This window comes from Microcoleus sp. AT9b-C3, assembly GCF_036705485.1.
Taxonomy (GTDB): domain Bacteria; phylum Cyanobacteriota; class Cyanobacteriia; order Cyanobacteriales; family Microcoleaceae; genus Microcoleus.
Window position 1 is genome coordinate 57,672 of the sequence record NZ_JAUBUR010000023.1, and the last position, 57,671, is coordinate 115,342.

General features: G+C 45.2%; 49 protein-coding genes and 1 pseudogene (1 of these 50 only partly in view). 20 read left to right on the forward strand and 30 right to left on the reverse strand.

All coding sequences use genetic code 11. The features are described 5' to 3' along the window. Nucleotides 1-1,783 carry the 5' portion of a transketolase gene (tkt, locus tag QUB77_RS20155; protein ID WP_333180581.1) on the reverse strand. The gene continues 233 nt to the left of window position 1, outside the view, so only the first 1,783 of its 2,016 coding nucleotides appear in the window; it begins with the start codon at nt 1,781-1,783; its stop codon lies off the left edge, out of view. A gap of 34 nt (nt 1,784-1,817) precedes the next feature. Between tkt and QUB77_RS20160 the strand changes: the two genes are divergently transcribed. The 5 genes from QUB77_RS20160 to QUB77_RS20180 all read left to right on the forward strand — a co-directional run bounded on the left by QUB77_RS20160 (nt 1,818) and on the right by QUB77_RS20180 (nt 6,894). Beyond that, nucleotides 1,818-1,955 carry a hypothetical protein gene (locus QUB77_RS20160; protein WP_190274302.1) on the forward strand — a complete coding sequence of 46 codons (138 nt, stop codon included), beginning with the start codon at nt 1,818-1,820 and terminating at the stop codon, nt 1,953-1,955. Nucleotides 1,956-2,274: 319 nt separating this feature from the next. Beyond that, a complete protein-coding gene (gene lysS, locus QUB77_RS20165) occupies nt 2,275-3,828 on the forward strand; it encodes a lysine--tRNA ligase (RefSeq protein WP_333180580.1) in 1,554 nt (517 codons plus the stop codon). A 961-nt stretch (nt 3,829-4,789) separates the two neighbouring features. Beyond that, the gene (locus tag QUB77_RS20170) at nt 4,790-5,179 is read left to right on the forward strand and encodes a transposase (RefSeq protein ID WP_333180579.1); all 390 of its coding nucleotides are present in this window, start codon (nt 4,790-4,792) and stop codon (nt 5,177-5,179) included. A gap of 743 nt (nt 5,180-5,922) precedes the next feature. Next, nucleotides 5,923-6,111 (forward strand): IS110 family transposase, encoded by a 189-nt coding sequence (locus tag QUB77_RS20175; protein WP_333180939.1) that lies wholly within the window; start codon nt 5,923-5,925, stop codon nt 6,109-6,111. Nucleotides 6,112-6,132: 21 nt separating this feature from the next. Then, entirely contained in the window at nt 6,133-6,894 is a 762-nt protein-coding gene (locus QUB77_RS20180) for a transposase (protein ID WP_333180941.1), read from the forward strand. A gap of 43 nt (nt 6,895-6,937) precedes the next feature. On the opposite strand, the gene modA is transcribed toward QUB77_RS20180, so the two are convergent. From modA to QUB77_RS20200, 4 genes are all read right to left on the reverse strand, one after another. Continuing rightward, on the reverse strand, nt 6,938-7,738 hold the full coding sequence (gene modA / locus QUB77_RS20185; protein ID WP_333179054.1) for a molybdate ABC transporter substrate-binding protein: 801 nt from the start codon (nt 7,736-7,738) through the stop codon (nt 6,938-6,940). A gap of 214 nt (nt 7,739-7,952) precedes the next feature. After that, on the reverse strand, nt 7,953-8,510 hold the full coding sequence (locus QUB77_RS20190) for a thioredoxin family protein (protein ID WP_333179057.1): 558 nt from the start codon (nt 8,508-8,510) through the stop codon (nt 7,953-7,955). A gap of 133 nt (nt 8,511-8,643) precedes the next feature. Further along, nucleotides 8,644-9,573 (reverse strand): agmatinase, encoded by a 930-nt coding sequence (speB, locus tag QUB77_RS20195; protein WP_333179059.1) that lies wholly within the window; start codon nt 9,571-9,573, stop codon nt 8,644-8,646. A 36-nt stretch (nt 9,574-9,609) separates the two neighbouring features. Next, on the reverse strand, nt 9,610-9,834 hold the full coding sequence (locus QUB77_RS20200; protein WP_333179062.1) for a hypothetical protein: 225 nt from the start codon (nt 9,832-9,834) through the stop codon (nt 9,610-9,612). Between the two features lie 60 nt (nt 9,835-9,894). On the opposite strand from QUB77_RS20200, the gene QUB77_RS20205 reads away from it, so the two are divergent. Next, nucleotides 9,895-10,809, forward strand: coding sequence for an alpha/beta fold hydrolase (locus tag QUB77_RS20205; protein WP_333179065.1), 915 nt, complete (start codon nt 9,895-9,897; stop codon nt 10,807-10,809). 173 nt (nt 10,810-10,982) lie between these two features. Here QUB77_RS20205 and QUB77_RS20210 read toward each other — a convergent pair whose 3' ends face one another. Together QUB77_RS20210 and QUB77_RS20215 are read right to left on the reverse strand one after the other, a co-directional pair. Then, complete coding sequence (locus tag QUB77_RS20210) at nt 10,983-12,062, reverse strand: M10 family metallopeptidase C-terminal domain-containing protein (RefSeq protein ID WP_333179068.1); 1,080 nt, start codon at nt 12,060-12,062, stop codon at nt 10,983-10,985. 158 nt (nt 12,063-12,220) lie between these two features. Beyond that, complete coding sequence (locus QUB77_RS20215) at nt 12,221-12,700, reverse strand: hypothetical protein (RefSeq protein ID WP_333179071.1); 480 nt, start codon at nt 12,698-12,700, stop codon at nt 12,221-12,223. 74 nt (nt 12,701-12,774) lie between these two features. On the opposite strand from QUB77_RS20215, the gene QUB77_RS20220 reads away from it, so the two are divergent. Further along, nucleotides 12,775-13,458 (forward strand): response regulator transcription factor, encoded by a 684-nt coding sequence (locus tag QUB77_RS20220; RefSeq protein ID WP_333179073.1) that lies wholly within the window; start codon nt 12,775-12,777, stop codon nt 13,456-13,458. Beyond that, entirely contained in the window at nt 13,455-14,999 is a 1,545-nt protein-coding gene (locus QUB77_RS20225; RefSeq protein ID WP_333179076.1) for an ATP-binding protein, read from the forward strand. The genes QUB77_RS20220 and QUB77_RS20225 overlap by 4 nt, the downstream gene beginning before the upstream one ends. A 293-nt stretch (nt 15,000-15,292) precedes the next feature. Here QUB77_RS20225 and QUB77_RS20230 read toward each other — a convergent pair whose 3' ends face one another. The 3 genes from QUB77_RS20230 to QUB77_RS20240 form a co-directional block, all read right to left on the reverse strand. Continuing rightward, nucleotides 15,293-15,721, reverse strand: a complete 429-nt coding sequence (locus tag QUB77_RS20230) for a DUF202 domain-containing protein (RefSeq protein ID WP_333179079.1) — start codon at nt 15,719-15,721, stop codon at nt 15,293-15,295. Between the two features lie 220 nt (nt 15,722-15,941). Further along, nucleotides 15,942-17,357, reverse strand: a complete 1,416-nt coding sequence (locus QUB77_RS20235; protein WP_333179082.1) for an LCP family protein — start codon at nt 17,355-17,357, stop codon at nt 15,942-15,944. Nucleotides 17,358-17,461: 104 nt separating this feature from the next. Continuing rightward, nucleotides 17,462-17,836 (reverse strand): hypothetical protein, encoded by a 375-nt coding sequence (locus QUB77_RS20240; RefSeq protein WP_333149078.1) that lies wholly within the window; start codon nt 17,834-17,836, stop codon nt 17,462-17,464. A gap of 245 nt (nt 17,837-18,081) precedes the next feature. Here QUB77_RS20240 and rpe point away from each other — a divergent pair, with 245 nt between their 5' ends. Then, nucleotides 18,082-18,783 (forward strand): ribulose-phosphate 3-epimerase, encoded by a 702-nt coding sequence (gene rpe, locus QUB77_RS20245; protein ID WP_015179568.1) that lies wholly within the window; start codon nt 18,082-18,084, stop codon nt 18,781-18,783. A 96-nt stretch (nt 18,784-18,879) separates the two neighbouring features. On the opposite strand, the gene QUB77_RS20250 is transcribed toward rpe, so the two are convergent. The 5 genes from QUB77_RS20250 to QUB77_RS20270 all read right to left on the reverse strand — a co-directional run bounded on the left by QUB77_RS20250 (nt 18,880) and on the right by QUB77_RS20270 (nt 22,001). Next, nucleotides 18,880-19,662: a thioredoxin domain-containing protein gene (locus QUB77_RS20250; protein WP_333179085.1), complete on the reverse strand. Its 783-nt coding sequence runs from the start codon at nt 19,660-19,662 to the stop codon at nt 18,880-18,882. 420 nt (nt 19,663-20,082) lie between these two features. Beyond that, nucleotides 20,083-20,595: a hypothetical protein gene (locus QUB77_RS20255; protein WP_333179087.1), complete on the reverse strand. Its 513-nt coding sequence runs from the start codon at nt 20,593-20,595 to the stop codon at nt 20,083-20,085. Nucleotides 20,596-20,711: 116 nt separating this feature from the next. Then, the gene (locus QUB77_RS20260; RefSeq protein ID WP_333179090.1) at nt 20,712-21,155 is read right to left on the reverse strand and encodes a hypothetical protein; all 444 of its coding nucleotides are present in this window, start codon (nt 21,153-21,155) and stop codon (nt 20,712-20,714) included. Between the two features lie 81 nt (nt 21,156-21,236). Beyond that, the gene (locus QUB77_RS20265; protein WP_333179092.1) at nt 21,237-21,416 is read right to left on the reverse strand and encodes a CsbD family protein; all 180 of its coding nucleotides are present in this window, start codon (nt 21,414-21,416) and stop codon (nt 21,237-21,239) included. A gap of 378 nt (nt 21,417-21,794) precedes the next feature. Further along, nucleotides 21,795-22,001 carry a hypothetical protein gene (locus QUB77_RS20270; RefSeq protein ID WP_333179096.1) on the reverse strand — a complete coding sequence of 69 codons (207 nt, stop codon included), beginning with the start codon at nt 21,999-22,001 and terminating at the stop codon, nt 21,795-21,797. Between the two features lie 670 nt (nt 22,002-22,671). On the opposite strand from QUB77_RS20270, the pseudogene QUB77_RS20275 reads away from it, so the two are divergent. From QUB77_RS20275 to QUB77_RS20285, 3 genes and pseudogenes are all read left to right on the forward strand, one after another. Beyond that, a pseudogene (locus tag QUB77_RS20275) lies at nt 22,672-23,386 on the forward strand (IS1 family transposase). A gap of 329 nt (nt 23,387-23,715) precedes the next feature. After that, nucleotides 23,716-24,678: a hypothetical protein gene (locus tag QUB77_RS20280; protein ID WP_333179099.1), complete on the forward strand. Its 963-nt coding sequence runs from the start codon at nt 23,716-23,718 to the stop codon at nt 24,676-24,678. 222 nt (nt 24,679-24,900) lie between these two features. Further along, the gene (locus QUB77_RS20285; protein WP_333179102.1) at nt 24,901-25,209 is read left to right on the forward strand and encodes a UPF0175 family protein; all 309 of its coding nucleotides are present in this window, start codon (nt 24,901-24,903) and stop codon (nt 25,207-25,209) included. 44 nt (nt 25,210-25,253) lie between these two features. Here the strand turns inward: QUB77_RS20285 and QUB77_RS20290 are convergent, their stop codons facing one another. Next, nucleotides 25,254-25,931 carry a leucine-rich repeat domain-containing protein gene (locus QUB77_RS20290; protein ID WP_333179103.1) on the reverse strand — a complete coding sequence of 226 codons (678 nt, stop codon included), beginning with the start codon at nt 25,929-25,931 and terminating at the stop codon, nt 25,254-25,256. A 134-nt stretch (nt 25,932-26,065) separates the two neighbouring features. Here QUB77_RS20290 and QUB77_RS20295 point away from each other — a divergent pair, with 134 nt between their 5' ends. From QUB77_RS20295 to QUB77_RS20315, 5 genes are all read left to right on the forward strand, one after another. Beyond that, the gene (locus QUB77_RS20295) at nt 26,066-28,015 is read left to right on the forward strand and encodes a long-chain fatty acid--CoA ligase (protein WP_333179106.1); all 1,950 of its coding nucleotides are present in this window, start codon (nt 26,066-26,068) and stop codon (nt 28,013-28,015) included. A gap of 151 nt (nt 28,016-28,166) precedes the next feature. Next, nucleotides 28,167-28,607 (forward strand): YlqD family protein, encoded by a 441-nt coding sequence (locus tag QUB77_RS20300; RefSeq protein WP_015179467.1) that lies wholly within the window; start codon nt 28,167-28,169, stop codon nt 28,605-28,607. A gap of 172 nt (nt 28,608-28,779) precedes the next feature. Continuing rightward, complete coding sequence (locus QUB77_RS20305) at nt 28,780-30,078, forward strand: dihydrolipoamide acetyltransferase family protein (protein ID WP_333179109.1); 1,299 nt, start codon at nt 28,780-28,782, stop codon at nt 30,076-30,078. A 136-nt stretch (nt 30,079-30,214) separates the two neighbouring features. Then, nucleotides 30,215-30,709, forward strand: coding sequence for a papain-like cysteine protease family protein (locus QUB77_RS20310; RefSeq protein ID WP_333179112.1), 495 nt, complete (start codon nt 30,215-30,217; stop codon nt 30,707-30,709). A gap of 11 nt (nt 30,710-30,720) precedes the next feature. Further along, nucleotides 30,721-31,176 carry a hypothetical protein gene (locus QUB77_RS20315; protein ID WP_333179114.1) on the forward strand — a complete coding sequence of 152 codons (456 nt, stop codon included), beginning with the start codon at nt 30,721-30,723 and terminating at the stop codon, nt 31,174-31,176. Nucleotides 31,177-31,245: 69 nt separating this feature from the next. Here QUB77_RS20315 and QUB77_RS20320 read toward each other — a convergent pair whose 3' ends face one another. The 5 genes from QUB77_RS20320 to QUB77_RS20340 all read right to left on the reverse strand — a co-directional run bounded on the left by QUB77_RS20320 (nt 31,246) and on the right by QUB77_RS20340 (nt 41,462). Continuing rightward, nucleotides 31,246-32,676: a DUF3370 domain-containing protein gene (locus tag QUB77_RS20320; RefSeq protein ID WP_333179117.1), complete on the reverse strand. Its 1,431-nt coding sequence runs from the start codon at nt 32,674-32,676 to the stop codon at nt 31,246-31,248. Between the two features lie 243 nt (nt 32,677-32,919). After that, nucleotides 32,920-33,666: a PEP-CTERM sorting domain-containing protein gene (locus tag QUB77_RS20325; protein ID WP_333179120.1), complete on the reverse strand. Its 747-nt coding sequence runs from the start codon at nt 33,664-33,666 to the stop codon at nt 32,920-32,922. 291 nt (nt 33,667-33,957) lie between these two features. Continuing rightward, on the reverse strand, nt 33,958-34,083 hold the full coding sequence (locus tag QUB77_RS20330; protein WP_333179124.1) for a hypothetical protein: 126 nt from the start codon (nt 34,081-34,083) through the stop codon (nt 33,958-33,960). Nucleotides 34,084-34,110: 27 nt separating this feature from the next. Next, complete coding sequence (locus tag QUB77_RS20335) at nt 34,111-39,411, reverse strand: AAA family ATPase (RefSeq protein ID WP_333179127.1); 5,301 nt, start codon at nt 39,409-39,411, stop codon at nt 34,111-34,113. Nucleotides 39,412-39,488: 77 nt separating this feature from the next. After that, on the reverse strand, nt 39,489-41,462 hold the full coding sequence (locus QUB77_RS20340; RefSeq protein WP_333179129.1) for a carotenoid oxygenase family protein: 1,974 nt from the start codon (nt 41,460-41,462) through the stop codon (nt 39,489-39,491). Nucleotides 41,463-42,032: 570 nt separating this feature from the next. Between QUB77_RS20340 and surE the strand changes: the two genes are divergently transcribed. Beyond that, on the forward strand, nt 42,033-42,710 hold the full coding sequence (surE, locus tag QUB77_RS20345) for a 5'/3'-nucleotidase SurE (RefSeq protein ID WP_333179131.1): 678 nt from the start codon (nt 42,033-42,035) through the stop codon (nt 42,708-42,710). A gap of 152 nt (nt 42,711-42,862) precedes the next feature. Here surE and QUB77_RS20350 read toward each other — a convergent pair whose 3' ends face one another. From QUB77_RS20350 to QUB77_RS20360, 3 genes are all read right to left on the reverse strand, one after another. Further along, nucleotides 42,863-44,254, reverse strand: a complete 1,392-nt coding sequence (locus QUB77_RS20350) for an ATP-binding protein (RefSeq protein WP_333179133.1) — start codon at nt 44,252-44,254, stop codon at nt 42,863-42,865. Next, nucleotides 44,251-44,820, reverse strand: coding sequence for a heme NO-binding domain-containing protein (locus QUB77_RS20355; RefSeq protein ID WP_333179135.1), 570 nt, complete (start codon nt 44,818-44,820; stop codon nt 44,251-44,253). Before QUB77_RS20355 ends, QUB77_RS20350 begins: the two co-directional genes overlap by 4 nt. 738 nt (nt 44,821-45,558) lie before the next feature. Beyond that, entirely contained in the window at nt 45,559-45,807 is a 249-nt protein-coding gene (locus QUB77_RS20360; RefSeq protein WP_333179138.1) for a helix-turn-helix transcriptional regulator, read from the reverse strand. A gap of 1,016 nt (nt 45,808-46,823) precedes the next feature. Here QUB77_RS20360 and QUB77_RS20365 point away from each other — a divergent pair. After that, nucleotides 46,824-47,696 carry a pentapeptide repeat-containing protein gene (locus QUB77_RS20365; protein ID WP_333179140.1) on the forward strand — a complete coding sequence of 291 codons (873 nt, stop codon included), beginning with the start codon at nt 46,824-46,826 and terminating at the stop codon, nt 47,694-47,696. A gap of 146 nt (nt 47,697-47,842) precedes the next feature. On the opposite strand, the gene QUB77_RS20370 is transcribed toward QUB77_RS20365, so the two are convergent. Further along, nucleotides 47,843-49,057 (reverse strand): FAD-dependent oxidoreductase, encoded by a 1,215-nt coding sequence (locus QUB77_RS20370; RefSeq protein ID WP_333179143.1) that lies wholly within the window; start codon nt 49,055-49,057, stop codon nt 47,843-47,845. Between the two features lie 14 nt (nt 49,058-49,071). Between QUB77_RS20370 and QUB77_RS20375 the strand changes: the two genes are divergently transcribed. Further along, nucleotides 49,072-49,248 carry a hypothetical protein gene (locus QUB77_RS20375; RefSeq protein ID WP_333179145.1) on the forward strand — a complete coding sequence of 59 codons (177 nt, stop codon included), beginning with the start codon at nt 49,072-49,074 and terminating at the stop codon, nt 49,246-49,248. A gap of 245 nt (nt 49,249-49,493) precedes the next feature. Here the strand turns inward: QUB77_RS20375 and QUB77_RS20380 are convergent, their stop codons facing one another. From QUB77_RS20380 to QUB77_RS20400, 5 genes are all read right to left on the reverse strand, one after another. Continuing rightward, entirely contained in the window at nt 49,494-51,026 is a 1,533-nt protein-coding gene (locus QUB77_RS20380; RefSeq protein ID WP_333179147.1) for an NAD(P)/FAD-dependent oxidoreductase, read from the reverse strand. A gap of 304 nt (nt 51,027-51,330) precedes the next feature. Then, nucleotides 51,331-51,816, reverse strand: coding sequence for a CRR6 family NdhI maturation factor (locus QUB77_RS20385; RefSeq protein WP_333179150.1), 486 nt, complete (start codon nt 51,814-51,816; stop codon nt 51,331-51,333). 251 nt (nt 51,817-52,067) lie between these two features. After that, the gene (locus QUB77_RS20390) at nt 52,068-54,017 is read right to left on the reverse strand and encodes a DUF3685 domain-containing protein (protein ID WP_333179153.1); all 1,950 of its coding nucleotides are present in this window, start codon (nt 54,015-54,017) and stop codon (nt 52,068-52,070) included. Nucleotides 54,018-54,064: 47 nt separating this feature from the next. After that, nucleotides 54,065-56,266 (reverse strand): hypothetical protein, encoded by a 2,202-nt coding sequence (locus tag QUB77_RS20395; RefSeq protein ID WP_333179157.1) that lies wholly within the window; start codon nt 56,264-56,266, stop codon nt 54,065-54,067. 739 nt (nt 56,267-57,005) lie between these two features. Then, nucleotides 57,006-57,470: a Fur family transcriptional regulator gene (locus QUB77_RS20400; RefSeq protein ID WP_333179160.1), complete on the reverse strand. Its 465-nt coding sequence runs from the start codon at nt 57,468-57,470 to the stop codon at nt 57,006-57,008. Between the last annotated feature and the right edge of the window lie 201 nt (nt 57,471-57,671).

Genomic DNA, 57,671 nt, shown 5'->3' on the forward strand with positions numbered 1-57,671 from the left:
ATTCCCAGCAAGGCATCGAAACTACGCGCACTTTATTGCCTGCGGCGCGCAATTTTTCAGCGGCATCAACGCAGAGGTAGGTTTCGCCGCCGGTGCCGATTAAAATGATGTCGGGAGTGCCGCCGTCGTCGGACAAAATGTAAGCGCCTTTGGCTGTTCCTTCGATCGAGCTTCCAGCCAAGTTGGGCAGGTTTTGACGAGACAAAGCCATTAAAGTTGGGCGAGTGCGGCTTTCAACGGCCACTTTGTAAGCGCCGGATGTTTCATTACCATCCGCAGGGCGCATTACCAACAAATCGGGAATTACGCGCAGAGAAGCGATGGTTTCTACCGGTTGGTGAGTCGGGCCGTCTTCGCCCAAGGCTACGGAGTCGTGAGTCATTACATAAATAACTCCAGCTTCCGAGAGTGCAGAGAGGCGAATTGCTCCCCGCATATAGTCAGCAAATACCAAGAAAGTAGCGCAGTAAGGAATTAAACCGCCGTGCAGAAGCATACCGTTGGCGATCGCACCCATGCCGTGTTCCCGCACACCAAAGCGCAGGTTACGTCCTTCGTACTGACCTTTTTGGAAGTCTTTTTCACCCTTGAGCAAAGTCATGTTAGAAGATGCCAAGTCTGCGGAGCCGCCGATCAGTTCAGGTAACACACTTGCCAAAGCATTCAAACATTTTCCAGAATGATTCCGAGTCGAATCGGCCTTATCTTCTGCCTTGTATGTCGGCAAAACTTTATCCCAACCTTCAGGAAGTTTGCCGGCAACCGTGCGCTCATATTCTGCAGCTTCTGCAGGATATGCTGCTTTGTAAGCATCAAAAGCTTTCTGCCATTCTTGCTCAGCTTGAGCACCGCGATCGACTGCTTTACGGAAGTGTGACAAAGCATCATCAGGAATCTCAAACGGTGCGTGTTCCCACTTCAAGAAATCGCGAGTTGCTTTCACTTCATCGGTACCCAAAGCAGCACCGTGAGAACTGTAAGAATTGCGCTTGTTAGGAGAACCGTAACCAATGATGGTGCGGACTTTAATCATGGACGGTTTGTCCGTGACTTTTTTGGCTTCTTCAATAGCTTTGTGAACAGCTTCTAGGTTAGTATCTTCATCTAGAGCGGTATTGTCTACTGTAATAACGTGCCAATTGTAAGCTTCAAAACGCTTGCCGACATCTTCAGTAAAGGCCAAGCTTGTGTCGCCTTCAATAGAAATGTGATTGTCATCGTACAAGGCAATTAATTTGCCGAGTCCGAGGTGTCCGGCCAAAGAACAAGCTTCGCCAGAAATGCCTTCCATGTGGCAGCCGTCACCCATGATGACATAGGTGTAGTGGTCAACAATTTTGTGGTCGGGCTTGTTAAACTTAGCAGCGAGGTGAGCTTCTGCCATTGCCAAACCGACGGCATTAGCAATTCCTTGTCCGAGGGGGCCGGTGGTAACTTCTACGCCTTCGGTGACGAAGTTTTCGGGGTGTCCGGGGGTTTTGGATTCCCACTGACGAAATTGTTTGATGTCGTCGAGGGTGACGCTATCGTAGCCGGTCAAATACATGAGGGCGTACTGTAGCATACAGCCGTGGCCGGCTGAGAGGACGAAGCGATCGCGATTAAACCACTTGGGGTTTTTGGGGTTGAACCGCATGAACCGATCCCACAGCACAAAGGCCATAGGGGCAGCGCCCATCGGCAGTCCCGGGTGTCCTGATTTTGCTTTTTCTACCGCATCGATGGCCAAAAAGCGGATAGAGTTGATGCAGAGTTCTTCGAGTGATTGGGTTGCAACAGCCATAATTCTGGTTTTTATATGTTAAGAGAGAGTGTGTGTGGTCGATTCTGACAGAGGTGCGATGAGCCGAGTTCGATCGCTCGCGTTTCTGCTGTTCAGTTTCTGTGGAACTGCCGTGAGGCTGCACTACATATCATCTCACCAGTTGCGATCGACAGACAACTTAATTTTTTAATGTTTCGGTCGCTTTGTGCAGTCGATCGTAAATTGTTATCGGAGATATTTCTGGGGCGAGTGCGACTCTGTGCGATCGGGTTACGATAGGGTGTAACTTAATTATTTGGCAAATTGGCTCTCAAAGCCGCCCAGTTATGATAGAGTTTGGTGTTTCTGACATCTTGCAGCTTTGTCACGAACAGGCATCTTGCCTGTTCCACAAAGAGTGAATTTTCTTGTGGCGAGTAGGGGTTGGGCTCTTCTAGCCCACCCGATCGCACGATCGCCAGAATAGTGCAAAATGTCAGATATTTGTAATTTTAATCAGGCAATAACTAATGACTCTGAGTGAAGCCGAAGTCCGCAGTCAAAAAGTAGACGAACTGCGATCGCAAGGCATAGAACCGTATCCCAGTGAATCCTACGCGCGATCGCACACAGCCAAGCTTGTTCGCGAAATATTTAGTCAGCCGGGAAAAGAACTCCAAAACGGAGAAACTGACCCCGAAGAAATTTCCCTGCGATTAGCTGGCCGCATCACTTCCAAGCGAGACAGCGGCAAAATTGGTTTCATCGATTTAAAAGACGCCACAGACAAAATTCAACTCAAAATCGAGAAAGCAATCGTCACCGGCGAAGTCGGTTTGAGCTTTGAACAAATTAAAAAATTGCTCGATGTCGGCGATTTTGTCGGCGTCGAAGGTATCGGCTGCCGCACCCCCAGGGGAGAACTTTCTATTTTAGTGAGGGAATTAAAGCTATTATCAAAAGCTACCATTCAATTTCCCGATTCTTATTATGGAATTAACGATCCCGAAGTTTGCCGCCGTCACCGCGAAATGGATTTGGCAAGCAACCAAGATGCGCTCAACCGTTTTATGCTTCGCAGCCGCATCGTTCAAAGCATCCGTTCCTATCTGTGGCAAGCAAATTTTTACGAAATAGAAACGCCAACACTGCAAGCTATTTATGGCGGTGCTGCTGCTAAGCCCTTCATCACTCACCATAATGCTTTAGAGGTAGATTTGTATTTGCGAGTGGCTCCAGAATTATTCTTAAAAAGAGCAATTTGCGGCGGTTTCGAGCGAGTATTTGAACTAGGGAAAGCATTTAGAAATGAGGGAATTGACAGCACCCACAATCCAGAGTTTACCTCTTTAGAAGTTTACCAAGCTTATGCCGATGTTTTCGACATTTTAACAGTTGTCGAAGACGTGATATGCTTCGCAGCGGCGGCGGTATTTGGGGATGTCAAAGAAATTGAAAATCAGGGGGAAACGATTAGTTTAGAACGCAAGTTCGACTACAGCGAAAAATATCCCGGTTTCAGCGGCAAACACTGGCAAGTGAAAACGATGGTAGAAGCTGTCAGAGACGAGTTTGGGCTGGATTTTGACAGTTTGGACTTGGAAAGTGCGAGATCCTCTGCAACCAAACTAGAATTGCACCTGTCTAAGTTAGAACAACAGAGTCTAGGCTACGTGCTGTATGCAGTTTTTGACAAATTAGTTGTTCCCAAACTAATTCAACCTACATTCATCATCGACTACCCTGTTGAAGTCAGTCCCTTAGCAAAAGGACATCGCAGCAAGCCGGGATTTGTAGAACGTTTCGAGCTGTTTATCAACGGTACAGAATACTCGAACGGATTCTCAGAATTGAACGATCCGAAAGAGCAAAGAAAGCGGTTTGAGGAACAGTTAGCGCAGAAAAATGCGGGCGATGACGAAGCGCATCCAATGGATGAAGACTTTATTCAAGCTTTATCTTTGGGAATGCCTAATTGTGCGGGAATGGGCATCGGTGTAGACAGATTGGTGATGCTTTTAACTAATACTCAAAGCATCCGCGATGCAGTGATGTTCCCGACAATGCGGCCGATTAAAGATTGATTCGTAAAATCTTGTAGGGGCGGGTTCACCAATAATATTTAATTCCCACAAACAACCTATATAAACCCGCCCGCCACAACAAACAACCTACATCAACCTTGATGTTTATTTAATGCGGAAAATGTGCATTTTGATTGCTGGTTGGGGTGGGGCGGGTTTATTTAGTTTGTCAATTATTGGCAAATATTGTGGGTGAACCCGCCCCTTGTATCTTAAAAGAGTCAGGCGATTGAACCGGAGACCGCAGGCTATAGAACCGCAGACACGGTTGTAATCGAACCGCAGACACGGTTGTAATTGAATCGTAACACGAGTAAAGATAAAGAAACCATTAAAGTTTCTTGCCTATAGGTACACATGACAGTAAAAAGTGTTGTGATCGGACATCAGAAATTGGTGAAGTTGGCCCGCCCCGAGTGACTATTACAAGTCTGTTGCGTAGATAAGCGGACATTACTGATGACAGGCGCATATAAAAAGCTGGACAGTATCTTAGGCGCTCGTTTTCACGGGACAGCCTGCATTTATAACTGGAGTTTAGACTAAAAAAGAGAGAACGGTGGCAAAAGAAAAACTTGAGCCACCGTTAAGGAGAGAATGAGGGTGAAAAATAAAACCCATCCACTCCCTAAATGAACAGTGAACGATTAAAGGACTTTCGTCAAGCAGCATACGAGTTATTGGTGCGAGCGAAGGATGCAACATTCGAGCTGATAGATGCAGTGATGACCACGCTTGATGCGTCATGTTTAGCGGAATTTTCGCTCAGTCCGTCCCAACAGTCGTCAATGGTCAAGCATATACGAAGCCTTACAAGACAGTAGGCCAGACCGGAGAAAACTAATGGAGTTGTATATCAAGCAATTAGAGCAGGAAGCACCTGCAATGGAACATATGTTAGTAGCAATCGACCCTACCGCATGGGGGAGACCAGATGCTAAAACATTAAAAGACAGAACCCATGAATATCATCTTAGGCGTAATTATTGGACAAGGATACAGCACAATTGCGTGGATACCCGAAGCAGAAGGAAGTTGGGCACTACCGTTGCTGCACGAACGGATTAGCAGTGCAGAATCCCCCATACAAAAAGCGGCAACACAACTGAAGCTGGTCTGCCAACAGAGCGTCAATCCAGTATTAGCAGTTTTAGACCGAGAATATGGCAATGCAAGTTGGGTACTAGCTCAAGCAGATATTGAAGCTGATTGTTTAATGAGAGTCCGAAAGAATGCCTGTTTGTGGTCAGCACCACCAACATATAGTGGTCGCGGCAGACCACGCAAGCACGGTCAGAAAATGAGGCTCTCCGACCCAACCACATGGCTCGAAGTGGATACAGGGAATTGAAATTGACGAACATCCGCAGTTGGGACAAGTCCGAGTTAAGCAATGGCTTGACTTACATTTTTATCGTGCAGCAGGACAGAGAGTCAATTTAATCCTTGTGGAAAGAATGAATCTCATGTCAAGCGGTCAGCCGTTTCCACCCTTGTGGTTGGCTTGGGTCGGAGAGCGCACTCTACCCAAGCGAAACTGTTTGGTTTAAGTATTTACGACGTTTTGGAGTGGATCATTGGTATAGATTTGCATTCGCAACGATTACATTGGACATTACCTAACTTAAGAACTCCCGAACAATCAGAGCGGTGGAGCGATTTAATGCCGTTGATGAGTTGGCAACTCTGGCTGGCTAGGGACTTAGTGGTCGAGAATCGACTGACGAGAGCAATCTGCTAGTATCAATTTAACTCCTGGACGTGTTGCCCAATCAATGTTGTCGATTTTAGTTGACATTGGTACTCCGGCTCAACTGCCTAAACATAGGGGAAAATCCCCGGGTTGGGAAAAAGGAAAGCCACGTACTAAAGCACCGTACTATCCCACTGTTAAAAAACGGGTTTCTCGACGCAAAAAATCTTCAAAATTAGCTGTTTAATCTTCTACCTCTTGAGTTGTTGAGTAACAGCTTGCCTTCTAGTGAAAGGCAGCTACTTTTAGCTGCGACCATTGTTTAGTCTAAACTCCAGTTATAAGGTTAGTTAAATTGCCTGTCATGTTCTTTCGTACAAACAGAGAGCAGGGAGCAAACAATGACACCGACATTTTTAGGCATAGATATCAGTAAAAAAGACTTTCATGTTTTTTTCCTGAAAGAAGAACGTGGCTCAAAACCCAAAAAGTTCACGAATAATACCGAAGGGTTTGAGAGCTTAAATCAGTGGCTCAAAAAACAAGGTGTCGAAGAACTTCATGCTTGTATGGAAGCCACGAGCAATTAGGTCGATGCCCTAGCTGAATTTCTGTATGAAGCAGGCTACCAGGTGAGTGTGGTTAATCCGGCTCGGATTAAAGGGTTTGCTAAAAGCGAACTTTTGCGTACTAAAACCGACTCTGTAGATGCAGCATTAATTGCTCGTTTTTGTGCAGCGATTAAACCGTCATTCTGGAAGCCAGCCCCGTTTGAAGTCAAGGAATTACAAGCTTTACTGCGACGACTAGAATCTTTGACCCAAATGTATCAACAGGAAGAGAATCGTTTAGAAACAGCTACAGTTTCCGTAGCTAAACTTACCAGAGCTCATTTGGAATACATCAAAGAACAACAAGCAGAAATCAAAAAAATGATTAGCGAGCATTTTGACCAACATCCACATTTAAAACAGCAGCGCGAGCTATTGACTTCGATTCCAGCAATTGGAGAACAAACTGCCGCTGTATTGTTAGCTGAAGTTGGTCGGATTGAAGATTACAAAAATGCTCGTCAACTCGCAGCTTATGCAGGTTTGACTCCCTGTGAGCGTAGTTCAGGAACTTCTGTGCATGGCAAAACTCGTTTGTCTTGTACGGGAAATGTCCGATTGCGAAAGGCATTGTATATGCCTGCGGTGGTGGCGATGCGTTGTAATCCTTTGCTCAAAGCCATGACTGAGCGATTATTGGGTCGTGGCAAGGTCAAAATGCAGGTGATTGGTGCTTTGATGAGAAAGTTGGTGCATTTGGCTTTTGGTATTTTAAAGTCCCAAAAGCCTTTCGATCCAACTTATTTGCTGGCTACCCCTTGACAGATCAAGACAGTATCTACAAAATCTGGTTGTATGAGACTAATTATCGAACTATGCCAAATCCGTATTTCTGAAATACTATTTTAGCTCGATCGCCCGCCAAAAAGTCAACAAACGCTTTCGCAGCAGCCGGATTGCGGCTATTTCTAATAACTGCCAGCGGATAAACAATGGGCGAATGCAAATTTTCTGCAGCCGTTAGCCGCACAGTTACTTTGTCGGAGGCTGTGGCGTCAGTGGCATAAACTATACCAGCATCAACGTTACCGCTTTCGACGTATGTCAGCACTTGGCGGACGTTATTTCCTAACACTAATTTAGGCTGTATTTGTCGCCACAATCCAAGTTTATTTAGCATTTCCTGAGCGTATTGTCCGACAGGTACGCTTTTCGGTTCGCCGATCGCAATTTTCTTGATTCTGGCATCTGCCAACTGTTTAAAATCGCTCAAAGCAACACCGTTTTTGGGAGTAATCAAAACCAGGCGATTTGTTAGCAAATTGCGGCGCGTGTCGTTAATTAATAGGTTAGATTGCTGCACATCGTTCATTTGTTTGGTAGCGGCGCTGAAAAATACATCTACCGGTGCTCCTTGCTGAATTTGCTGTGCGAGGGCGCCGGAAGCACCGAAATTATAAGTAATAGTAACTTTGGGATTGCTGCTTTGATAAACTGTTTTGAGTTCTTGTAAAGCTTGTGAAAGGCTGATAGCGGCGGATACTGTTAAAGATGTTTGCTGCTGTGCTATGACTGGAGGAACGCTTTGAAACAAGTTCCAAGTAATTAGTAGTGTCATTGCCACGACGGCTACTACAATTAAGTTAAGGATGCGTTTTTTTTTCATAGGGCTATGTTCTAATTTTTTATAGGGAGATCGAGAAATCTAGCTGACAGCAGCTTTCGATCAATGGTGCATTAGAACTAGACTTTTCGTGTAAATTGAGAATGTAAAACCTGACGCACCCTATCATAATGAAGTAGGATGCGTCAGTTACCATTATTTTCGATATAAACCAACAATCTCACAACAGACGCACCTTTCAACTAATGACTAATGACTACGATCGCCATTTGATAGAACAGCCTATCGCCTCTGTAGTTGAAGGCTCAACGGGTTGGCTGTTGAGCAATTGGTCGATCGCACTCCGCAGATAAGAAACCTGTACCGCCGCCGGATCGTCAGCGTTGTCGTCAATTAAACCTTTATAGCGCAATCTGCCGTCTTGGTCTAACAAAAAAACCTCCGGGGTTTTAGAAGCCCCAAAACTTTCAGCTACATCTTGAGCAACATCTCGGATGTACGGGAAGTTGAGTTGATTGTTGGCCGCAAAAATTTTCATGTTCTCAAAACTGTCGTCGGGATACTGGTTTGCATCATTAGCGTTAATCCCGATTAAAGTAACATCTCGATCTTGAAAATCTGCTTGAAGTTCTTTCATGCGATTGAGATACAACTGCACGTAAGGGCAATGATTGCACATAAATATCACCGCGATCGCCCGAAATTTTTCTAAATATCGAGCTAAATGGTGAACTTCTTCGTCCACTCCCGGCAGTTCAAAATCGGGAGCGTAGCCGTTAATGGGAGTACCCGTTGTATCCATTAGTAAACTCATGTTTTCAGGAGGTGAAGAGCAGGATTTGCCAGCATGAAAGATGAAACTGTCAGCACGAATAAAATTGGCTGTTGTTTAGCTTTAGCTTAATTCTAGCCTTGCCAACAGCCTATTGTGATTCGTACTTGGGGATTTATTCCTCGTCTGGCTTTAGCCAACCTTGAGCCAGAGCTTGGTATCCAATAAGTTTGTATGCTAATTTGGCAGCGGTAAATTCTGAGACTACAGAATCTACAATAGGTGCTAATTCCATAATGTCACACCCGATTACTTCGTAGGACTCGAAGACGCGGCGCAAAAATGCGGTGAGGGAATACCAATTTAACCCGCCCGGTTCGGGTGTTCCCACCCCTGGAATTAAAGTCGGATCGATGCCGTCTAAGTCGATCGTCAAAAATACTCGCTTAGTTGTTATGCTGGCAATTGCCCGATCTGCCCAATCCGGTTGAGTAGCGATTTCGCGAGCTCGAATCACGTTTAGCTGTTTTGCTTTAATCAAGTCTGCTTCTTCTTTGCAGATAGCCCGAATCCCGATTTGCAGTGTCGGTAAGCCCATATCTACAATACGGCGCATCACGCAGGCGTGGTTGTGAATCGAGCCTTCGTATTCGTGGCGCAAGTCGCCGTGGGCGTCGATTTGCACGACTGTGAAAGGTTCATCCGGGTATGCTTGGCGATAACCTTCGACAACGCCGGCAGTGATGCTGTGTTCGCCTCCGAGGGAGATGACAAATTTATTTTCGGTAACTAGCTGGTGGACTGCGGCTTGGGTGACTTGCAGCATTTCTGAGGATGAAACCGGTTGCCTGTTGCGGGTATCGGCGATCGGCTCTTGTGTATAAATTCCGACATCGTAGCAAACTTCGGAATCCAATTCTTCGTCGTAGCACTCGAGTTGATGAGAAGCTTCTAGAAGTTTCGCCGGCCCGTTTTCGCACCCCCGGCGGTAAGTGGTGGTAGCTTCGTAGGGAATTGGTAAGATAACTACTTTGGCGGTGTCGTAGTCTGGTACGATTTCTGACCCCAGAAACGGTACGACAGCAGTGGAAACGATCGTTGGCATAAGGGAAATTTTAATACAGCAAAGAAGTCAGCAGGTTTAATCGTGACATAATATCGGCTCTAACTGCAAAGTAGTCAGTTGACAGTTGAGAGTTGACAGTTGACAGTTGGCAGTTGACAGTTGACAGTTGACTCCGAAAGCAGCTTTCCTGCTTGCTTGTCGAAGGGTTGACTCCGAAAGCAGGAAAGCAACTTGCCCCCTCGCCTGTGGAAGAGTTGCCAGTTGAGAGGAAAGTAGAATTACTAATGCCAGATGCCCCATTCCCAATTCCCAAATCTAAAATCTAAAATCTAAAATCTAAAATCTAAAATCTAAAATCCCATGACATTTTCTACTCCCACTTCGTCAACTGCTGTTGCACCTCAAACTTGGCTGTGGAAAGGCTTTCCGATTTGCTACCAGGCTGCGGGTTCCCAGGGGCCTGCGGTGGTGTTTGTCCACGGTTTTGGTGCGTCTTGGGGCCACTGGCGCAAGAATTTGCCGGCGCTGGCGGCTGATTGTCGCTGTTTTGCGATCGACCTCATCGGTTTTGGCGGTTCTGCTAAACCCGCGCCCAAACTTGAGATTGACTATACTTTTGAAACTTGGGGACAGCTAATTGCTGATTTTTGTCGGGAAGTTGCGGGCGGGCCGGCTTTTTTGGTTGGAAATTCGATCGGCTGCGTGGCAATTATGCAAGCCGCTGTGGATTTTCCCGATATTGCTTCGGGTGTAATTTTACTCAATTGTTCCCTGCGGTTGCTGCACGATCGCAAACGCGCCGAATTGCCTTGGTATCGCAGTTTTGGAGCGCCAATTGCACAAAAAGTTTTAAATGTCAAGTGGATAAGTCAATTATTTTTTAAACAATTAGCAACGCCAAAAACAGTAAAAAAAGTGCTTTTGCAAGCTTATCGCCGTCCTGAAGCTGTCAGCGACGAACTGGTAAATATGCTGCTGGAACCTGCTAAAGACAGCGGCGCCGTCGAAGTATTTGTAGCATTTATCAGTTATTCTCAAGGCCCGCTACCGGAGGATTTGTTGCCGCGTTTAAGCTGTCCGGCTTTGATTTTGTGGGGGACAGATGACCCTTGGGAGCCGATCGCATTGGGCAGAGAATTGGCAAAGTTTCCGGCTGTTGAAAAGTTTATTCCTTTGGAGGGAGTGGGCCATTGTCCCCAAGATGAAGCGCCGGAATTGGTCAATCCTATTTTACTCGATTGGATTAAAGGGCGATCGGCGTTTGCAGAAACTTAGTGCTTTTGCTTTTTTCATCTGCGTTAATCTGCGTCAATCCCTTGTCATCTGCGGTTCACAAATTCTCTTTTTTTTACCGCAGATGATGGCAGATTAATACAGATTAACGCAGATGAATTAGATTGTTGGCTGTTGACTGGATTTGAGACCCGACGATGCTACCGGAATTGATATTACACAAACAGGAAACTATCAGGAGTAAACCCGCCTTGAATTACAGCAATTTGGTCAGATGTACCAGCCAAATTGATGGAGTTACCAACAATATTGTAGTCAGAGAGACTCCCACGTAGCTGAATGCGATCGATTCCCTGTTGGAAATCCTGAATCAGTGCAACTCCTGTTCCCTGATAGTATGTCTTGGTGGCATCACCGAGAACAAAAATATCTCTACCCCGACCCCCAATCAGCACATCCGTTTCATTGCTTCCCGGTGTAGCACTCAATGGATTTACTCCAATCAGGGTATCATTGCCGCGCAAACCTGAGAGTGTATCGTTACCATCTCCTCCTACTAAAGAATTGTTTTGGATGTTTCCGGTAAGGACATCTACATTCGGAGTTCCTGTGACATTAACGAAATTCTCTACAGTAAAATTCAGAGTTCCGATACCGGGTAAATTGTTAACCGCCAAACGATTCTGCGACAAATCCACATTAATAGAAGCTGTGTCGCTACCTGTAGAAGCATCGATGGTATTAATCTGTCCTAAAGGAGCAATTATTTGTTCTATATTTTGCAGGGTATCTGTGCCGGCTGCGCCTTTATCTACAATACCTTTAGCCTCAATGGTAATGCCGCTGCCCAGGGAAAGATAGCTAATTGTATCGGTGCCTAATCCTCCAGTTATGGTATCTGTGCCGCTACTGCCTAGGATAAAGTTATCTAAACTATCTCCGGTAATATTGTCGTTTCCTGCTGTGGTGCTAATACTGTTAGCTGGCGGAGGGGGTGGAGTTTGGTTTTGGGGAGGTAAAGCAGAATTCGTAAGTTGTGCGCCTTGATTTTGGGGAGGAGGATTGCCCGGTGCGCCTTGATTTTGGGGAGGTTGGTTGCCTACTGCTGCCTGATTTTGCCCTGGAGGATTGCCCGGTGCGCCTTGATTTTGAGGAGGTTGGTTGCCCGGTGCGCCTTGATTTTGGGGAGGTTGGTTGCCCGCTGCGCCTTGATTTTGGGGAGGATTGCCTGGTGCGCCTTGATTTTGGGGAGGATTGCCTGGTGCATTGATTGAATTAGGAAATAGTGCTGGCATGATGTAATTACCTGGATTAGTTTTCTAAGTTTGAATCAGTTGTCAGGCTAAAGAAATGAATTCTCAATCGGCCTTTGATTTAGTCTCTAAAATCATTAAGTTGGTTGAATATGACATTTATCCCTGTCCTAGGATTACAGTTTTGTAATCTGGAGAAATTAGCGTTTTTCTGAATTTTGAGGTAAATTACGATCGCCGGGTGGACGCGGTGGAATGCCCAAAATTTTAATCAACTCTGCTTCGGTGACTCCCAACTTTTTCGCTGCACCGGGAATATCTAAACGAGGACGGGGCGGTGGGCTGGGCGGGCGATTATTTTCAGTTGGAGGTTCGGGCGGTTTGGCGGGTAGCCCCAAAGCTTCGATTAACTCGGCTTCGGTGACTCCTAATTGTTTGGCAGCAGCGGCAAAATCTATACGGGGCGGATGTCTGCGCTCTTGACTGGGTTCGGGCTGGCTCTGAGCTAGTACAGTATTAGAATTAGCTGTAGTTCGATCGGGAAAAGTCAAGCTGCTAAATCCCAGCAGCAAGGCTGTAGCAGGTAATGCCAGCAGTGAAGCAATTTTCATGATAGTTACGATCGCCGATCCAAAAATGTTGACAGCTACATCAAACTCCCCAAACATTACCTGCAACATTGTGGATAGATTACAGTTTTGTAATTTAAGTAAATCCACGCTCGCGGTATAATCGCAACCTAATCGGTAAATCTATGAATGTTCTATACGTTGAAGATGAAGAAAAAATTGCCAATTTTGTTTGTATGGGCTTGAAAGAACAAGGCTTTGTTGTGGATTATTGCGATAATGGCAATGATGGCTACGATCGGGCGATGGATAATGAGTACGATGCGATCGTACTTGATATTGTTTTGCCGGGAAAAGACGGATTATCTATTCTCAAACATCTGCGAAAGGCTGGGCGCAACGTACCTGTGATTTTATTAACTGCTCGCAATGAACTAGACGATCGCATTGAAGGGTTACATCTCGGTGCTGATGACTATTTGGCTAAACCGTTTTTTGTTGAGGAGTTAGTTGCTCGGATTTATGCTGTGGTGCGGCGGGCTTCAGGCGGTGGGCAAAATATTCTGAGCGTTGGCCCTGTTAAGCTCGATCGCATTCTCCGAGAAGTTACTTGCGATCGCCATGCGGTAGAACTTACAAGTCGCGAGTTTAATCTGTTGGAATATCTGATGCGATCGCCCGGTAGGGTACTCACCCGCACGCAAATCCTCGAACATATCTGGGGTTATGATTTTAATCCGAATACGAATGTAGTAGATGTATGTATTCAACGCATTCGCAAGAAAATTGAACCGATTGGCGGTACAGGATGGGTTGAGAGTGTGCGCGGCGTTGGCTATCGGTTTCGCAAACCAGATTCTGCATCGTGAAATTGCAATCTTTCCGCTTTCGCATTGCTCTATCATCTGCTGTTCTAGCAAGTATTGCTTTAATTGGCTTTAGTATTGTTTCGTGGTGGTTGATTTATGATGCTAAGGTAAAACGTCTTGATGCTGAAATCAAGAATCAGTTAATCCAATCTACCCGCCCGCAATCGACCCAATGGGATGCTTATAGTGATTCTTTGCCATCAGTTTTGGGCATGAATGATGGGGAAACAACCGCGGCTTTGCTGGTGAATGATAGAGATGGTAATTTGCTCTACCGATCGAGCCAGTGGCAAGATGGACTTGATGCTAATACATTATGGCGATCGCTGCCTCAACCGCCTCCCGATCCACATAGAATACCTTTTCAATTACAACCTCCCCCTCCGCCCTATCCACCTCCAGCCTATCCACCACCTCCCGATCGACCCGATTCATTTTCACCGAGAGAAAGAAGACCCCCGCGCGATCGACATCCTCAATTCGATCGACCCAATTTTCCTCGATTTTTCAAATCTAAACTAGCAACCCAGCGTACTAGCAGGGCAGTTTGGCGTGTGGGCGCCATTCATTCTCCTCAGACTCAAATAGCGATCGCTGTTAACTTACAAGCGATCGATCGGGAAATGGCATCGATTGGCAATATCTTTCTAATTTCTATTCCCGTAGTGCTTTTACTCGTGGCCAGTGGAGCGTGGGTGATATCGCGGAGTATTCTATATCCAATTGGGCGACTCACGATGGCAATTCGCAATGTCACTGTACAAGGGCTAGATCGGCGCGTCCCTGACGGAGCAACCGATATAGAGTTTGTAGAATTAATTTTTGTGTTCAATCAGATGCTAGAACGTCTCGAACGAAGTTTTAAACAAGCTTCTCGTTTTAGTGGAGATGCTGCCCACGAATTAAAGACTCCGCTGGCAATTTTGCAAGGTCAACTAGAACGGGCTTTGCATCAAGTTGAATCTGGTTCTGAGGTGCAGCAAACGCTGAGTAATTTATTGGATGAAGTGCGTCGTTTGAGTGAAATAACCCGTAAACTTCTCTTACTTTCTCACGCCGATGCCGGACGTATGGGTTTACATTGGGTTACGGTGAATATGTCTGCTTTGCTATCGGAAATTGCCGAAGATATGGAACTGCTAGCACCGCAATTAGATGTACAAATGGCAATTGCTCCCAATTTATATATCAAGGGCGATCGCGATTTGCTGGTGCAGGTTTTGCAAAATTTGGTTGGTAATGCGATTAAATATAATTTACCGAAGGGTTGGCTCAGGTTACAGGCTAACTGTCAGGGAAAAAGAGTAATTGTGAAAATTGTCAATAGTTCTCACGATATTTCTTTGAGGGAGCGCGATCGCATTTTCGAGCGCTTCCATCGCGGTGACTCCACTCAGATCCAAAAAATAGAAGGCTCGGGATTGGGGCTAAGTTTAGCAAGGGAAATCGCACGGGCTCACGGCGGCGATATCAAACTAGATGCTGCCATACTTGGTCAAACAGGGTTTATACTGAGCTTACCGGTGGGCGATCGCGATTAATGGAATTTGAAAATTTTTAAGTTGCAACAAAGCTCAAACTTGCGATGTTAGCCAGTTTACTTGCACGATAGACTACCTCAATTCTATCGCCTGACCGATTTGCAGCGTTTGGAAAAAATCAAGACAATTTGGGACGCCTATATGGTAGCTGAATGAAGGAAGAGGCACTTTAGGATCGCGAATTAAATAACTTACAATTTTAATTGTTATTGTGGGATGGGCGTCTCGCCCGTCCCACTTTCAAGAGTGGAAGTTATTTAATTCTCATTCCTTAGCTAAGCGATCGCGTTAACTTAGAATTGAGAATTTTTAGGAGTTGAAGTGGGAGCTATATTTCCGCGATTGCGCCATAGCAACAACGGAATGCTTAACGTTCCTAAAATCATTACAACTCCAGTCAGAATCCAAACTAGCACACGATTTGGGCGATAATCACCTCGCTCAATTTGCCAGAAAACTCGATTATAACGCCATGCTGCTAAGGCAATGACCGCAATTCCAAAAATGACCAGACTCAGCCCTAAAGTTTCGGAGTTGAAGAAGGGAGGGGAGGAAACTTCTTGCTGAGTCACTGTAGCTTGAAATTGACGGAGGAATAAACTGAACCGACTGATCGCAAACCCAAAACCAATTAAAGCCAGTGAAGTTCGTAACCATGCGAGAAATGTGCGTTCATTAGCCTGATGTTCCCGCTGTCGGTCTATTTTAGCACCCTTGTTCATCAACCTTACCTTTATAAAATATCTTAAGTTTTCCCTCCTTGATTATTGTTTCAGTTCAGATTGCGGAGGGAACTATCGGTATTGCGATCGCGATCCATCATCACCAAAAAAGATAGTATCAGTAAATCGACAAAAAAGCGATCGCGCCCATCTCTAGCAACACAAAAGAAGAGGACACAGCAATGCTGTGTCCCTAGAAATACCCCAGTTAAAATCGAGTTTAAAAAGACTTAGCCGCCCCGCCGGACTGAGCCTTTTTCTCCAACCAATCCTTACCCAATCTGATTGTCACGTCGGACTGCAAAGAACCGGTACTCTCAACCAGCACATCTCCAAAACCCAAAAACTGGCGAATCGCTTGAGCACCTTTAATATCGCCCTGTTGAGCTACTAGAGTAGTTACCTCCAGCGGTTCGGGCCAAGCTTTATAAACCTGAACATTCCGATAACCGGCTTGAGTCAAATTATTGACAAAAGCTTCAACAGCCGATGGATCTCCGGTACTATCTTGAATCGCCACATTCAGAAAAGTCGAATCAGCATTCTCAATTGTCCAAGTATTTTGGCCGAAGTCAAAATGTTCCGCCACCATAGTTTCGATGGCATATTGGTCGGGCAACCAAAAACTTGCCTTGTAGTCCTTAGAATCGCTAAATTTGCCGGGAACCATCAACATCTGCACGCTAGCGCGATCGGTTTGAGTAGCAAAACCAGCCAAAGCTACCAATTCTTCTATACTCAAATTCGTGTCCAGGTGAGACTGAATCACCGATAAAATCTTCGGTAGTCGAGACAGCAAACCTACATTTACTTCCTGTTCCACAAAAGCCCGCATCAACAATTGTTGGCGCTGCACCCGCCCGATGTCGCCCAAATCGTCGTGGCGGTAAAGCAAATATTGCACGATTTGTTCGCCGTTTAGTTTCTGCTTGCCCGCCTTTAAATCTATATATAAATGCTGGCTTTCATCGGTATACTTCATGTCTTTAGGGACATTAATAGTAATGCCACCAAGGGCATCTACTAAACTTTTTATACCATGAATATTAACTGTGACGTAGCGGTCAATTCCCACACCGCCTAGGAGTCCGCTGACTGACTTCGCTGACGAAGCTGGGCCCCCGTAGTAATTAGCTTCGTTGATTTTCACCTCGCCCCTACCTTCAACATAGGTGCGGGTGTCTCGCGGAATGGAAAGCACGCTTAACTTTTTATTTTGAGGGTCAAACCTAACCAACAGCATGGTATCGGTTAAGCCCTTAAATGAGTTTTCCCAAACCTCGTGTCCGACATTTTTGTTGACACTTCCTTCGATGTCAGAGGTCAGAACTTTAAGTCCTAAAACTAAAATATTAACTGGGCGAGTCAGCTCCGGCATTTTCATGTTGAGCTTTGCCATGTCGCCTTGAGAAAATACCGCCGCTTCTTCAGGGCTCAACTTTTGTTGCTGAAGCGGCGTTGTAGAAAGGGAGACGGCTAGCAATGCTCCGGCTGTGGCTGAGAGCATGGCTACTCCAGCCAAACCAAAACCAAAACCCAGCCAGCGGCCTCGATGGGGCTGGGCAGATTTTTTGGTTGCAGGTTGAGCAGTTGATTGTTGGATAGGGTCTTGATTAGGAATTTTTTGAGCTGGCACTGGCTTCCTCACACACAACAAAAATAAAAAAGATAATGGCAATATGTAGTATCAAGCTGAAGACGCAATCAATCAATAGGGTAGGAGCTTAAAATAACCCTAAATTATGATAAATGTTTGCCCACTACTTGCTCGGCTACGCGGCTAATTCCGGGCAACCATAGCGGTTGACGCTTCCAGAGGCGAACCATCAGTCCCAGAGCAACGATGAAATAGCTGGTGGTTAGCAGGCTACTCATTAATAACATAGGAAGTGTCGGAGATTCCGCAGAAATCGCTCCAGCTTCTAAAAGAATATGTCCTAAGAGCCAACTAAAAGCAAGGGCAATTGCCAAGCGGCTGATGGCTTTGCGTTCGGGACTACCCTGGCGACGGTAAAGAGTCCACAGGGCAGGGAAAAAGCCGATGACTGGGATCATTAATACAAACAGACTGGCACGATCGAGTTCAGGATTTTCTAAGGGATCTGTTCTTTTCATAATTCGGTACTCAAAATTTGCAGAAGGTCAGATTTTGCACACAAGTTATTTGTTAGAGGGAAAATTTATATCCTAAACCAAAATTCGGAGAGCTGGGCTGGTGCGCGCTCGCCAAACTTGTCTGTCAGAGGTAAAATTTTTCTGCCCTCCCAATCTCGCGACCGATGGTTGGCAACTTTTCGACCCGGAGACCCGTATTTTGATAAACTGGATACAGCACAGCAGACAGGAGAACAGACTTAGCCATGACCCAATCCCAAAAATCAATTGTTATTGCTCCATCCATATTATCAGCCGATTTTAGCCGTCTTGGAGAAGAGATTCAGGCTGTCGATCGAGCTGGGGCTGACTGGATTCACGTAGATGTGATGGACGGTCGCTTTGTTCCTAATATTACTATCGGGCCGCTGATTGTTGAGGCAATTCGCCCCGTTACTACCAAGGTGATCGATGTCCACTTGATGATTGTGGAGCCGGAGAAGTACGTGGAGGACTTCGCTAAGGCTGGTGCTGATATTATTTCGGTTCACGCCGAGCATAATGCTTCGCCTCACTTGCACCGCACCCTCGGCCAAATTCGGGAATTGGGCAAAATGGCTGGTGTGGTTCTGAATCCTTCGACGCCGCTGGAGTTGATCGAGTACGTGCTGGAACTTTGCGATTTGGTGCTGATTATGAGCGTCAATCCGGGCTTTGGTGGTCAAAGTTTTATCCCGGCTGTTTTGCCGAAAATTCGCCAGTTGCGTAAAATGTGCGACGACAAGGGCCTCGATCCTTGGATTGAGGTAGATGGCGGTTTGAAGGGGAACAATACTTGGCAGGTTCTGGAAGCGGGCGCAAATGCGATCGTCGCTGGTTCTGCTGTGTTTAAGGCGAATGATTACGCAGCAGCGATCGAGGGTATCCGCCACAGCAAGCGCCCGACTCCTGAGTTGGCTGCGGTTTAATCAAAGATTTTTCGAGTTTTTCTGGTTTTTCTCGTTCCCAGCCCAAGCAGGCTGGGAACGAATTTTTAGACTCGGTTTCCAAGAGTCATCAATTATTTATTTCGAGACAGATGCGAGAATGCTTTCCATTTCAGCAAGCTCGATCGCCCCGGAGAAAGTTTGGCCGTTCATAATAAAAAATGGAGTGCCTTCAATGCCCAGTTGTTGAGCAAGTTGCACGTCTTTGGCAATGGCGGCTTCGGCAGCAGGGCTGTTGCGATCGGTGTTGAATTTATCTAATTTTAGATTGAGCTTTTGGGCGATCGATGTATACAATGGTTCGCCTAACTCTTTCTGCCCTTCAAACAAAGCGCTGTAGTATTCCCAGAATTTGCCCTGCTGGCCCGCCGCCCAAGCTGCTTTAGCTGCGGGCAGCGCTTGAGGGTGAATAGAAGTCAAGGGAAAATGCTTGTAAGCTAAAGTAACTTTGTCCTGGTGTTTTGCCATAAACTGCTTGACAGTATCGTGGGCGCGCGCGCAAAACGGACATTGAAAGTCAGAGAATTCTAAAAGTACAATTTGCTGCGAAGCTGAACCCGTGGTGGGAGAATCCCCGATCGCAGATTTGGGATTAGTTTTCATCTCCTGCAAAAATGACTGCTGCGCTGCTTTGAGAGACTGCTGCTGCTGTTGCTGGTACGCTTGTACCGACTCTAAAATTGCTTGCGGGTTTTCGCGGATAATCTGCAAGACTTGCTCTTTCAACTTGGGATCGACTGAATTGCCAGCCGCTGACTGCGCGGGGGAACAACCGATAAATACGAGGCAACCTGCCAGGAGTACAGCCAAGCAGAAGGCTTGCTGGCTGCGGAGTTTTCGCCAAATAGTGGATACGTTCATCTTTTTTTCTGATTCACAGCAACACTTAATCCTACATTTAATTTTGCGGAGTGTCAGGTATACCGCTGTTGACTGCTGTCCAGCTATTTTTAGCTTTGAGCAATAATTAGCCATTGGCAATCAGTAATTCGTAGTCGGTAATTTGCAAGGGGTGTTAATCCCATGAACACCGAATAACCTAATAATTAAGATTTAAATCATTAAAATTTATTATAATAAATTTTTGCCTCAAACGACCCAATAAAAAAGGTTTGTACTGAGGACTTTAGTCGCGATCGGATTATGAGGAGTAAAGTCTTAACTACAAACGTACTCGCGGTTATTTTACAGGGCTAGATATAAAAAATAAAAGGACGACCAGGCGGTCGTCCTTTTATTTCTGCACGTATTATCCGCTTTTAGGGTTGTCTGAATCCAAAATTATTTGCGGTTGTTGAGCCATTTAGCCGCAACTATTCCCAAAATACCAGCAACAACTGGATTGCCCAAAAACTTCATCAAACTCGGCTGTTCGGCCAGCACTTCTTGGAAAATATCCGGGTGATTGTGATAGGTAAACGAAGCCAGCTTGGTAACATCGTCAGCATTCATGCGGCTGGCGTGGTGGGTAGAAAGTCCTAGCTGCTTTTCCAATTTGCGATCGTCCAATCCTCTCTTGCCCAAATGCTTGAAGAATTCCCGCGCCACGTCGTCGCGTTCGTTTGGCTTAATTTGGGCGATCGCCTTTTGCAATTCCGGTTCCAACTGAGCCGGCGGGAGGGAGTCGTGATTCAGGGAACGCCCGAATAATTGTTTGCGCTGAGCCGGCGAAGTTCTCTGAGCAAAATCGTCAAAGTTTTCGTAATCTTCACCAGTTGTCTCCGGCATCATTTCTCGATCGCCCTGGGCTAAATCCTTCATGATTTGATGCTTGTAATTATCGCTGCTACTCATGGTAACTCTCTTGCAATCTACACAACATTTCAGTCTTAAATTGAGATAATTTCGACTTCAAAAAACTGCGGAATATTAAACCGCCACGCGGCTATCATTTAAGCTTGCTAACCCTGTCAAGACTTGTATTCAATCTGATTTGATTGCTGGTCGTACTTAGCAGTCAAAATTAGTTTCTTGTCAGGAGCGTAAACCAAAACACTTACATCCTGATTTGGGAAATTGCGGTGAAAACCTTGTGCTAAAGATTTCGCCAAATCTTTCACTTCAGTCGGGCGGACTTGCGGGGTAATTACAACTCCCAATTTGTTATTGTCGCGGACGTAAGCATCCTGAACCAAGCCCTTAGCGGTCTTTGTTACCCATTGACCAAAATCTTGACCTGCGGCGGTATTGCCACGTTCTAGCTGCGCGTAATAACCCTGAGTGCCACCAATTGCTACAGGTACATCAGTCGGTTTTTGGGCTGAAACGCTGGGCGCGCAGGCAGTAGTAACAGCCAGCATTAATACCAATAGTACGCCCGCAATTATTTGGCGACTCTGCTGCAATAAACTCACCTTTTTTCCTCCGTTCTGAATGAAAACAAGTTGAATACTTGAAAGGGTCAGGTTGCGCGACCCTCTCAACTATTATTAGGCTTAGTCTAGTTTCTTTTTGAGCTCATCTTTTACATCTTCGATCGCATGACCAGCTTCAGCTTTTGCCTGCTTGGCTTTGCCTTCTGCTTTATCTTTCGGGTCGCCAGTAATATTGCCTAGGGCTTCTTGAGCTTTGCCTGCGATGTTGTTGCCAGTTGCCTTTGCTCTATCTTCGCTCATGGGTTTCTCCCTATGTGTATCTAATCAGACATTTTTTACTTAATAAACTCATCATAGGTAACTAGGAGCTGCGTTGCACTCTACCTCTAGGAAGAAACAATGAATAAAAAATGAAGAGGGAACATGGAAGATGGAAAAATAATTTTTCAATTTTAGACGGACTGCCACTTTCATAGTTACCGACTTTTTTTACCGTTTCTGCTGGCTGCAATCAAGTATTTTTGTAAAAAACTGCTGGAGGGTCGCCCGTGCGTCCAAGACTATTTTTTTAAGCCCCCAAAAATTTATAATTTTTAAATAAAATTTAAAAAAGCCTTAAAAAAGCGGCTGTGGGCAAGACAGCATCTTACCCACAGCAGAAAAAATTCCGTATTAGTTTTAATCTACCTTATGATGACATTCTTCATCTATTTTGTGCTGAAGTTCTTCTTTCAACTGTTCGACAGCGCGCATAGTTTGAGCATCTTCTTGTTTTTGCGGACCCAGGGCTTTTTCTGTTTCCTCACCGAGCAATATTTCCCTAGATTTTGGTAGCGTGACTTGATTTTCGCTGCCCGTCTGGGTCGCGTTTTCTTGACTATTCATTAGTTTTTCCCCTATTGTTTGCAAAATTTATTTTTAACAAGGGTACTTAGAAGTTAACCTTATATTTATCATAAGGGAAATCACGAACACTTCCCTCTGTCTGAAGGGAGATAGGGGCTGGTGAAGAGCTTTGAGTTTTGAGTTTTATAGTTAAGATAAATTACGGAAACTGCCATTAGCCCCAAAGGAGATAGGTGAAGGGGAATAGTGCGTGAGATTGCTTGGTGAGTCGCAAGGCGCGGGCACTGAAGGAGTTGGGGAAAGGGGAGGAGGGGGGAGAATTTTTCTGTGGCGCGATCGTCCTAAGTACCTTTTGTCGTTTGTTAGATGAGGCTGTTTCGACATCCTTGACATACTCCCCGACCGTCGCGGACGGAGATTCTAATTCATAGTTCATCGATGTCCACTTGCTATCTCAGGGTGTATCGTCAATAGTAGAGGGGGTATTCTCCCCACGCTTTCCCTCTTTCGAGCCGGATTCCTCTTGCCCAGAAATACCGTTTTGCCCCTCCATTCCTAGCATCTTCATTGGTTTTTTCAGGATAATTAAAGTCAGTGAAGGAGTCGCCTCCTCCACTGCTCTCCAAAACTGAACGTGGGCGTTGCTGAACTAAGGTATGATTAGTTCAAAGAGAAATTGGCAAAAACAATTAACTAAAAGTCACAGCCTATGAAATGTCCTGAATGTAAATCAAGTTATGTCACTAAAAATGGCCATAAAAAAGGTAAACCGAATTATCTTTGTGTTGAGTGTGGTAGGGAATTCATAGAATGCTACCAACCCCAGAAAGGTTACTCTCAATAAGTTAAGCAGGAATGCTTAAAAATGTATGTTAATGGTATGGGTTTTCGAGGAAGTGAAAGAATCAAAGGTGTTCACCATACAACAATAATTAATTGGTCAAACAGGTGGGAGAACTTTGGCCAGACGCTTACGAACCAGACACAATTCCCGATGTCGGAGAACTAAATGAATTAGAAATATTTATGGGTTCAAAAAAAATCTGGCTGTGGACAGCAGTAGACCACTTCAAAGCAGGTATTTTAGGATGGGTTTTAGGGAATCATAGTGCCCAAACATTTAAACCTTTATGGGAGAGCGTTGAGAAATGGAAATGCTATTTTTACGTAACAGATGGCTGGAAAATTTATCCCATGTTTATTCCAGATGGTGACAAAATCATCTCTAAAACTTATATGACTTGCCGTTGAAGGTTAAAATACAAGCCTCAGACATTATTGGGCTGGATTAAAGAGAAAAAATCTTTGTTATTATAAATCCGAAGAAATGCTCAAACATTCAATTCGTTTACTAATTTACGCTCCTCAAATTATCGGACGTTCCCATTCCATATTCAAGTAATCATTTCGATACTCTGAGGTGAACGCTATTCTACCTGAACTGCCCGGAATGGTTGTCTAATCATACCTCTATTCAGCAACGCCAAAAATTTTTGCAAGACCAGCACCACCAACTTTCTACTTATGGAATTGGTCAAGGCTGAAATATAGACGATTTATGGGAGGAAGGCTACTTTTCGGCACATCTTAGCCGTATCATCTGTTGTTTAGTTCACTCTACTTCATGCCGTTTCACCTGAGTTCGGCTCAGTCAAGGCAACTGCTAGTCATTGAGCAGCCTGCACGTTACTCATTGCGACTTCCCAAATGCCTTTTGCACAATAGCTGTAAAAGTTAGGAACAGGCAGAAACAATGAAAGCTACTGGTAAGGTGTATACAATTGATTTGGCTGGGAATCAGTATCAAAGCCCTCGCTACTTGCAAAGTCGGGCGAGGATCAACTCTCTCATCGACCATTATATGTCATTGGAAGTTTTGAGCGATCGACTTTCCGATCTACCCCAGCAATTTTCCACCCCGCATCCCCGCCCTTGGGAGCCCATAGATTGGCAAGGAATTAATCGCGACCAAATTATTGGTGTCAAGCCAGAAATATTTTTGCAAATTTTGGCAAGTGCGGCAGAAATTGAAGCTCCCATCCGCAGCTACGGTAGAGAAAGTTGGTGCTATTTACAGCATATTTACCCGCAAATGGCGCGGTTTATGGGAGGATTTTTTGATGACAATGGCAACATCTTAGAGATAGGTGTCTGGGAAAAAGAAGAACGCCAACATTGCCCGACATTTAGGAAAATTTACCAGCAACTTACAGCCGAAAAACTGCAAGTTAAACCCAACTCTGTTAATGGTTGTCAATCCACAGGTGACGCTTGGCAAGATACCTATAAACACGTGATTAGTCGCCTCAGTACCGAGTGGGGAGCTACTTCTGTTTATTTATGGTTGATGGTACACTCAACAGGAGCGTTGCAACAGGCAATTTCGCAGCCTTTACAGGATGAAATCAATCATTTGGCTAAGTTTTGGGGTTTCAGCCGCTGGGCTTTCTCCCAGAGTTATTTCAATCAACTAAAAGGCTCTACCAAAAACCTGATTGCTTTGCTGAAACACCATCAGATTGAACGCACGCACGGCAATGATGTGTTTAATACTTCACTCAGTCTCAAACAGATTTCTTTGGTGTTGGAATTGACTTTTACATTCACGCGAGTGATGGTGCGTTTGCGGCGCTGGAACCGTGAACTCAGTCGCAGTTATCTCAGACATTTGTTTGGTACTGCGCCGATGGTTGATGCACCGCGCCATGTCGCTTAAATCTGAGATATTGCACGAGTTTCATGAACAGGCAAAATGCCTGTTCCACTCATAGTTCAATTTTCTTGTGGGGGTAAGGTGAGCCATAGGCACCCAGCTATGTTAAAGTGCTGACATATCTAGTCGTTTTAATCTTGAAGAATACAGCGCATGAATCAAAGTTTAATGAATCTGTAACGATCGCACTTCAGAGACAATTGAAATTAAAAGGTACTATAAATCATGCAAATTACGATCGACCTTCCCGACAATCTACCTCTGACTGAAGCCGATGTGCGACTCGAACTCGCGATCGTACTTTATCAGCAACACAACCTCAGTCTCGATCGAGCCGCTCAACTCGCTGTAATGTCTGTGGACGACTTCTACCAACTATTAATCAGCAGCCATATTGTCACCCCGCCCGCAGATCCCGATGACGAGCCTGCCGAACTCGTCCTAGCCAGCCTCCGTAACTCCCTCCAGCAAATTAAAGAAGGCAAATTGTATCCTATTTCCGAACTGTGGGAGGGCATTATTGATCGCGTTTGAAAAAGCCACCCAATTCATAAAAGTTTGAGTATTTAATTTCAGAGTTACCACTGACAGATAGACTCTGGCTTGAGAGGACAAGTCTTGGGTGCGATCGGGTTTCCCCTGATGTGGAGCCGAGTCAGTTTAGTCAAGGAGTGTAAGGGTTTGATGTCTCTGATTTGATTGCTATCGAGGTTGAGCACAGTCAGATTAGTCAAAGATTCTAGCGGTTTGATGTCGCTGATTTGATTATTGTTGAGACCAAGCTCCTTCAGGTTAGTCAAAGATTCTAGGGGTTTGATGTCGCTGATTTTATTGTTGCTGAGGACAAGATGCTTCAGGTTAGTCAAGGATTCTAGGGGTTTGATGTCGCTGATTTTATTGCCAATGAGGATGAGCACAGTCAGGTTAGTCAAGGATTCTAGCGGTTTGATATCGCTGATTTTATGGTCATCAATCAGTCCGAGTCCCGGAAGACTCGAAAGTTTTCGATCGGCGGCATCGCACTCAGTAGTCCCGGCTATCTTCAACAGCTCCTCAACAGTATGTTTAGCTTCGGGACTCAAATCAGCTTTTTGGCGACACCAATCGGCAAATGTTCGTCCACTTTTTCCCAGTTGCGGATCGGCGACTAACTTGGAAGGCTTATTTCCACAGGATATTAGACCGATCGCACTTAAAGCAATTACTATCAACCTTGATAAATTCATGTATTTCTGTGCAACTATAACTGTCATCATTTTGTATCTCTAATTATCTAAATAGACAACGGCAGGTTGACAAACTGTCACGACACTGCCAGATAGTTCTAAAATAACTGTGATATTAAACTTGTACCAATAATTTGATCTCCGAAAACTCAGGAAAATACCTTATGAACGGCCCAGCATCTTACACATCGTATCAACTGACCGATCGCGAACGCGCCAACCTTAGCCGCCTAATCGATTACACTTCCATTCGATCGATACCCGAATTTTGGGCGATCGTCAAACAACAATTCGGTCAAACCGTCGCCCTCCACGACCCCCACAGCCAGCCAGAAATCCAACTCACCTACACCGACCTCTACCAGCAAATCCAGCAATTCGCCGCCGGCCTCCAAGCCCTCGGCATCGAAGCCAATCCCGAAGAAGCAGTCCCTCCGCGCGTCGCCCTCTTCGCCGACAACAGCCCCCGCTGGCTGATAGCCGACCAAGGTATCATGATGGCTGGGGCCGCCAACGCCGTTCGAGGCGCCACCGCCGACCCGGAAGAACTTTTGTACATCATCCAAGACAGCGGCAGCACCGCCTTGGTAGTCGAAAACCGGGCATTACTCAAAAAACTGCAACACCGCCTCCCGGATTTGCCCATCCAACTCATCGTCCTCCTCTCCGACGAAGAACCGGAAACCAGCCAAACCCTAAGCACAGTAAAATTTTCCCAAGTCATGACCACAGGGGCAAACCGCCCCCTCAAACCCACCAACCACAAGCCTCAAACCCTCGCCACCCTCCTCTACACCAGCGGAACCACAGGCAAACCCAAAGGCGTCATGCTGACTCACGGGAACCTGCTGCACCAACTCACCACCTTGGGCACAATTCTCCAGCCCGAAGCCGGCGAATCTGCCCTCAGCATTCTGCCCAGTTGGCACGCCTACGAACGCAGCGTCGAATACTTCCTGCTTTCCCAAGGATGCACGCAAATTTACACCAATATTCGCTATTTCAAACAAGACTTGAAAACTTACAAACCCCAGTACATGGTCAGTGTTCCGCGCATCTGGGAATCGATTTACGAGGCCGTACAAAAGCAATTTCGGGAACAGCCGCCGAACAAACAAAAATTGGTGAATTTCCTGTTATCTTCCAGCCAGCAATACATCGAGGCCAGCCGTATTTTTCAAGGATTAACTCTCAGTTTGAAACCTGCTTCTGCTACTGAAAAACTCATCGCCTGCATCAAAAGCATTCTGTTGTCACCCATCCACGCCCTCGCCGAAAAACTGGTTTACCAAAAAGTCAGGGAAGCTACAGGGGGACGGTTCAAATGGGCGATTAGCGGTGGCGGTTCTTTGGCCGCGCATATAGACAATTTCTTTGAAATAGCGAATATCGGCTTGTTGGTGGGATATGGTTTAACCGAAACGTCCCCGGTTTTAACCGTCCGCCGCCCTTGGCACAATCTTAAAGGTTCCGCTGGACAGCCCATTGCCCATACGGAAATTAAAATAGTAGACCCAGAAACCAGACAGCAACTGCCCACAGGCCAGCGCGGTTTAGTCTTGGCGCGGGGGCCGCAAATTATGGCAGGTTATTATCTTAATCCCCAAGCGACTGTTAAGGCGATCGACTCCGAAGGCTGGTTCGACACCGGCGATTTGGGCTGGCTGACACCGGGAAACGACTTAATCTTGACCGGGCGGGCCAAAGATACGATCGTCCTCAGCAACGGCGAAAACATCGAACCCCAGCCCATAGAAGACGCCTGCGTCCGCAGCCCCTACATCGACCAAATTATGCTAGTAGGTCAAGACCAGAAATCCGTCGGCGCCTTAATTGTCCCCAATGCAGAAGCTGTGCAGAAATGGGCCGAAACTCAGAATCCCCCTTTACACGAAATTGACTGGAATAGCAAGACAATTCAAGATTTATTCCGCAAAGAATTGAACCGAGAGGTGCAAAATCGCCCTGGATACCGCGCGGACGATCGCATCGGCCCGTTCCGGTTGATTCAGGAGCCATTTTCGATGGAAAATGGAATGTTGACCCAAACCCTGAAAATTAAGCGCCCGGTTGTGACGCAACACTACCGCGATATGATTGACGGGATGTTTTGAAATATTCGCAGGACTTGGGGAATGGAAAAGAAAAAATTATCCCAACACCCGAGTCCCGAGTCCGAGTCCTCAGTCCTGGGTCATTAGTTCATGTTTACCAACTAATGACTAATGACTAATGCCTAATTCCTAATTGACAAGCAACAACTTTATGGAACCACAATTACTCTTGAAACGATCGATTAACGTTAAAGTCGTCGTTACTCCCCGCTGGAAAGAAGAAGCTCAACAGCAACTCCAAGCCCAAATCAACCAAATAGATTCTCAGCTACAACAGTTAGAAATGCAAGGGCAGCGGATGATTTCAGAAATCCAAAAGCAAAATCTGCAGCCCCCAGGCCCGCAAGTAATGCAGCAAATAGAAAACATTCAAGTGCAGGTGAATCAAAGAAAAAGCGAACTGCTAGAACAGAAAAACCAAAACCTGCAACAGCTTCAGCAAGTGCAGGTGCTAGACCTGGAACAAGAAGTGAGTCAAGGTCAAATTGACGGCACATTCACTGTCGGGCTGGGAGAAAACTTGATTCAAAAAATGCAAGTAGAAATTCTCCTCCGCGACGGCATAGTCGAAGAAATTCGAGGTGATATTTAGAAATTGGTAAGTGGTAATTGGCGATCGGTAATTGGCAAGAGATTTTGAGTCAACAGTCACCCCCCCAAATGCGAGACACTGGCATAATAATAAGTATTGCCGGTGGCCGGTCGCCAATTATCAATTGCCACATACCGATTACCTATTACCAACTCAAAAGGACTTTTTACAGATGATTCGCGAAGTTTTCATGCCAGCCCTGAGTTCGACAATGACAGAGGGCAAAATTGTTTCCTGGGTCAAATCCGCAGGAGACAAAGTAGAAAAAGGCGAAACGGTGGTAGTCGTTGAATCCGACAAAGCCGACATGGACGTGGAGTCTTTCTACGAAGGCTATTTAGCAATAATTATCGTACCAGCAGGCGAAGTTGCTCCGGTGGGGGCGGCAATCGCCCTCGTAGCAGAAACAGAAGCCGAAATCGCCACAGCTCAGCAGCAAGGAGCCGCCGCCCCAAGCGCAGCAGCAGCCCCGGCTCCCAGCCCCGCTCCTGTGAGCGCAGCTACATCGTCAGCAGGTTTGCAGCAAAATGTCAGCCGCCAAAACGGCCGCAGCGTCGTTTCTCCCCGCGCTCGCAAATTAGCCAAAGAATTTAAAGTAGATTTGAATTCTATCAAAGGCAGCGGGCCCAACGGTCGCATTGTCGCAGAGGATGTGGAAGCAGCAGCCGGCAAAGCCCAACCCGCTCCGGTTCAGCAACCGGTAACAGTCCCCGCAGCACCCGCAGCACCCGCACCCGCAGCACCCGCCCCCGCAGCAGCCAAACCCGCCTCCGCACCAGTCCCGGCGATCGCACTTTCGGGCCAAAAAGTACCGATGAACGCGCTGCAAAATGCGGTAGTGCGGAATATGGAAGCAAGTTTGAGCGTGCCGTCTTTCCGCGTGGGTTACACAATTACTACTGATAATCTCGACAAACTCTACAAACAAATTAAGTCGAAGGGCGTCACGATGACGGCTATGCTGGCGAAGGCTGTAGCAGTAACTTTACAAAAACATCCTCTGCTGAATGCTTCTTATGTGGAGTCGGGAATTCAATACCGCGCTGATATTAATGTGGCGGTAGCGGTGGCGATGGATGGCGGTGGTTTGATTACGCCGGTGTTGCAAAATGCCGATCGCCTCGATATTTATTCGCTCTCGCGCACTTGGAAGGATTTAGTCGATCGCGCCCGCACCAAGCAGTTGAAGCCGGATGAATACAGCACCGGAACTTTTACTCTTTCCAATTTGGGAATGTTTGGAGTAGACAAGTTTGACGCTATTTTACCCCCGAATCAAGGCTCGATTTTGGCGATCGGTTCTTCGCGGCCGCAAGTAGTGGCTAATGAAGATGGTTTGATGGGAGTGAAGCGCCAAATGCAGGTGAATATTACTTGCGATCACCGGATTATTTACGGTGCTGATGCGGCGTCTTTCTTGCAAGATTTAGCGAAATTGATTGAGACAAATCCTCAGTCTTTAACGCTTTAGCGATCGTCCTAAATCTCCCTTTTACCCAAGGAAAGTAAAAGGGAGATTTTGACTATTTTTTAACCAAATATTTCATTATCTAATATAGACACACTTTGGTAAAGCAGATAAAATAGATAAATGATAGACTGATGTTATGGCAGGATTGTCTGGAGCCGGCGGCAATTGGCAAGTTATTGATGAAATAGCCGATCGGGATGTCGTCCAACAACAAGATAAGTTATCATGTGGCCCTGCTTGCGGTGAAATGCTCCTGGGCGATCGCGGAATTAATGGTGCGAAGCAATCTTTAATTGCCGCTGAAACTGGAGTACCTGTCAATATTGAAGATTTAGCCATCGCACTCAATACTCTGGATACAAACAGTTCTAGATTTTGGTTGGGCGGTACTATGTCTATTCCTGGGGCAACAAATTCTGAAATAGTTGAGGTATTAATTAGCACGGGTTCTTGGGCTGCTGTTTTGTGGGAAACTTTAGCTGACTTAGGGCATATAGTCATTGTTGATGGACTCGACGATACAGGAAAAATTCTGATTCGTGACCCTTGGAATGCTACAAAATATAAAATGGAATTAGAAGAGTTTTTAAATTACTGGAACCTTCAACCAGTTTACTCATTAATACGATGAAAGTGCAAGTTTTGTCTATTCAACCTGCGAGCGAACCTAATACTCACCAGGTTTTGGTGTCAGTTGGTACGGATACACACAAATTTATTTTTACCACAGAAGTCAATCAAGTGGGAGAACATTTACTTCAGACTACTCGCGGTGAGCGCACTTTTTCAGAAGTTTTCCGATTTAATCAGCGAGTAGCGATGAATGTGACAAATCTCGTGGTTAAATGCTACAATCATGAAAATATAAATCTTCCCGCAGATGTTGGCATTTTTGTCACTCCAGAAACAGCTTTATCAAAGCAAAAGCAATTGGAAAATAGCAGTTTAGCAGACACTGACTCGCAACAATCCAAAGCAGTCGAGCGAGAAACCCGTCAAAGGGCGATCGCAATCGTTGAGAAGTTACCGGAAGCTGTACTTGATGAAGCCGTTAAGTTTCTCGAATCTTTGTATGTTAAGGGCGAGCCCGTCGAGTAGCGATCGTACTTTTTGTTGTGAGAAATTCAGCCGCGTTTCGCACAGTGTAAATATACAGTCAACCAATAACTAATTACTCGATCGCACAGTCAAAACTTGCGGCGGCGTCGCATCCGGCGGATACAAGAAATCCACCTGCACCAAACGGCGTTCCCCCGGCTTCATATTCACATTCACCAAAGGTTCCCCCTGCTGTCCCCGGCGCTGCACGATGTGAATGTAGCGCGTCAAAGTCTTGCCCCTATCATCATTAAACATCACCCGCACCGTACCTCGGAAAAATATCCGATTTTCAGGAGGATCGTAAAACATCAATCCCCCCGATTCTGTATTTGCTTTAATCGGTGTTTGCATTTTAATGCTAACAGATTGGGACTCACGAGATTTGTTGTAAAGAGGAAAAGTTAAGTTGTATTGAATCCCGTAATTACCGTGAGCAAAATAAGCAGTATCAGGATAGCGAGCTAACATTTTAGCGCTTTGAACTTGACCAGTGCCAAAAGTTCCCGTATCAGTAGTGCTCAAAGCATAAGAAAATGACTCGCCGCGCTTGGGAATAGTTAAATAATCAGTTCTCGAATTGTCCGTAATTTTAGCTTGCCACTGGGAACCTTCAGCTACTCCAGCTACGCGGCCGTAAATTTTTTGCACCGGATTTTCGCCTCTCGGAGTTGGTGCTAAATCTCTCGGCCCCGCTAAACCTTTGGTATTTAAAATATTTTCCCACTCTTCTAATGTGGGATATTGCTCGACTCCTCCTTGACTTTGAGGAGCAAACATTGCTAATGATGCTACATAAACCGAATTGCTGCTCGACATTCGCATCAAGGTCGATCGACCGTTGGAAGCAGGCGTCACATTCCCCACAGGTATCGGCAAATTCATCAGCATTCGGCTCTCATTGGCGGGAATCTCGATCGCAGCGGGCAAAATGGCTTGTCTGTATCCCCGCAGGACATCGCTGGTGATGCGGCTTCCAGGCCCCGCAAACACAGTGCCAAATCGATTCTCTAAATACGACGGCAAATCGACAAACAAGGCATCCGGCCGAGTTAAATAAGTCGCTCCTTGCAAGACATTTAAAGTAACAGGTTCGGAGTTAGGATTGTGGACAATTATTCCTTGAAATAAGGTGCGAGTTTCTGCGCGATTTTTAGCTTTGGCGATGTGGTGGGCAAAGATGTCAAATCGGCCTTTGAAGGGAAAGTTTAAGTGTGCAGAAGGTACTTGTTTGGCTTCTTGCGGAAATGTGGAGAGCAAAATGCCTTCGGTTTGCACAACTTCGGGGCTGTTGCTGTTGAAAACCGGGATGCTGTCGAGTTGTCCCGGCAAAACGCGCACTTGCTGGGGCATTGTCACTGTTTTCAGCGGGCTGCTGCTTGGCTGTGGCGGCAAATCCAGTTCGTTTTCGGGTACGGGGACTTCTGGGTCGATGATCAGTTGTTGTTGGGCAGGAGGTGCGGGGATTGTTTGAGCTAGGGGGAAAATTGGCAAAAACATTGCTGAGAGAGCGTTTAACTGAACTTGCAGAAGATTGCCACATAGCAACCGACACAAAACCTTACCACAAGTTGGTTGATATTTTCTCGGGATTTTGAGGTTTTGTCAATCTAGAGCAAAAATAAGAGCCAGAGGCGGGATAGCTGCCCTGGCTCTTATGAGTTGATACTAGAAGTTAACGTCAATTCACTCGAAATGCTACAAGCTTTTCTGCCGATGGATGGCCTGCACCCCTGAGAAAATTTAAGCAAGAGCTTTTTTTGCCTGCTTGCGGCGGGCTGCGACTAAACTTCCCAACCCCATCACCATACCTGCAATAGTTGTTGGTTCGGGCACTGCCTCAGCATCAGCGGGAACTCCCGCCATAACTTTGTCACTGGTGCCAATATTAGACCCACTTACCTGCTGGAAGCGAACCCCTGCCTTAAGCGTACCATTCTGAAATCCCGTCAAGAAAGCACTTTCTGCCTGAGCCGCACTCAGACTGCTGCCCGTTAGCAAAAAGCTAACCAAAGTAGACTGATTTTTATATAAGCCTCCATTAGCGTTTCCACCATTAAAGCTATTGCGCGGAGTGCTAATGCCATAGTCGAAACCGTTGTGCAAGCCGCTAATATCAACATTGTTCCAAAACTTTGTAAAAGTGCTGCCTGCAGTCGGTTTAACTGATGCAGTAACGCCGCTCAATACGTCAAATGCCACCGCAACGAGAGAAGAGTCTGTTGCACCGCCGTCTGTAGCCTTAGTGCCAGTGGTATTGGTGATGCCCAAATTCAGGAGCAAGTCGGCTCCACTTTGGACAACGTTGAAGTCCAATGTTGCAGTAGCGCCGGTACCGATGACGTTGCCCAGGCTGTTGGTACTACCGTACTCAGGTGCCACGGATAAACTGAATGCTTGGGCTTGCGTTGCAGTTAGTAATGAAGAAGCAATGGCTAAACCAGCGGTAGCTAGACACGCGGTTAGCGGTTGGGCGAAGTTGGTTTTCATAAGAGTAATACCTTGTTTATATCGTTTGGGGATTGACTTTATTGATTTCTTCTGGTATCTATTTACATCATCTATCATGTAAAAGTATTTTTTTATACATTTTTGATACCTTTACCAAAACAATATTTTGCGAGGTTTATTCTTAAAGTTTTCGTAAACTCGGTTGTACCGCAAACGCTAGGATGACTGTTGCTGAGGCATTCCACGGCTAACTATCCGTTATTGCAACTTTCGGTACCATCGGCTGTTACAACCCGTATTTGCGTAATTTTACTAATGTAAAAGTTTTTTTTATACAAATAGATTGCCAATCTGTTGGCCGATCGCACGTTCCTGAGTCCGCGCACCATTTCCAAAATTGTTGGGCGTGAAGTCGGTTTCGATCGTCGGACGCTCAAACAATTTACCAATTACCAATTACCAATTACCAATTACCAACTTGCGTTATTTCTGTTTTATGACTACCAACGTAATGTCGTCAAAAACTTTATGTTTGTCAATATGTTGCCGCAGATGATCGATTACTGCTTGTCGAATTTCTTCAGCCGTTTTGTGGCGATTGTCTTTGGCTACTTGGCACAATCTTTCTATGCCGTAATATACGTTATTTGTATTTACAGCTTCGGTAATTCCATCTGTGTAAAGAACTACTACATCCCCTGGATTAAGATGCACTTGAATTTGGGAAACAAAACCCGAAATATCTTCCTCTAATCCCAGGGGAAAACCGAGTTCCAGTGTATCGATCAGTTCGATGTTACCATCAGTACGGACTACGATAACTTCTTCATGTTGACCGCTGAGGCTGAAGTTACTATCTTGATAATCTAACAAAGCCAAGGTCATGTTTTTAGACGAGTCTATGCGCTCGATGTTGGCATAAAGAGTGCGGTTTAACACATCAAGAAACTTCACCGGATCGGTTTCGTTCATTTGTTGGAGAGTGCGGACGGCGGTTTGCGCCATAATCATTAATACGCCACTTTCTAAACCATGTCCCGTAACATCGCCGATGCTAATTTTTACATTATCATTTAGGGTTAGCACGTCGTAGTAGTCGCCGCCAACTTCATCGGCAGGTTGCATATATCCAGCTATTTCTAATCCTTTAATTTTATCAAGTTCTGATTGTTTGGGCAAGATCATTTGTTGCAGTCGTTTCGTGACTTCTAACTCAGCACTGAGGCGGATGTTTTCGGCTTTAAGTTTGTTGTTGAGGGAGCTAATTTCCTGGTTTGCTTGGGCGAGTTGGGCGGTGCGTTGTTGCACTTTATCTTCTAAAGTTTGATAGAGACGGGCATTTTCGATGGAGATCGCAGCTTGGGCGGAAATGATGTTGAGGACTTCTAGGCGATCGCGCGTAAAAGCCCCCGCTGTTAAATTATTTTCTAGGTATAAAATGCCTACCAACTTACCTTGATTGATCAGGGGGCTACACAAGATAGATTTAGGTCGCTGCTGAATAATATACGGGTCAGATGCAAACCTGGTTTCAGTGCTTGCATCATCGATCGCAAGAGTTTCTTGCGTGCGTTCTACATAATTAACCAGCGAGATAGGAATCTCTTGACTTTCAGTCGCTGACTTGGAGATTAATTGACATCGTTCACCCGTACATTGAGCTTCAATTTTCCACTTACCTGCTGGCTCAGGTATGAGGAAATAAAATTTTTCCGCTCCCGCGTTTTCCAGCAAGACTTGCATCAAATTCGAGAGCAATTCATCCAGATTAACTTTCCCTGAGAGCGCTTGGGAGGCTTTGATAATTGTTGACAAATCCAGAGCTTGTCCAGCACCTGAACTGGTAGAAGTGATAGTGTTCCTGCTCTGAACAATCGTTTCGTCTCCTCCACTCGTCAGGCTGTTTTTCCTGCCGACGACTGGTGCGAGTAATTCAGAATAGCGCTCTTCTAAATCTTTAACTTTTGCCTTCGCTCCCCAGCGAATATAAGCATAGTAAGCGTCTATCATGTAGGTACGCGCTACTTTCTGACGACCTAAAGTTAAATAAAATTCTGCTGTTAGTTCATTGGCGAGGGCTTCATCCTGCACATATCCATTTTCCTTGGCTCCATCTATCGCCCGGTCGTAATATTCCATTGCTGAGAAAGATTCACCCAATACGCGGGCTTTTTCTGCTTCTACTAAGTCATACTTATGCTGGTAATTGGCTGGGCAATGGAACGCCCAATTTTTTATGCTTTTCTGAGTTTCTTCTACTTGGTTGAGGTATTCTTGTTTCTTTTCTTCCTCTCCTGAATCTGCCTGAACATACTGGGCTAAAAGAATCAGACAATAGTAAAAACTATGTTCAATAAAACTAATATTTGATTGAACGTAACCTGAATATTTTAACCCCTCTTTCGCAAACTCGATAGCTTCTTCATACTGCTTAAACAAATAGCAAACTACAGTTTTGGCAAAATAAAGCCTGAACAAGCAAATGAAATTCTTTACTTCTCTTAAATAAGAGATAGCTTTTTCCTCATTTAATATGCTGCCCATCAAGATCAGTTTATTATCTGTCATTCCCCTTAAATTTTCTACTAATTGACCGAGAATTTTGAGTAAATATAACTGGTGTTCTTGGGACAATCTCTCTGCCAAGTCAATATATAGTTTTTGCTGTTCTTGCACGTAGTCCAGATGCTCTGCATTAAAAAATAAATGCGAGCAATAGTAATCAGCAGCATGACAAGCATATTCTATATCTCCAAATTCTAAGCCGCTATTAATTGCTTGACGAAGGGGTTCTATCGTTTCCCTAGTATGCTTTTTGAGGTGGATAATACCGATGGAAACATTAACTAAAACTTTAGAACGAAACTCTCTAGCATCTAACTTATCTAATAGCTGCAAAGCCAGTTGCCCCAGTTGATAGGATAAATTTATATCTGAGAATAGCCAAGATACGAATATACCGTAAACAGAATAGCCGTAAGTAGATTGCGGCGAATTCCCGTACTGACGAGAAAGTTCCACCATAGTATATATAATAGGTAGCGATAGCGGGCTTTCTGCAAAGCAAGCAGGTGGGAATATAAGAACTAAAAGCTGCATAGCCGCCTGCTTGTAGGGTTCGCTCATTTCAGGCAGGTTTGCTAACTCCTCAATATTGAGTTCTTGCGGGGGTGATTCATATAGGGTCACTCCTAGTATCTTTAGAACTTGCAGTCCGGCATCTAAGCCATCATTATTTTGATTTTTAGCGAGGTAAATTCTAATTTTCAGTTCGTATAAGTTGACTTGTTCGAGGATTGTTTTGGCTTTTTGAAACACGCGATCGCACAAGCTCCCCGCTCGTTCTAAATTGGCATTGAGATATTCGGCTTCCGCCGCTTCCCGATAAAAATTAAATGTCAGATCGTATCTACTTTCCCAGCTATCTTGACTCAGGAGTTCTATACCTACATTCAAATAATTAACAGCAGCTTCATACGCAGTCGCTGCCTTTGCTTTCTGTCCAGCGATTAGGTTTAATTCAGCCAACTCATCTTTTTCAGACTGATTAGTTAGCAAATCTGTGCCAAAATTCAGTTGGTTAACCAGAGCAAAAATATTATCTTTTTGCTCTTGCTCTGTTGTATTATTCAGCAGCAGTTGACCAATTTTCAGGTGAGTGGGTTTTTTGTCTGACTCGGGAATCAAAGAATAGGCTGCTTGTTGCACGCGGTCGTGCAAAAATTTGTAGTCAACTTTGATATCGTGTATAGATGCCAACTCTTCCTGGGCAAACACTAGAGGAATTTTGTAATTTTCAGACAGCGGCAGAATCAAACCTGCTTGCATTGCTTCCCACAAATGAGCAGCCGTCGCTAAGTTTGATTCTTCATTGACAATTGATAAAACTTCTAAATTAAATTGGTTGCCGATACAAGCCGCTAGTTTTAATGCTTTCTGCGTTGTTTCTGGGAGTTTGCGAATATTTCTGGCAACCAGTTCAACAATATTGAAATCTGCAATACCTATTGCTTGAATTTGTTGGATATCCCACTTCCAGCGGTCTGTATCTACTTGATAAACCAGAAGATTTTCCGAGTACAGGGTTTTGAGTAGCTGGGTTAAGAAAAACGGATTGCCTTGGGTTTTATTAAACAGTAATTCAGAAAAAAGTTTAATGTTTTCTGAGTTTACGCTGGCATCGAGAGTGTCGGCGATTAATTGGTTTACGCTATCCAAAGCCAGCGCCTGAATGGTGATATTATTCACCACCGTTTCATTTTCTTGAATTTTTTCTAGCGTTTGAATTAAAGGATGAACGGGACTGACTTCGTTATCTCGATAAGCTCCAATCGTTAACAAATATTTGTTATCTGGATCGGTTACCAAGAGTTGGATTAATTTTAGAGATGCCGAATCTGCCCACTGTAAATCGTCAAGGAAGATGACTAGCGGGTGTTCTGGTTGACCAAAAACTTGAATAAATTGTTGAAATACCCGATTAAATCTGTTTTGCGATTCCGAAGATCCCAGTTGAGGAACTTCAGGCTGTTTACCGATAATTAGTTCGACTTCGGGGATAACATCAATAATAACTTGACCGTTCGTACCTAGCGCTTGTAATAATTTTTCTTGCCAAATAGCAATCTGTTCGGAACTTTCGGTTAATAGCTGACGGACTAATTCTTGAAATGCTTGAATTAAAGCTGCATAGGGAATATTGCGCTTAAATTGGTCAAACTTACCCGCAATAAAATATCCCCTAGCTGCTACAATTGGTTTATGAACTTCATTGACGATTGAAGTTTTACCAATCCCGGAATAACCGGAAACTAACATCATTTCGGTGGCACCGAGGCTGACTCGTCCAAAGGCATCTAGAAGAATTTGGACTTCGGTTTCTCTACCATAAAGCTTCTGGGGAATGAGTAATTGGTTGCCGCGATCGCGTTGACCGATGGGAAAATTTTCAATCTTTCCAGTTGTCTGCAATTGCTGCAAACAAGTTTCCAGGTCAAATTTTAATCCGGCAGCGCTTTGATATCGGTCTTCAGCATTTTTTGCTAACAGTTTCATGACAATATCTGAAACCGCTTGAGGAATTTCTGCAACCTCTTTAGGTGGGACTGGTTGTTTGGCAATATGACAGTAAACCAACTCCATCGGATCGGTGGTATTAAATGGCAACTGGTTGGTCAGTATTTCATAGAAAGTCACTCCTAAAGAATAGAAGTCGGTGCGGTAGTCAATTGCTCGATTCATCCTCCCCGTTTGTTCGGGTGACATATAAGCGAGAGTCCCTTCTAGCAAGTTGGGATTGCTAATGCTTTGGTTTTTCAATTCCAAGCGCGATGAAATACTAAAGTCAGTCAGTTTTACTTTTTCGGTCGCTGGATTGATAATGATATTTGAGGGCTTAATGTCTTTGTGAATGATCGGTACTTGATGGAGATATATCAAAGTTTCGGATAGAGCGATCGCTACCCTCAGCAACTCGGTTATTGACAGGTTATTGGCTGCCATAAAATGATAAAGGGATAGACCCCCAAAATCTTCTAGTATTAGCGCTAAACTATTCTGATAATTTTCTAAGTTGTAAGTTTTGACAATTCCTTCACACTCTAAATTTTGAGTAATTATAAATTCTTGCCTTAAATTGGTGATTTGTTCAAGGCTAGGATAATCATATTTAATAAGTTTAATGATAACTGGTTCTCTGTAACCATGTTTTTTAGCTCTATATACAACAGTCCTTACTCCTTCGTAAATTTTTTCTATAATTTCGTATCCCGAAAGAACTATCATTGTTTTCACCTTACCCTTTTCATTAACTATTCTAAATCACAAGCAGATTCATGGATTATCTGCCTGTTAGTAAATTTTTACTCGCTTTCAAAGCGCGGGTACAACTCTTTAGCAAACAACTCCTGAATCTCTTTCTCGAATTCCGGCGGAGATTGGAAGTTCTTTGCTAATTCCTGGTAATCTTCCGGCAACGAGATGTTGTATTTAGCTGAACGAGGCCCTATTTGTTGTAACCAAGCTGTATGCAATGTGAATGTAAAGTCAAGGGATTTATGGCTAAGTTTGCATTTCGGCCCGCCAGACAAATTGTCAGCCTCGAAAATCCAAATTTCATTTCTTTGGGGAGTGAAAACGGTGCAAACTATATAACCGTTGGTTGAACTACCTTGATTACCGCGACGCGGCATAAACTGCGGTGAACTCACGATGTAGCCAGGATCAAACTGATAGCGATCGGCAATTTCCATCGACTGCGTGTCCAGCCGCAGCAAGCAAGCTGGTACGCCCTTTTTAGCCAGAGCCAAAACCTCTGACTGCGGTACTTCCTGATACTTATAATCCCGGTATAATTGGCACAAGTAATCGGTCGTTAAATCCTTCCACAGTCCGAAAGAAATCCAGTAGATATTATCTAGCTTTCTGGGAGTTTTACCTGACGGTAATCGGTCAAGGTAGGCGTATAATCCCAGCCCCCATGTATATTCGGTATCCCAGATAACTTTTGGCTCGATGGTTTGATCTTGGTTGTTTAGGTCAATTACGTAGCGTCCCAAACGGCTGATGTCCATCTCATTCAGTTCCATCCCAGGCAAGTTTTTAGGCACGGGATTGTGAGGTTGATAAGGGGAAATATCGTATTGACGCAGCCATTCAGCAACGTCCCAAGCACAAATATGAGCTACGTGGAGCGTAATTTTCTCGTTAGGATTTTCATAGTCCACCAAAAAGTGAGCCGCTTCGAGGGGAATTACCACTTTTCGGGCGACAACTTTAACTTCAGGTTCGTTCAAGGCTGGACGCTGCCCCTTCCCCTTTTGCAGATCGCTGCGGCTAACGATATAAATAATAGAATCGGGTGACGGTGGACTTTCTAATAATTCCCTTAAAATTCTTTCTAGCTCTTTGTTTTCTGGAAAAGGATTGGTGAGCAACTGCTCCAGTCCAGTGCTAAAGGCTGTGTCCATCAAAATTACATAATTTTCCGTTACTCCAATCTGATGGATAGTTTGCTTGATGCTGACTGGCGAACCATCAGGATTTACCAGCGTCCACCGCTCCAAGTGAGTCACTCCATCCCAGCGAATCAGATAGACAAAATCTTCTAAACCCTTAAATTTTTCCCAAAAGTGACGAACTCCTGGAAAGCGTTCGTCTATCTTCTCAATGAAAGGTATAGTATCAAGAAAATTCTCTAACGATCTACCATAATTAACTGCGAACATCTCGCCCGTGTAGGTATCAAAAGTTGGATGGGCGGTACTAAAAATGGGTGGAAAAAGATAGGGCAGAGGAGCTTCAGGACGCCACTCTTTATTTGACCCAACTGGCGTCACCAGATGGAGGGTATCGGTATCAATTTCATAAGGACGACCCGCGTCATAAGTTACTAGCAAGCGCTCAGGTTCGTCTTGAGAGAATTTTACGGGCAGAAAAGCTGTATTTAACTCGTTGCGAGCGCCCAGAAGTAAGGAAAACCTTAAGATCCCATGATTGCGAAATCCCAACTTAGTACCCTTAGTTGCCTCGTCAAAATGGTAATCTAGAGGCTTGGCAATCCGCGTTTTCAAAATTACTTGACCCTTTTGATTAAAATCAAGTCGGTAAATCATGCCGTCGCCATTCAAAAAAGAGTCTCCGTCGGCAAAAGGAAGACCTCCTGATTCAACGGTTCCTACTGGCGCAACAATGAAGATATAACCCTGTACCTCTTCTGGTAAGTCCCCTTCAATTTCCAGTTGGATGTTATCTAGTTCGTCCCTGCTTGCGGTCATAATCGACTGAGGAACTGGGGGACAGCCTGTTTTGGCATTGCTTTGAGGGGATTCGCTCATGTGGCTCTCCTGGGTGAGATGTAATAATTGTAACAGTGTAGATCAGTATTTGATTTATGAATGGGGACTGAGGATGGGAACTTAGATACTCTGCTTGGTAAGGATTTCCTCTTCTCCCCTCCCCTGCGTCAAAGCCCAATGGGAATCGACATTAACTTATTATCGGCTTTCTCGTACTTATGGTGATAACGCAAGCTAATAATTTAGCACGATCGAGGGTTTGAACGTTCAGTAGTCAGCTACTTAGTATCATATGCTACTTTTAACACCCAGCATCGCGGAGAGGCGAGGAAAAAATTATGTGATTAGATGTTTGCATCGACACTGATGTCATGAATGCTGCACTGGGGCAAGCGTAACAAGTCGCTTTAACTGACACATCAAGATGCGGCTGACCTAAAATGTGGCGCGCCACATTTCTGGGGCAACTGTTCAATTAATGCCATGATATAAATGTGTGGCAATGCTCATACTGACGATCGCCACCAATCAACAACCAATTTGGGCTAGAACTATCAGAAGGTTGCCAGCCTCTGCGCTCTCAAATCGGTTCTATAAAACCGACACATAATGACGATAATTTTAACCAACGACGACGGCATCGATGCTCCAGGGATTCAGGCACTTTTGCAGGCTGTAGAAGGCAAAACAATTATGGTGGCTCCGCAGGGGCAATTGTCCGGCTGCGGGCATCAGGTGACTGCTCACAGTCCGATTCATGTCGATCGGCGATCGGAATTTGAGTATGCTGTAGGGGGAACACCGGCCGATTGCGTGCGTATTGCTCTTCATCACGTTTGTGCGAAACCGGATTTGGTGCTTTCGGGTATTAACGCGGGTGGCAATTTGGGGGTTGACGTGTATATTTCGGGCACGGTTGCGGCTGTGCGGGAAGCAGCCATGCACGGTATTCCGGGCATCGCCATTTCCCACCGAATTAAAAAGCCGCTCGAAATTGACTGGGATGTCGCTACTCGCTGGACATCGCGGGTGTTAGCGGATTTGCTGAACCGGGAACTAAAGTCTGGGTGTTTCTGGAATGTGAATTTGCCGCATTTAGCGCCGGGAAGTGCGGAACCGGAAATTGTGTTTTGCCAGCCTTCGACGCAGCCGCTGCCAGTGGTTTACCGGATGGAGGGAGAATACTTTTATTATGCCGGAGAATATGGCTCGCGCGATCGGGCGGCGGGGACTGATGTTGACGTGTGTTTTGAGGGTAATATTGCGGTTACTGAGATATCGTTGTGATAGATTTGGGCGATGGGATCAAACTATATTTTTTGCATTGTTTGCCCAAAAAAGCGTCAAGGGATCGGCTCATCAAAACTTAGGATAGGAAGCAATTTCTTAAGAATCTCAGCGGCTTCAGCCCGCTTGAGTTTCAACTTACAGGTTTGAATTTAGAGCGGAATCTCGATCGCAAATTCTGCTCCTTCTCCCGGTGCAGAAATACAGCTTAACTTACCCCCGTGCTTTTCCACCACAATCGAATAACTAATTGACAATCCCAAACCCGTACCACTTCCCACCGGCTTCGTCGTAAAAAAGGGATCGAATATCTTATTGATTACCGACTGTTCTATACCCAGACCATTGTCAGCAATGCTGACTACCAAATTCTGAGAATCATTAACTAAAGTCCGTATAATAATGGTGGGTTCTTTGTTCCAGTCAGCACAATTTTTCTGTGCATCTCGCAAAGCATCTATGCCATTACTGATAATATTCATAAATACCTGATTAATTGCCGATGCGTAGCACTGGACTAAAGGCAATTCACCATATTGTTTAATCACTTGAATCTCTAGAGCTTCACCATGAGATTTTAGCCGATGCTGCAAAATCAACAAAGTGCTCTCAATTCCAGAATGAATATCTACAGGTTTGATTGCCGCTTCATCGTGGCGGGAGAAGTTTCTGAGAGAATTAACTATTTTGCGAATGCGTTCACTGCCAATTTTGATAGAATTAAGAATTTTAGGAAGATCGTGTTCTAAAAAAATGAGATCGATTATGGCCGCTTCTTCTTCTATTTCAGATGGTGGCTGCGGATAGTATTTCTGATAAAGGTGTAATAAACTTATTAGGTTTTGGACATCCTCTTGCAGATATTTCAAGTTACCATGAATAAAGTTGACCGGATTATTAATTTCATGGGCCATTCCTGCAACTAACTGGCCTAAACTAGACATTTTCTCTGCTTGAATTAGGTGTGATTGCGTTTGTTGAAGTTCACTCAATGCCTGCTTTAAATGTTGTGCTTGAATTTGGGATAAAGAAGTCAGTTCTTTCTGAACCTCTAGTGATGCTTGAAGCTGATTTTTCTGCTTAGTTAATTCTTCTGTAAGGCTTTGAACTTCCCGAATTGCTGTTTGGCTAGTTTGTTGCAAAAACAAAAAATCGGGAGTCAGATCGTGGATTGGAAAGTCTTTCAACTTAACCGCTAATTTCGAGAGTAGGCTTGAGTCGGGAGTCCACACAGAGCAGATAAAGAGGATCACCCGCTCCTCTTTCAGAGCGACCATTTGCCCCTTTAATCGTAGAGAGTTATGTCGGGATTCCAGAATAAATAATGATTTGAGTTTTTGCTGAATAGTCAAAAAGTTAAATGCGATCGCTGGCTGATGAATTTGAAAATGTCTATCTATCTGTTCACCTAATAATGGTATTTGATGAGTCCGTTGTAATACTTCGCCAACTTGGACAATCTCCAGATTTTGATTAAATCCTATATGAAATGGAAATATATCGCAAAACATCTGGGGATTCAGTGTATATAGCGGCTTAGTCATGAATCATTTACAATCTCTTCCGATCTGAACTCAATCCGAAATATGTCATGCTCGAATCCTGCTTCACAGGATTGAGTGTGTGCGATCTCAACTGCTGTCTCGAAGCGATCGCCCAAACCTTTAACTAACCCGACTACCATTGGTGCGAAACCTTCCCGTGTAGAGCGATAATGCAGCTCGATCGCATCTGGGGCAACTTCTGTACATTCAAAAGATGGTGGTCGCAACTTAGGGAATTGCACCCCAATCCGAATATGTAAATCATCTAGATTTTCTAGAAATTCGGGTAATGTATCTCCAGCCATATCTAGTATTTCTTCATAACCCGCAGTCGCAGTAAATTTAACCCAGTATTCGCCAAATGCCTGCATAATTTCTGCACCCGACAAGCCAAGCACTTCACTGGCCGATTTAACTAGACGATGAGTCAAATCATCAGGATAAGCTTCTAAAATGAGAAATTGCTCCTCTAGGACTTGCGCTTTCTGCTTAATTTTTTCCCAAGTAGCTTCATCAAAACGATCGCATACCATGTCTTGAATCCCACGATTAACTAAACCATACATTTCAACGGCCTCCAGTTATACTGGTAATTTACTTTTATCAATCATAAAAAAAATGATATCGAGTCAGTTTCTTGACTGTAGAATTTACACCGATCGAAATTTCGTGTATCATATCACAATTTTCTGTGCGATAGATAGTTAGTCATCATTTTGTGCCTTTACCTACATATTTAGTAAAGTTAAGTATTTGCACTTAAATATAAAATTTTTGTAGGCTGGGTAGAGCGGCCAGAGTTACCTTTGAGGATGTGTTGGGTTGAGCGAGCTCTTACCTCTTTTTTACCACAATCACAATAAATTCCTATTAGGGATTGAAACACTGAGGCTGTCGTCTCTCAGGGTTCGACACTGTACGGGTCTTGCCAACCAGATATCCCAAAATAGGATAAGGTATTAGTTACTGAATTTTTAGAACCACGTAAATCAACAAATGAGTCGATGTAACCCTGAAGCGAATTCTCCCACCATCTTAAAAAGCAAGGCGACTAGCACTGTTGGTCGTGGAAAAAAAGCTAATCTCAATACCAACTTGAATTTTTCTGCATGGAGTATTGGGATGCAAGTCTGATTACATCTTGGGTGTTCATATCTCGCTCTCACAAGATGCTTCAGATATTTTTTGTGAAATTTTCCTAATAATATCGCAAGGATCTACAGGGAGCATCTCAATGAAAGCAGCCAAGCTAGAAATAGGAGCCAGGAGTCAAGAGTCAGGAGTCAGGAGTCAGGAGGAAAGAGTCAGAAGGAAGGAGCCAGAATAAGTGTTTTTACAAATATGAGATGCTCCCGATCTACACCAATTACACGAGCAACTAACAAAAACTCAATTACATCTAACCGTCGTTCACCGTTTTCATATTTGGCTACGAAAGACTGGGGCTTTTTAAGAGATTTAGCAACAGAATCCTGAGTTAGTTGCGCTTCTTTACGAGCCACAATCATACAGCAACGGAAGGTTGCATATTCATCACTAAAAACAGATTTCATTATTCTTTGGGTTTAGCACTGCATATTCCCTAGATATAATAAACCTGTTTTCGGATTATCCCAAAATAGGATAATTAAATATGTTAAAAATAGATAGTAATGACAATTGAACAGAATTAATCGCAATTCCGAAAGTGCCAGCTATCTCTACTTCCGGCCATCGGTGCTACCATAATTTTTTTTGTCATCTTTCGGCTTAGCAACACCATCAGGTTGTTTCTTTGGCTTTTTGACTTCTTTGTTGCTTTTTCTTTCTTTTGACATGATCTTTCCTCAATTTTGACTCAGCATAACATAGATTGACACATTTGCCTAACTGCCAGTAGAGGGGGTGATCCTATACAGATATTACTCGCTGTTAGTTTTGTACAATCTGCAATATATTATCTGCTAAGTTTTGAACGAATCCCCTCTACCGTTAGGCATATCGATAAATTCCTCATAAGTACAATGTCTGAAATTACTTTTCACCCCGATCGACTCAAGCAAATATTGAAAAGCACGATCGTATAAATGCTGCGAGACAACCTAGAAAAATTCTCGCTGATTAAGCTGTTGTTTTACATCTAATTTTCCTGAAAAATGACAGTAGATCAAAATATGGAGATATGACCATGCCAGCCTTCGCGACACCTGACGCCAACACAACTAACAAATTTGCAGTCTCCGTTTAAAAAAGCTGTTAGTCACAGTGGACAACAAGAATAGTGATTTTACTATTGATTAACACTTCGGACAGTGTTTGATGGCTTACCTACTGATAATAACGGTTTCTCTGATCTCAGTACGATCGCAACGCTTGCCGAAGCACACTAGAGGCCCACGATAAATCAAGGGTTTCAGACTATGACCTCAAAAAAGTCGGAACTCTGGAAAAAGCACCAAGTATATGTATAAATATAAAGTTAATTGTCAGCTTTCTTGAAAGTGCGATCGCGTCCGCTAGATTTGAGATAAAATACTTATAAAGAGTGTTTATTTCTAGATAAATTTCTGCTATTAGGAATGTGACCCGTATGGAAGTAACCGAGCTGCTCAAAGAGTACGAAAATGGAAACAGAGACTTTGCTGGCGCAAACCTCAGCGGAGCAAACCTCAGCGGAGCTATGTTGGTTGGCGTAAACCTTTCGAGGGCTAACCTGTCGGGAGCTAACCTGAGTCGGGCACATCTGACCAAAGCAGAACTCAACGAGGCAAACCTTTACAGGGCAAATCTGAGTTTTGCCAAAATGGGCCAAGCCAGACTAGCGGACGCAGAGCTTACCAAAGCCAATCTCAGCGGAGCTTTCCTCGTCAAAGCAAAACTGCCCAGGGCAAAGTTGAGTGGCGCCCAACTCATCGGTAGCAACCTCCGAAGCGCCATCCTCTGGAACGCCAATTTGTGTACAGCCGACTTGCAATTCATCAACCTGCGGGGTGCCAACCTCACGGGAGCCAACCTCAACTGGGCAAACTGCGGAGGGGCAAAACTCAGCGGTGCAAAGCTTTTTGGCGCTCAACTAACAGGCATCTATCTCAGCAAAGCTTACATCAATGGCATCGACCTGAGCAGGACGGATCTCAATGGCGTCAACATGAGCGAAGCCAAACTCAACGGGGTAAACTTGGAAGGCTCGAACTTGTTAGCCGCCAATCTCAGCGGGGCTCAGTTGCGGGGCGTCAAGTTGATCGGAGCAGATTTAACCAGGGCAAATCTGGTGGGAGTTTCTTTGGTGCAGGCAAACCTCGATTGGGCTAGGCTGTGCTATGCAGACTTGAGCGAAGCCGACTTGAGCGGGGCAACGTTCACGGGAACCAACTTTGAGGGTACTCAGTTAGCCGGCTCAACAATGCCGCCATCTTTGAGCAATGATGTCTACTTAACTGCCGCACGTGGTGTAGCAGCTTAGGCAACGCCAAAAATTAATTTCGCATCCGAGTGGGCGACTCTCGCATTGGTTTAACTTTTGATGCAGACATCATTACTTTTGTGAGAGTGCTGCACCGGCAAGAAATTTACTGATATTTGCGAGAGTTTGTAGCATCACAATTGACCTCACCCGATTAATTTCGCGACTCGCAAAGCAGAGGTAATGGCTCCTTCGTGCAAACCATCCCCCAAATAAGCTCCCGCATGATAAGTGTGGTTCTCGCCATTAGTCTCGATAACTTCATCTCGATATCGAAAAGACTCGACAGTGTACAGCGGCGTGTGATGTTTCTGAATGTGAATAATGTGCTTTTGGGCGATCGACTCCTGCAGTTGAAAAGCTAAACTGTACTCTCGTGGCGAGGAGATGCCGCAAAGCTGATTCAAGCTCGCATTATATCCCCATCCCTTGTCCGTCTCGAAAAAATCAAATTCTGATAACTTGCGGATACCGTAGCGATCGTACATCGATGTATCCGAATGCAGTACAGTGGTTGCATAATTGGCTTTCCACGCCGAAAACCGCTTTGTTTCCGCATCCGTCGGGTCAGACAACAGCCTCATAAATTGATCTGGTGGCATCGCAAAAACCACCTTATCAAATTCCTGGATTTCTCCATCAGAAAGCACAATTTTTACACTATCCGCACTTCTAAAAATATTGGCAATCTCCACATTTAGCCGTATATCGCCCTTAAATCGCTCCAAAATCTTTTCAATGTAAGAATACACCCCGCCTTTAATCCTCACCCAGTTGACCGAGGCATATTCGCGTAGAACAGGCATCGCTAATTCCGCCGGAAAATTGTCGAGCAATTCAAACGGTATCGAGTAGCTGTACATCGTCAGCAACTTCAGCCAATAATTGCGGACGCACGAGCTTTTCAAAGACTCAGAAAGGGGTATATCGTAGAAATCGTGCTGTTTAGCAAACCGCATTTTTAAAATAAATCCCGCCGAACGAGCGTAGAGACTATCAAGTCGCAAATACTCGCTCAGGCGTTGGATTCCGGTGAAATTCTTTTGGATAGATACCGCCGATAAAAAGTGAGTGCCATCTTTAAAAAACAGCGCTGAACCAATCTGCACGGGTTCTAATTCTACGTCTAGCTCCTGCATAAAAGCCACGAAATTGTAAAACACAGTCGGAAATTCTAGCACCCCATTTTCTAATATTTCATTGCATTCCGATTGATTGGGCGCAACATTTTTGTTGAGCGTCCGAATGTGTCCGCCTAAAATTGGCTGCTTTTCCAATACAGTGACGTGATGTCCCTGTTTATCGAGCCAGTATGCTGCTGCCATACCGCTCGCTCCGCCCCCAACAATTGCAATTCTCATAGTTCACTCCTAGATTGATAGAAGGAAGTTCGGCAACGGATTATGTAACGGATGTAACGGATGTAAAGGATAGAAGGAAGTTCGGCAACGGATTATGTAACGGATGTAACGGATGTCGGGAAGAAGGAAGTTCGGCAACGGATTATGTAACGGATGTAACGGATGTAACGGATGTCGGGAAGAAGGAATAAGGAAGAAATTATCGTTTCCAGGTTCTACCTGGAAACGCATTGCAGTCTTGCTGTACTTCGTCATTTTTAAGGGGAGGCAGAGCCTCCAGGAATTCATTTCTTGGCAGAGCCCAGGAACGAATTAAACGAGATAATGAGAGCAGAAATGAGAGATTTTTAAGAAGAGGCAGAGCAAGAGTGAAATTTATTCCTTGGCAAAGCCAAGGAACGAGAGAAACAGGAAAATAACCAATTGCTAATTTTCCTTAGCCTAAAACCGCATCGCCGGATAAACGTTGATAAAGCAGCGCCCCCGTCCAAAATGTCGGTGCAAAGCCTGGATAGCCCGAAGAGGCGTTGCAGAAATAGAAATTGTTGAGGGATGTTTCATGATTTAGTCGATCGACTCCCATGTTGCGCGGCGTCAGGCTGGAACCGTAGGAATTACCGTTAGGACACCAACAGAAGCGCTCGTTAGTCGTCGGACTTCCGGTAATATGAAAGACCATGTGTTTGCGGAAATTCGGAACATAGTGTTTTTCAACTACATCTACAATCGAGTCCAGAATCTCTTGTTTCTTCTGTCTGTAAGCTTTGCGATCGCTGTCCCAAAGCTGTTTAAAATAGCTGTAATTAGCAACAGTCAGGAATTCGACAATTTGACAATCTTCTGGACAATCCCCCCGCGCTTGGGTCAGTAAAGTTGGCGTTGTAATTGCAAAACTCGGACGAGAAAAATCATTTTGCTCATACATTTGAGCAAAAGCTTCATTTAGATCCAAGTGCTCAGAATGAAACGTATTCCACTTGCCAAATCCATAGTCTCGGAGATCGATATCTTTGACAACGCAGTACACCATGTAGTTAGAGGCAGAATACTCATAGTTGAGTTTCCGCCGCACTTTTTTAGAGAACAGTTCCTCTCCAATCATCTTGGCGGCTCTTTTCGGGTCAAGGTTGCAAATCACCGTGTCGCCCGTAAATTCATGGGTTTGATGCGTGGTCAAATCCATCGCTTCAACTCCCGTTACTGTTCTGTTTGTCACCCTAAAATTAGTGACTTCATGGTTTAATAGAACTTTCCCCCCGTTGGATTCAATGACATTAACTAAAGAATTGATGACATCTTCAAAATGCTGCGTCGGGTAAAATGCGCCTTCTTGATAGCCTCTAAACAAGGCAATCCAAGCATAGAAAGAAAGCTGATTTGGAGGTAGCAAAAAGTCTGGCCATTGCAGGGCTAATAGGGTTTGGGCGGCTTGCGGAAGTTGGAACTTGTCGAAAACGTCCTGAAGTGTACTGTTGAGGTGTTGGACGGCACAGAATACGTCACCGAAATTTTTGAGCAATTCAATTGGTTTGACGGGAGGAGCGAGTTTTCTGAGTCCTTCGCCGGTTTTCTCGACTTCGTTGACGAATTTGCGAATTCTCTCGCCCGCTTCGGGAAACAGCGCGGACAATCTGCGGATCAGTTCCTCTGGTTCGGAGGGAATATCGAGCGCATACCCAGGCATTCTCATGTGGTCGTAGCCATTCGGATCGTACCGTTCAAAGGTGACATCTCGATCGAGACCGAGTTTTTTGAGAACTCGATTGACTGTATGTCCTTCGCCGCAGTCCCAAACGTAGTGGAATTGGGCATTAAAGGTGTATTTGTTGGCCATCGTAAAGGTGTGACCAAAGCCTCCGGGATGCTCGTGAGCTTCGAGGATGTGTACGGTTTTGCCGGAGTTTGCCATCAAAGCTCCGAAAACCAGTGCTGATAAACCACTGCCGACGATGAGGTAATCTGTTTTCATGGTAAATTTCCTCGATCGATTGAATGGGGCGATCGTTGTTTATTTAAACTAACTATCAATTCTGAGAAAATTCTGAAGTCCAGCAACAATTTTTTGAGGCGGGCTGGTTTAAGGATTGTATTACAGTCTGAGTATGGTTGCCGTTAAGCTTAATTAAGCTGTTGCGGATGGAACTTATAGCTGCGGAGGCGGACTGGAAAGCCCGCCCAACAAGGGAAGTAAACTGGTTTATACCTTCCTTGGTAACTCTTAAGGTATAGAGTAGCCTACCTAATAAGGAGTATGTTAATTAGAGTGCGATCGCTTATTTGTGCGGCACAATCACCTCAAAAAAAGCATCCTCCAAATCATAACCAAACATCTGCGACATCGCCATCAACTTCGATTTACTGGGGATTCCCTGCTGATTCAACCAATCAGTCAACACAAAAATTTTGTTCATCAAAAACATTTCCAAAGCTTCAGGATTGTACTGAATACCTTGAGTGCGGTGGAACTGGTGCGGCACCAACATCGCGGCATAGCGGGCCAATTCTCCCGCTTTCCAATCCAGCAAAAATGGCAGCCAAGGGTAACAAGCATCCAAGCGAATAAACCACAGCCGCACTTCGGGAATTTCTGAAATTTCTCGCGGATCTAACTCTTCGCGCGGATACTCAATTTCAAATTGTAGCTGTTGTTCGTTTTGGGCGATCGCTCCTTCGGCCAGCCACTTTTCAATCACAGTCCGCACCGGAGACAAATCTAAACTGTTTATGCGATCGGCATCTATCGATATCATAATACTCATAAAAAGTCAACCCTATAGCAGTAAGTTATATCAAATCCGGTCGATCGACCGCGATTTACCGTTGGGCAGGGGCGGGTTTATGAGACTATCTATCTCAACCAAATATTGTTGGAAAAACCGGCCCCTACAGGTTATTGAGAATGGTGTCACATCTCATATCTATCCTACCTATAATATCACTACCAATGCCCAATTATCAATATTATCAATTAGCAATTCCCGATGCCCAATTCCCGATGCCCAAGTCCCAATTACCCATTTTTCCCAAACTTGCTATCCTGCAAAGAATTACCAATGCCCTGGATAATTCCCCGCCCGATCAAACCAATTCCCCGCCCTATAACCTGAGTCAAAACGTACACTACCCCAGCACCCAACAGCGAAATAACCGCGCGAACTCTAGGTGCGATCGCATCCCTGGTTTCCAGCAGCAAAGTCAAGGCTAACTGCCACCCATAAAGCTGTGCTAACTCCAGATTTCTCGGAGCATAAATAGAAATTCTCTTAATTCCAGAATCGCCCAAAACAAACAGCCAAAACCTGCTTTCAAAAATAGCTTTCGGTTCCACAAAATATCTATCCCAGCTATATCTCCACGACAAATCATTCCGAAACCGCTCAATTTCTCGCGTCGAAATCAACTTACCATCGTAAAAAATTTGCTTGATTTCTTCAAGATTCGCTAAATTATTTAGTAAAGGCTGTACCACTCCGCTAGCAACTTGTATTGCCAAATTTTCTAACAAAGCTTCAGACCGCTGCATCGCTTGCGGGCTGCCAGCAACACAAGAAACATTGTCAACTGTTAGAGGAATTTCAAATAGCAAATGTGCAAAAAAATCAACTGTCATCGGTATTTTGTCAAGGATTTCTGCTGCAACTACATCAGCATCTGCCAGCAGCATCGGCACAACTTCTACGCCGCTGCCTGCCAATAGATAAGCAGCGCTTCCCCCTTGGCTTTCTTCCAGTTTTAAGCTGGCTTGACTGCCATCAGAAACCTGATTTTCTCCCGTTTGCAGTGTATAGTATCTGCCAAAAAAATCTATGATTGTCGCCTCCCACAAATTCTGTAAAATAGCAGGCATTTTTTGCGACAATTGAGTTTGCTGCACCTGGGAAAAGCGCAATTCTTCCAGCAAATCCTTTAACTTCCGCAGGATGGAACTCATCAATTCACGCTTTTTGGGCGATCGCAAAATATCGATTTCCAAAGGCAAGCCAGTCAAATTCACCAACTCAAACTGCAATTTAGCCGCCACCGAGTCAAACAAGCTACCTTGCCAATTAGTTGCCACCACCAAAGATTCTGCCGAAACTTCGGAATTCGCTAATTGCAATTGAGAATTATTTAACAAATTCTCGCCTCTAAATTTTTCTTTCTTCCCTCTGCCTTCTCCCCTCTCCCCTGTTCCTTCTTCCTTCTTCCTTCTTCCTTCTTCCTTCTTCCCTTTTCCTTCAAATAATAACTGACTGACAATCCAGCGAGCTGCCAACAATTCTCTGCGGCGTCCGCTGAGTACAACCCCATCTAAAATAGAGGGCAAATCAGTCGGTTCTGCGGCTCTGAACTCTTGCAAATCAGCTTGAACAACCGCCAAAGCTGCATCTATTTCCCGCAGTCCAGAAAGACAAAAATAAGCCAGCATTTTTTTGTGTACTGGCGTATCAACTGTCGAATTATCTGCATTTTTATCTGCAATTCCTGCGGAGTTTTTTACTGTTTGAACCACCGCTGCATTTAGTTCTATTTCTGAGTTAGCTGCCGCATCCGTCGCCCAATAAGTGCGACCAGATGCCACAGCGCGAATAGCTTCGATTGTCAGGGAAATATCTCTACCTTTAGGACAATAGCCATTCGCGCCCGTCGCCTGTAGGTCTGCCAACAGCTCCGGTGTCAGCGACCCGCCTAGCACCAACAGGGGCAGATTGGGGTACAAACTTTTGAGTTCGCCACAAAATGCCAGCGCCTCTATTTGACCCGATCGCCAATTTAAAGCCTCAAAACCCAAAATTACCAAATCTGCGGGCTTTGTGGCTGCTACCGAGTCGAGCGAGCGAGCTTCTAGAACCTGCAAAGCCTCGGTTGCGGTGGAAACTTCTGCAACAACTTGCAAGTCTGGATACTGCTCGCAAGCAACTCGCAGCCCCAGCCGGAAAATGGGGTCGCCCTCGATCGTCAGCACTTGGAAATTACTCACTTGATTTTAGATTTGAGATTTTAGAGACCGATCGCGCGAACACCCAATTACTCGGGCAGCAAATTAGCATCAGGAGGCCCTGCCGATTCAGGAATCGAGGGCGGCGGGGGTTCTGGAGCTGGAGCCGCAGGAGCAGGTTCCGGAGCCGGAGCCGGGGCCTCTTCTCTCGCGGGCGGAGAGTAAGGTTCCGGCTCCCTAGCGGGCGGATAGTAAGGTTCCGGTTCCGGCTCTCTCGCGGGCGGATAGTAAGGTTCCGGCTCCCTAGCAGGTGGATAGTAAGGTTCGGGAGCCGGCGCCTCTTGTCTGGCAGGCGGATAGTAAGGCTCTGGCTCTGGCGCGTACTCCTCCTGTCGCGGAGCTGGCGCGTACTCCTCCTGTCGCGGAGCTGGCGCGTACTCCTCCTGTCGCGGAGCTGGTTCCGGCGCGTAATCGCGAGCGGGTTCCGGCGGCGGTGCACTGTTGGCTCTGAGTTCAGCACTCCAACGCCCGATCGCACCTGCAGCCTCTGAATACAGCGCCCTACCGTAACCGATTTGGGAAGCCGTATCGATCGCCGCTCCTAGACTGCCTTGAGATGCCAATTCCGCAGCTCGATCGAGAATCGGTCTGTCTTGAGCAACTTGCAGTTCGCTCACCCACTGATAGACATTATCCTGAGCTTTCGCGTACAAAGTCCTACCGCTCTTAATTGCCGAAGCTTTTTCAATAGCAGCACTAAGTTTTCCTTGCTTCGCCAGGGCGATCGCTTCATCCAAAAAAGGCTGATCTTGAATAACTTCTATGCGTTTGGTCCACTGAGCCAAGAGAGTTTGCGCCTCTATCCTGCGGGGCCGGTTTTGAGCGATCAGGAGTAGCTGAGCCATGCCGCCCTTGAGTCCTTCAACCGTTTGGGGTTCGGCCAACTGCTTCGCCAGAGTCAGAAAAGATTGGTCTTCGATCCCCTGAATTTCCCGACGCCAAGCAGCCACCAAAGTTTGAGCGTGAACCCGCCGCGGTTGCTTAATTCCGATGGTTTGCGCTTGCTCGATCGCGAGTCCAAACGTCCCTATCTGACCGAAACTAGCGATCGTGCTGGCCACTTGCAGCCGCAGCAAATCTTGAAACTGCACCTGCAAATTTTCAATTTGAACTTGAGCTTGCTTGTACAGAGGGCGACCCGGAGCAATTTGGCTAGCAGCCCCCTGCCCTTCCAGCAAGCTAAAAATGTGTTGCTGCAGCGGAGTTGATATCGACTGATTCCACGTCACTGCCTGAGCCCTACCCAACTGCATCAAATCTTGAGCTTCCGCAAACAGCGGGGAATCCTGCGGCACAACAGAAGCAGCCTCGATCGCCCCCGGCAGGTCTTTCCCCCCCAACCGCTTAGTAGCCATTGCCAGCAAAGTCCGGCTCCATCCCTCAATTTCCTTTTCAGCTTTAGCGCGGGCAAAAAGCTGCGAGTCTATTTTGCGAGCTAGGACTATCGCCTCAGCGAACTTTTGCGGAGTCTCGTCCTTCGCCAAATCTCTAGCCTCTTGCAAGCGCTGCCAGCCGTTTCTTTCCAAAGAAATCTGCCCTATCAGCTCGTTGTAACGCTTCTGACTCCAGAAAATATTTTCCAGCTTGAACAAAGCTTGAGCATAATCCCAAGCCTTCCTTAAATCCTCACTTTTCAAAGCTGCTAGGGCTGTATCGTAGAGTTTTTGGCCCTCCTGCCAATTTTTTTCCCAAGCAGTCACAGCCTCTTCTACTTCGGGGTAAGACGGACTGGTTTTCGGAATTTTCGCCACAATCTCTAGAGCACCTTTTAAATCGCCCCTCTCAATTTTTGCCCTGGCAAATCCCAGAATGGCCTTTGACCATTCCCCTATCAAATGTTGACCTTGCGAGTATAGCGGATGTTCTTTCGGCCAAGCCTGCACCAATGCCATTGCCGATTCTAGCTGTTCTAGCTTCCCCGACTTAGCAGCTTGTTGAGCGCAGTAAAGTCGCTCTCCGTCCGCCGCCAGCGGCGACAGTTGCTGGCAATTCGGCGGTGGCGGCATCGTCAGCAACCACAGAAATGCAGCGGCACCAGTTACTCCAAATCCCACCAGGAGACTCAGCCAGATTAGCTGCCACTGCCAAAAAGTTCTTTTTCCCTCAGTCGGCAGCGCCGTTACTGAGGAACTCGCATCGCCTGTCGCCTCTGCACTGAACTGTGCCCTTGGTTTAGGGGATGGGTTGTATTGCGGTGGTGTGTGGAATTGGTCAGATTGTCGTCTCGCCATTACTTCAGCCTGTCCTGTAATGCGCACTCTTCATGTGACACTCCCACATCAAATCTATAGATTGTGATGTCGGCTTCTGACTCCTGTTAAGGAGATCGAGAACTTCCTTCAAGGTACTGGCAATCTTTCCCTCTACGGCGTTTTATAGTGAGGTTCGTGTCCAGCCCCACTGGTTGCTTCCGAGTATTTTAGGCTCTCGAAGCACGTAAATCATACCAGTTATCACACAGTTATTGACAGATCCGGGGGCCGTTGAGCAGAAAAAACAGTATAAATCCCCGTCAGTCTATCAATTTTAGATTTTAGATTTTAGATTTTAGATTTTAGAAGTGACTCTGCACATGAATTGTGGGAGGGATTCAACTAAGCTCTCATATTAAATCCGGGTCAGAAATTCCACTATCGGACTCAGCGGTTGAAACCAATAATGCACAAATTTTTCTCCCCTCCAAGCCGATTAAAAAATAAAAGGGGTGTTAAACCGGATTTGGTCTACACTTTTACGTGTAGGGGGTAGGAGTGATTTTTTGGGTTTAGTCGTAAATTTCATTCCCGCTCGCCAAACTTGTCGATCGAGTTTCATTTTTCTGTTTTCCTTTTTTTCTACTGTGCCGAATTCCGGCTGGCGACGGCAAAAAACACGATAGAACCCAGCAAAATACTTGAATTATTTTATACGACCGAGCGATCGGCCGATCACAAAGAGCGGTTTTGCTTCCAACAGCCGCTGCTTGATCCGTTACGAAGCCTTTGGCGTATCGCTGACACTCGATGCTTCCGTGGCGGACTCTGCCGATCGATATCCGTAGAAATCTATCCGGTAGTCTACAATTTTGACACCCGTTTGCTGTTGGATTAGCTCGATCAAGTCGTTCGGCAATTCCACATGAACGTCTAGAATCTGAGCCGTATCAAGACAATTAACATGAGAGTGAGAGTCGCTGACATTGCCGTACAAGCGTCCCTCCGAGCGTTCTATACACTCAATAATTCCGGCTCTGGACAAAGCTTCTAGATTTTGATACACCGAAGTATGCCCGATCGAATGCGCTTGTTGGTTGAGGCGATCGTAAATTTCGCGAGCCGAGAGGTGTTCTTTTGCCTCCCACAAAAGTTCTAGAATAAATCGACGCTGGCGGCTCAAGCGCATTCCCATCGCCTGACAGCGATTTAAAGCATCTTCTAATGAACGAATTGGTTTCACAGCTACCGCCTTATAAAGCCTGATCGATTTTTAATTCTGGTACAATATTGCACGCCTACATATCCAATCATTCTAACGCAGGGTTGCCCAACTGTAGAAGGTAGAGGGCAAAAATCTCGAAGGAGTGATTTTTTTCGAGTTGCTGCTCAACTCCTGCTGCCAGCACCCTCCCGAAAATTATCCCCCTCAGAAATATTGCTT

What these genes read in the sequence shown, in the direction of transcription:
- QUB77_RS20340 (WP_333179129.1), bottom strand. Translation starts at nt 41,462, where the DNA reads ATGAGCGAATCCCCTCAAAGCAATGCCAAAACAGGCTGTCCCCCAGTT.
- QUB77_RS20270 (WP_333179096.1), bottom strand. Translation starts at nt 22,001, where the DNA reads ATGAATAGTCAAGAAAACGCGACCCAGACGGGCAGCGAAAATCAAGTC.
- QUB77_RS20395 (WP_333179157.1), bottom strand. Translation starts at nt 56,266, where the DNA reads ATGGCGAGACGACAATCTGACCAATTCCACACACCACCGCAATACAAC.
- QUB77_RS20210 (WP_333179068.1), bottom strand. Translation starts at nt 12,062, where the DNA reads ATGCCAGCACTATTTCCTAATTCAATCAATGCACCAGGCAATCCTCCC.
- QUB77_RS20380 (WP_333179147.1), bottom strand. Translation starts at nt 51,026, where the DNA reads ATGAAAACAGATTACCTCATCGTCGGCAGTGGTTTATCAGCACTGGTT.
- QUB77_RS20350 (WP_333179133.1), bottom strand. Translation starts at nt 44,254, where the DNA reads ATGACTAAGCCGCTATATACACTGAATCCCCAGATGTTTTGCGATATA.
- speB (WP_333179059.1), bottom strand. Translation starts at nt 9,573, where the DNA reads ATGCCAACGATCGTTTCCACTGCTGTCGTACCGTTTCTGGGGTCAGAA.
- QUB77_RS20370 (WP_333179143.1), bottom strand. Translation starts at nt 49,057, where the DNA reads ATGAGAATTGCAATTGTTGGGGGCGGAGCGAGCGGTATGGCAGCAGCA.
- QUB77_RS20215 (WP_333179071.1), bottom strand. Translation starts at nt 12,700, where the DNA reads ATGTTGCAGGTAATGTTTGGGGAGTTTGATGTAGCTGTCAACATTTTT.
- QUB77_RS20360 (WP_333179138.1), bottom strand. Translation starts at nt 45,807, where the DNA reads ATGAAATCTGTTTTTAGTGATGAATATGCAACCTTCCGTTGCTGTATG.
- QUB77_RS20335 (WP_333179127.1), bottom strand. Translation starts at nt 39,411, where the DNA reads ATGATAGTTCTTTCGGGATACGAAATTATAGAAAAAATTTACGAAGGA.
- QUB77_RS20290 (WP_333179103.1), bottom strand. Translation starts at nt 25,931, where the DNA reads ATGATGACAGTTATAGTTGCACAGAAATACATGAATTTATCAAGGTTG.
- QUB77_RS20200 (WP_333179062.1), bottom strand. Translation starts at nt 9,834, where the DNA reads ATGGGGCATCTGGCATTAGTAATTCTACTTTCCTCTCAACTGGCAACT.
- QUB77_RS20355 (WP_333179135.1), bottom strand. Translation starts at nt 44,820, where the DNA reads ATGTATGGTTTAGTTAATCGTGGGATTCAAGACATGGTATGCGATCGT.
- QUB77_RS20265 (WP_333179092.1), bottom strand. Translation starts at nt 21,416, where the DNA reads ATGAGCGAAGATAGAGCAAAGGCAACTGGCAACAACATCGCAGGCAAA.
- QUB77_RS20205 (WP_333179065.1), top strand. Translation starts at nt 9,895, where the DNA reads ATGACATTTTCTACTCCCACTTCGTCAACTGCTGTTGCACCTCAAACT.
- QUB77_RS20300 (WP_015179467.1), top strand. Translation starts at nt 28,167, where the DNA reads ATGGAACCACAATTACTCTTGAAACGATCGATTAACGTTAAAGTCGTC.
- QUB77_RS20170 (WP_333180579.1), top strand. Translation starts at nt 4,790, where the DNA reads ATGAATATCATCTTAGGCGTAATTATTGGACAAGGATACAGCACAATT.
- QUB77_RS20230 (WP_333179079.1), bottom strand. Translation starts at nt 15,721, where the DNA reads ATGAACAAGGGTGCTAAAATAGACCGACAGCGGGAACATCAGGCTAAT.
- lysS (WP_333180580.1), top strand. Translation starts at nt 2,275, where the DNA reads ATGACTCTGAGTGAAGCCGAAGTCCGCAGTCAAAAAGTAGACGAACTG.
- QUB77_RS20295 (WP_333179106.1), top strand. Translation starts at nt 26,066, where the DNA reads ATGAACGGCCCAGCATCTTACACATCGTATCAACTGACCGATCGCGAA.
- QUB77_RS20175 (WP_333180939.1), top strand. Translation starts at nt 5,923, where the DNA reads ATGACACCGACATTTTTAGGCATAGATATCAGTAAAAAAGACTTTCAT.
- rpe (WP_015179568.1), top strand. Translation starts at nt 18,082, where the DNA reads ATGACCCAATCCCAAAAATCAATTGTTATTGCTCCATCCATATTATCA.
- QUB77_RS20255 (WP_333179087.1), bottom strand. Translation starts at nt 20,595, where the DNA reads ATGAGTAGCAGCGATAATTACAAGCATCAAATCATGAAGGATTTAGCC.
- QUB77_RS20220 (WP_333179073.1), top strand. Translation starts at nt 12,775, where the DNA reads ATGAATGTTCTATACGTTGAAGATGAAGAAAAAATTGCCAATTTTGTT.
- QUB77_RS20320 (WP_333179117.1), bottom strand. Translation starts at nt 32,676, where the DNA reads ATGTTTTTGCCAATTTTCCCCCTAGCTCAAACAATCCCCGCACCTCCT.
- QUB77_RS20385 (WP_333179150.1), bottom strand. Translation starts at nt 51,816, where the DNA reads ATGAGTATTATGATATCGATAGATGCCGATCGCATAAACAGTTTAGAT.
- QUB77_RS20365 (WP_333179140.1), top strand. Translation starts at nt 46,824, where the DNA reads ATGGAAGTAACCGAGCTGCTCAAAGAGTACGAAAATGGAAACAGAGAC.
- QUB77_RS20280 (WP_333179099.1), top strand. Translation starts at nt 23,716, where the DNA reads ATGAAAGCTACTGGTAAGGTGTATACAATTGATTTGGCTGGGAATCAG.
- QUB77_RS20325 (WP_333179120.1), bottom strand. Translation starts at nt 33,666, where the DNA reads ATGAAAACCAACTTCGCCCAACCGCTAACCGCGTGTCTAGCTACCGCT.
- QUB77_RS20190 (WP_333179057.1), bottom strand. Translation starts at nt 8,510, where the DNA reads ATGAGTTTACTAATGGATACAACGGGTACTCCCATTAACGGCTACGCT.
- QUB77_RS20310 (WP_333179112.1), top strand. Translation starts at nt 30,215, where the DNA reads ATGGCAGGATTGTCTGGAGCCGGCGGCAATTGGCAAGTTATTGATGAA.
- QUB77_RS20285 (WP_333179102.1), top strand. Translation starts at nt 24,901, where the DNA reads ATGCAAATTACGATCGACCTTCCCGACAATCTACCTCTGACTGAAGCC.
- QUB77_RS20240 (WP_333149078.1), bottom strand. Translation starts at nt 17,836, where the DNA reads ATGAAAAGAACAGATCCCTTAGAAAATCCTGAACTCGATCGTGCCAGT.
- QUB77_RS20305 (WP_333179109.1), top strand. Translation starts at nt 28,780, where the DNA reads ATGATTCGCGAAGTTTTCATGCCAGCCCTGAGTTCGACAATGACAGAG.
- surE (WP_333179131.1), top strand. Translation starts at nt 42,033, where the DNA reads ATGACGATAATTTTAACCAACGACGACGGCATCGATGCTCCAGGGATT.
- modA (WP_333179054.1), bottom strand. Translation starts at nt 7,738, where the DNA reads ATGAAAAAAAAACGCATCCTTAACTTAATTGTAGTAGCCGTCGTGGCA.
- QUB77_RS20250 (WP_333179085.1), bottom strand. Translation starts at nt 19,662, where the DNA reads ATGAACGTATCCACTATTTGGCGAAAACTCCGCAGCCAGCAAGCCTTC.